This window comes from Streptomyces sp. BRA346 (assembly GCF_052851135.1).
This window is the reverse complement of record NZ_JAIWIH010000010.1, coordinates 55984-112325: the sequence shown is the minus strand read 5'-3', so window position 1 is coordinate 112325 and position 56342 is coordinate 55984. Positions and strand designations below refer to the sequence as shown.

The following is a 56342-nucleotide window of genomic DNA, read 5'->3' as shown; positions in this document are numbered from 1 at the left end:
ACCGTCTGCCCGGCCGGGATCGTGAGGTCGATGCCCGACAGGGCCTCCTCGCCGTCCCCGTAACGGAAGTGCACATCGTCGAAGGCCACGTCGCCGCGCACCGTCCGCACCGCGCGCGGGTTCTCCGGCGCCGGGGTGGTGGTCGGCTCCCGCAGCAGCTCCTGGATGCGGCCCAGCGACACCGTGGCCTGCTGATAGCCGTCGAACACCTGGGACAGCTGCTGGACGGGCGCGAAGAACAGGTCGATGTAGAGCAGATAGGCGACCAGCGCCCCCGCCGTCAGCGTCCCGTCGCTCACCCGCCCGGAGCCGACGATCAGCACCAGCGCGGCGGCCGTGGACGACAGCAGCTGGACGAACGGGAAGTACACCGAGATCAGCCACTGGCCGCGCACCCGCGCCTGCCGGTACGCGTCGCTGCGCCCCGCGAACCGCTCCCGGCCGACGCCCTCGCGCCGGAACGCCTGCACGATGCGCAGCCCCGCCACGCTCTCCTGGAGGTCGGCGTTGACGGTGCCCACGCGCTCACGGGCGAGTTCGTACGCCTTGACGCTCTTGCGGCGGAAGACGAACGTGCCGACGATCAGCGGCGGCAGGGTGGCGAACACCACCAGCGCCAGCTGGACGTCGATCACCAGCAGCGCGACCAGGATGCCGAAGAAGGTCAGCAGGCTGACGACGGCGGTGACCAGACCGGTCTGGAGGAACGTCGACAGCGCGTCCACATCGGTGGTCATCCGCGTCATGATCTTGCCGGTCAGCTCGCGCTCGTAGTAGTCGAGTCCGAGCCGCTGCAACTGCGCGAAGATCTTGACCCGCAGGGCGTACAGCATGCGCTCGCCCGTGCGCCCGGTCAGCCGCGTCTCCCCGAACTGCGCGGCCCACTGCGCGAGGACGACCACCAGCGCCAGCCCGGACGCCGCCCACACCGCGCCCAGCGCGAGGCGCTGGACGCCCTGGTCGATGCCGTGCCGGATGAGCACCGGCAGCAGCAGCCCGGACACCGCGTCGACCGCGACCAGCAGCAGGCAGAACAGCAGCGGCGCCCCGAATCCGCGCAGCAACTGCCGTAGTCCGTAACTCCCTTCGGGCCGCGCGGCCCGCTCCTCGTCCACCTCGGGTGTGTCGGTGGCGGGCGGCAGGGCCTCGACCTTGGCCAGCAGCTCGGGCGTGGCGGGCATCCCGGCCAGCGCCCCGGCCATCCCGGGGGCGGGTGGTGCGGTGGCGGTTCGCGCCTCGGGGGCCGCCGTGTCGCCGTCCCCGTCGCGCCGCGCCCAGAGCTCCGGGGTCACCCCGCCCGTGGTGCGGGGCGCGGCGTGCGCGGGGTCGTCGCCGCCGCGCACCTGCGCCGTCGCCGCCCCCTTGCCGTTCGCGGACGGTTCCCCGTCGAGGCACGGCTCGGCCAGCCCCGTGGCGGCCGCCTCGCCGCCGAACGCCCCGGCGAAACCGGAAGCGTTGGCGTGCTCGGGGTCGTCGCCGCCGCGTGGGCGCCCGGCGAGGCGGCCGGCCGGGTCCCGGGTGATGCCGCTCAGCTCGTCCGGGTCGGTCAGCAGACGGCGGTACAGCTCGCAGCGCCCCCGCAGTTCCTCGTCCGTGCCGAGGTCCACCAGGCGGCCGCCGTCCAGGACGGCGATGCGGTCGGCGAGCGCGAGGGTGGACAGGCGGTGCGCGACGAGGAGGGTCGTACGGCCCGCCATGACGCCCCGCAGCGCCCCGTGGATCTCGTGCTCGACGCGCGCGTCCACCGCCGAGGTGGCGTCGTCGAGGACGAGCAGCCGCGGGTCGGTGAGGATCGCGCGGGCCAGCGCCATGCGCTGGCGCTGGCCGCCGGAGAGGGTGAGGCCCTGCTCGCCGACCTCGGTGTCGTAGCCGTCCGGGAGGGCGGAGATGAAGCCGTCGGCCTGGGCGGCGCGGGCGGCGGCCCGGATCTGCTCGTCGTCGGCGTCCGGCAGCCCGTAGGCGAGGTTGGCGCGCACGGTGTCGGAGAAGAGGAAGCTGTCCTCGGGGACGAGCCCGATGGCGGCGCGCAGCGAGTCGTACGTCAGCTCGCGCACGTCGTGGCCGCCGATCCGCACCGCGCCGTCCGTCACGTCGTAGAAGCGGGGCAGCAGCATGGACAGGGTGGACTTGCCGCTGCCGGAGGCGCCGACCACGGCGACCGTCTCGCCCGGTTCGATGCGCAGCGACACATCGGAGAGCACCGGCCGGTCGGGGTCGTAGCCGAAGGTGACGTGATCGAATTCGACCGTCGCGGGCGCCTCCGCGGGCAGTTCGCGCGCGTCCGGGCGCTCCTGGATGACCGGTTCGGTGTCGATGAGTTCGTAGACCCGCTCGACACCGGCCCGCGCCTGCTGGCCCACGGTCAGCATCATGGTGAGCATCCGCACCGGGCCGACGAGCTGCGCGAGATAGGTCGAGAAGGCGACGAACGTGCCGAGGGTGATCTGCCCGCGGGTGGCCATCCAGCCGCCGAGGGCCAGCATCGCGACCTGGCCGAGGGCGGGGACGGCCTGGAGGGCCGGGGTGTAGCGGGCGTTGAGGCGGACCGTGCGCAGCCGGGCGGCGAAGAGGCGGCGGCCGACCTCGCGGAGCTTGCCCGTCTCCTGCCTCTCCTGGCCGAAGCCCTTGACCACGCGGACGCCGGTGACGGCCCCGTCCACGACCCCGGCGACGGCTGCGGCCTGGCCCTGGGCGTACCAGGTGGCGGGGAAGAGCCGGACGCGGCTGCGCGAGGCGAGGACCCACAGGGCGGGCGCGACGGCGAGCGCGACGACGGTGAGCAGCGGGGAGAGCACCGCCATCACGACGAGGGAGACCAGGAAGAGCAGGACGTTGCCGATCATCATCGGCACCATGAAGAGCAGGCTCTGGATCAGCTGGAGGTCGCTGGTGGCGCGGCCGACGATCTGGCCGGTGGACAGCTCGTCCTGGCGCCTGCCGTCGAGGCGGACCAGGGACGCGTACATCGCGGTCCGCAGATCGTGCTGGACGTCGAGCGCGAGCCGCCCGCCGTAGAAGCGGCGGACGTAGGTGAGGGCGTAGACGACGAGGGCCGCGACGATCAGCAGGACGGCCCAGGGCGCGAGCGCCCGGTCGTGCCGGACGATCACCTCGTCGATGATCAGCTTGGTGACGAGCGGGACCAGCGCCATGACGCCCATCCCGGCGAGCGAGGCCCCGAGCGCGAGCAGCACATTGCGGCGGTACCGCATGGAGTGGCGGATCAGTCGCCGTGCCCAGCCCTGCCGTGCGTCCGCATTGTCACCGTTGTCGGCGTTGCCACCGTTATCGGTGGTGTCGCCTTTGCCGCCCGCCACTCATGACCTCCCGGTGTCCATTGCTGCCGGAAGACCCAACACACACGTGTGCGGATTTCATCCTTCCGCAACAAACGGACGGCGGGCGGGGCTGTTATGCCGCTTCGTCGCGCGGCACCTCCTCCGGGACGGCGACCGCGGCGCAGCGCGCGGCGATGTCGTCCAGCCGCAGGCCCAGGGTGGCGGCCAGGGCGGCGATGGTGAAGAAGGCAGGGGTGGGAGCCCGGCCGGTCTCGATCTTGCGGAGGGTCTCCGCCGAGATCCCGGCCCCGGCGGCGACGTCCGCCATGCTGCGCTCGCCCCGGGCCTGCCGCAGCAGGACACCGAGGAAGCGGCCGCGTTCGCGTTCCGACGGAGTGAGAGGAGTGCGCACCATGACCGTGATACTAATACCGGTATAAGAATTGGGTCACCCTCGGGAGGGCAGCACTGTGGTGGAAATCAAGACGGACGCGTCGCTGGACGCCATGCGGGAGGCGGGCCGGGTCGCCGCGGGCATCCTCACGGCGACGCGCGAGGCCGCCGCCGTCGGCGTGAGCCTGCGCGAACTGGACGAGGTGGCCCGGGAGGTCCTGCGCCGGGCCGGGGCCACGTCCCCCTTCCTCGGCTACCGGCCGGGCTTCGCCCCGACCGCCTTCCCCGCGGCCATCTGCGCCTCGGTCAACGACGCGATCGTGCACGGCATCCCGAACGGGTACCGGCTGCGCGACGGCGATGTGGTGTCCATCGACTGCGGCGCGGTCCTCGACGGCTGGGCCAGCGACTGCGCGACCAGCTTCATCGTCGGCACCGCCCGCCCCGAGGACGCGCGGCTGGTCGAGACCGGCCGGAAGGCCCTGGAAGCCGCCATCGCGGCGGCCGTCGTCGGCGGCCGGATCGGCGACATCGCGCACGCCATCGGAACGGTGGGGCGGGCGGCCGGGTACGGCATCCCCGAGGACTTCGGCGGCCATGGCGTGGGACGGCAGATGCACGAGGATCCGCCGGTGCCCAACGAGGGGCGGCCGGGGCGCGGTTACCGGCTCCGGCACGGGCTGGTGCTGGCCATCGAGCCGATGTTCATGGCGGGCGGCAAGGACGCGTATCTGACGGACGACGACGGCTGGACGCTCCGTACGGTGGACGGCACCCGGGCGACGCACAACGAACACACCGTGGCGATCACGAACGACGGACCACGGGTGCTCACCGCGCCCTGAGGCCGAGTTGCTCGACCACACCGTTCATCAAAAACTTATGGGCACCGATTAGGGTCACACCAGGCGATCACCGCACAACAACCGCACATCAGAAGGGTGATGATCGAGATGGTGGTCCAGATCGACGACATCCCGCCCTCGGAACGGTTCGCGGCCTGGCGTGCCCTGTGCGACCGGACGACGATCCCCATGGAGCTGCGCAGCACCCATGAGGGCGACTTCCGGGCGACGATGTGGGGCATCCACCTGGGGCAGGTCATGGTGTCCGGCACTTCCGTCCCCTCCCTGTGGAACCACCGGACACCGGCCCACATCCGCCGGTCGGATCCGGAGCTGTACCACCTCCAGCTGCATCTGAGCGGGGAGACGGACGTCCGGCACGCGGGCGCGACCACGACGCTGGGCGCCCGGCAGTTCATGCTCTCCTGCACGTCCCGGCCCTACGAGGCCGTCATCGGGCGCGGCAGAACGGACACGATGACGGTCGCCGTCCCGCCGTCCCTGCTGCCGTTCCCGGCGGCCGACCTCGATCGGCTGCTCGGGCGGCGGCTGTCGGGACGGACGGGTATCGGCGCCCTCCTCGCCGACGTCCTCATCCGCATGAGCGCCGAGCACACCGCGTACCGTGCGGCTGACGCCCCGCGCCTGGGCACCGTGGTGGTCGATCTGCTCACCGCGCTGCTCGCGCACGAGCTGGACGGCGACGCGGAGGCGAGGGGCGGGGCCGGGGCTGCGCATACGGCCCCCGAGAGCCAGCGGCGCGCCCTCGTCCTGCGGATCCAGGACTTCGCGCAACGGAACCTGCACACCCCCGGCCTGACCCCGGCCTCGATCGCCGCGGCCCACCACATCTCGGTGCGCTACCTCCACCGGCTCTTCGAGCGGCAGGGGCACACGGTCGCCGCCTGGATCCGCGCCCAGCGCCTGGAGCGCTGCTGCCGCGACCTGGCCGACCCCGCGCAGAGCGGCCTGCCCATCCACGCCATCGCCGCGCGCTGGGGCTTCAGCCACGCGGCCGACTTCAGCCGGGCGTTCCGCGGCGCCTATGGGATACCGCCCCGGGACTTCCGCCGGACGGCGCTGTCGCAGCAGGTGCGGCAATCGCAGTTGTCGGAGGCGTCGCAGCTGCCGGACCGCACGGGTGAATCGGACCGCACGGGTGAAGGTGAGCAGGACTCCCCCCGTCGAAGCCCTGCTCACCTTCGCTGATCAGCATGGACTGGCAGCCGCCGGATGTCATTGGCGTGCGGTGCACGGTTCTTGATGCTCCGTGCACCGCACGTCCTGTACCGGGGGTCACCCGGTCACTTGGTCACCTTCAGCTCCTCGATGCCCGCGCGCTTCTTGTCGTCCGCCGAGCGCAGCGTGACGCGGACGTAGCGGGCCGGGCCCGTGGTCCCGTCGCGCCAGTGCCGCCCGTCGAGCGAGACCTGAGTGCGGTGCGAGGCGGGGCGGGTGCTGGTCCACTGCGGGGTGACCTCGCCGATCCGTACGGTCCGGCCGAGGTCGGCGGTGAGCGTGCCCCGGGCCGCGTTCGGGACCCAGGCGGTGGCCGCGTTGCCGTCGAGGGCGGCGCCCGGCTCCATGCCCGGCTCCTGCGAACTCGCCGTCGCCTTCTGGCAGCGGGCCAGGTTGGTGGTCGGCGTGAGGTCCGGGCGGCGGGTCTTGAGGACGGCGGGGGCGCCCTCGCTCACGACCTGCTTCCCGCCCTGCGGGGTCTCGATGTCGAACGGCGCCCCGGAGGTCAGCCGCACCGTCGTCTCGTGCGGGCCGATCGCCACGTCGTACGTACGGCCCTGCCAGCGCAGCCCCCGCAGGGTGACGCCGTCGCGGAGCTGCGGCGGCAGCATGGGGTCGAACCGCACGGCGTCCTCGCGCATCCGCATCCCGGTCAGGCCGTGGGTGAAGACCTGGAGGAAGCCGCCCTTGCCGGTGAGGAAGTCCTGGGCGGGTGACCCGGCCAGCGGGTCGTTGGCGCCCGCCTTCTCGCCGCGCGCCTCCGAGAACTGGTCGAACGGGCCGCGCACGAACGGCTTGATGGAGCGCATCAGGTACGTGTACGAGGAGCAGCCGGGCTCCCCGATGGACGCGGCGTCGATCGCGTGCACCGAGTCGGTCATGGCCGGGCCGTCGGGGTCGGTGCGCGCCGCGTAGTAGTCGAGCGTCTTGGCGGCGGACTGCCCGGACATCGGCCACTCCAGCGGATACATGAGCAGCACGGTGTCCGCCTGCTTGATCAGCGAGCCCTTGTAGCCGTCGTACTGCTGGAAGACCTGCTTCTTCTTGTCGTACGGGATGCGCAGCTTGTCCGCGATCCGGGTCCAGGCGGCGGGGGGCTTCTCGCCGAGGACGCGGGCGGCGCGGGCGGCGTGGCGCAGGGCGGTGGCGGCTCCGGCGTTGGTGAACACCGCGTCGTCCACACCGTTGCTGTACTCGTCGGGGCCCGCGACGTTCTTGATGGAGTAGCTGCCGTCGTCGTTGTGGGTCACGCGCCCGGCCCAGAACTCGGCGATGCCCTTGAGCACCGGCCAGCCGCGCTCACGCAGCCAGGTGGCGTCGCCGGTGGCCTGGAAGTACTGCCAGGCCGCGAGGGCGATGTCGCTCTGGAGGTGGTTCTGGGTGCGGCAGTGCGGCGGGTCCCAGCTGTGGCATTCGGTCCACAGCCCGCCCTTGCTCGCGCTGGTCCAGGGGTAGAAGAGGCCGGGGTAGCCGAGCTTGCGCGCGTTCGTCCGGGCACCGGCGCGGGTCTTGTAGCGGTACTCGATTACGGACTTGGCCAGTTCGGGGTGGCTCGCCAGCAGCCCCGGGTACATCCAGGTCTCGGCGTCCCAGAAGATCAGGCCACCGTAGTTGTCGCTGGTCAGCCCGGTCGGGGAGATGCTGTTGCGGGAACCGGCCCGGGTGGCGGACAGCAGCCCGTACTGCGCGGAGCGCACCCAGCCCTGGAGGTCGCGCTGCCTGCGGCCGCCGATCTCGATGTCGGAGCGCCAGAGCTTGCGCCACGCGGCGGTGTGCTCGGTGAACAGCGCGGGCCAGCCGCGGTCGGCGGCCCGGCGGGAGGCGGCGACGGCGTCGGCGCGCGGGGCGTGGGAGGTCAGCGCGGTGTCGACGCCGACGTACTTGGTGAACTCATAGGCGTGGCCCTGCCGCACCGGGAAGCGGACGGCCTGCCGGGCGCTCAACTCACCGTCCTGGTCGGCCCGTTCCGCGTTCGCGTTCTGTACGTTACGGCCGGGCCGCAGGGTGGACGCGACGGAGCCGTCGGTCTTGGTGCCGTCCGTACGGAACGCCACATCGACCGTACGGTCGCCATGGGCGCCGCCGCCGGTCTGCGTCATGCGCCGCGCGCCGCGCCCGTCGATGCGGTCGGTGACGGTGGCGTCGCCGCTCCAGTGCGGGGTCATGCGCAGCCGTACGGCACCCACGTGCGCGTCGTTGCGGTCGGCGAGCACGTCATAGGTGAGGTCGGTGGCGCGGCCGTCGGACGCCGTCCAGGTGAGGGACGTACGGACGAAGCCGCAGCGCAGGAAGACGGTCTGCCGGTAGTGCGAGATGTGCCCGGCGGACGTCCCCGAGCCGAAGGTCTCCGCGCCCTTGCCCCCGGTGGCCACGTTCAGCGTGGACCAGTTGGGGATGGCGGCGGCGACCTGCCGGTTCTCGGTGGTCTTCTTGTTGTGCCCGTACAGGCCGGAGACGAACGCTCCGTCGTAGCGGGGCGTGAACAGCGGCCATCCGGTCTTGTCGCCGCCGCCCGAGTAGCCGGTGCCGTTCGGCGGCACGCGCTGCCCGAGATACCCGTTGCCCACGTACGCGTGGTAGCTGTCCTTGGGATCGATGCGGTCGGAGGTCTGCGCCCAGCCGTCGGACGGCCCACGCGCACATCCCCCGGCGCCGGCACGGGCCGCCGCTGAGGAGTCGGATTCGGGAGCGGCGGACGCCGGGGGCACGGCGGCGATCAGCCCGCAGACGAGGAGCGGGGCGATCAGCCGGGCGGCGCGCGGCAGCCGGGAGGTGGAGTACGTCATTGTTCTCCGTCGTGGTTCGCCGGGTGACGGTCGCAGTGACGATAAAGAGGTGAACACAGGAGGTCAATGGATACGGCCATGTCTTCAATACCTGAACATCAATTCATATGCATGAACCACATCAGAGGGCGGTAGGGCGCACCAGCCCCGACTCGAACGCGAAGACCGCGGCCTGAGTGCGGTCGCGCAGGCCCAGCTTGAGCAGGATCCGGCCGACATGGGTCTTCACGGTCTGCTCCGCCACCACCAGCCGGGTGGCGATCTCCGCGTTCGACAAACCCTGCGCGATCAGGGCCAGCACCTCGGTCTCGCGCTCCGTCAGATCGCCGACGCGGTCCTTGAGGGGAGCGCGCGGGGCGGCGGCGGTCGCCCGGGAGAACTCCGCGATCAGACGCTTGGTGATGTTCGGCGCGAGCAACGCGTCCCCGGCCGCCACCACCCTTACCGCATGGGTCAGTTCCTCGGCCGACGCGTCCTTCAGCAGAAACCCGGACGCGCCCGCGCGCAGCGCCTCGTACACATACTCGTCGAGGTCGAAGGTGGTGAGGACGAGCACCTTGACGGTGGCGCCGTCGGGTTCGGTGAGCCGGCGGGTGGCCTCGATGCCGCCGAGGCCGGGCATGCGGATGTCCATCAGGACGACATCGGGGGCGAGTTCGGCGACCTGGGCGACGGCGTCCTCACCGTCCACGGCCTGGCCGACGACCTCGATACCGGGTTCGGCGTTCAGCAGCACCGTGAAGCCCTGGCGGACCATGCTCTGATCGTCGGCGATCAGAACGCGGATGCTCGTCGTCATGCGGTGTCCTCGGCGGTCTCGGTCGGCCTCGTGGCGGGGGAACTCGTAGCGGGGCTCGCGGCGGGGCTCGCTGCGGGGCTCGTGGCGTGAGGAAGGTCGGGCTCGCGCTGGGGCAGTACGGCGGCCACCTCGTAACCGCCGTCCGGTGTCGGGCCGGTGGCCAGCTCGCCCCCGAGCATCGCGGTGCGCTCGCGCATCCCGAGCAGCCCGTGCCCGGCGCCCGGCGAGGGCAGGGCAGGGCGGTCCGGGGCGGTGTTCACGACCCAGACGGTGAGCCCGTCCGGGTGGTAGCCGATCTCCACCCGCACCTCGGCCCCCGGCGCGTGCCGCATCACATTGCTCAACGCCTCCTGCACGATGCGGAACGCCGACAGCTCAAGGCCCGGCGGCAGCGACCGGCGCTCACCGGCTATCTCGACGGCCACCGGAATCCCGGTGCTGCGCACCGTGTCCACCAGCTCGTCCAGCCGGTCGAGGGTGGGCTGCGGGGCATGCCGTACGCCATCGGCGAGAGCGTCCTCGGAGCGCAGCACGCCCAGCACCCGGCGCAGCTCGGTCAGCGCCTCGACCGCGCTGCGGCGGATCCCCGCCAGGTTCTCCTTCAGCTCGTCGGACGGGTTCTCGGCCAGATGCGGGGCGACCTGCGCCTGGATGGAGATCACCGACATGTGGTGCGCGACCACGTCGTGCAGCTCCCGGGCTATGCGATTGCGCTCCTCCAGCAGGGTGCGGCGGGCGCGCTCCTCGGCGGTGATCTCCTCCTGCTCGACCAGCCGCGCCCGGGCCACCCGGCGGCCGCGCAGCGCGGTACCGACCACCACGGCGGTCACCAGGACCGCGATGACCACGCCGGGGTCGGAGTCGGGGACGGGCGCCGGGGCGGTGAAGGCCCGGCAGACCAGGCCCACCAGCAGGCTGATCGCCAGCACCTCGGCCGCGATCCGGGGGCGGGTGCGCAGGGCCAGCAAAAACAGCACCAGCGCCTGCACCATCAGCCCCTCGCCGGACCAGGGGAACGTGGCCTCGGGGACGGCCCCGGACCTGAACCACGCGATCACCACCGTCACGGCCGTGATCGCCCACCACGCCGGGACCGGCCGGAACAGCGCCCCTGCGAGCGCCACGGACTGGACCGCCGCGAGCAGGACGCCGAGGCCCTGGCCGAACCCGTAGAGCTCCCCGTACTTGTCGGCGCACGCGATGAACAGCACCACCGCGCCCAGCACCACCGGCAACGCCAGCGCGGGCAGCCAATCCAGCCAGCTCGGCCCGCTTCGGCGCGGCAGCGGATCGGCCGCCGTCGTCCACAGGTCCTCGCGCAGGATGCCCGGAACCGCCCGCAGCCCCCGCGTCACCTTCACCACCCGCCCCCGCCCCCTCATGGACGTGACCCTATCCACGCCGCATCGCTCCCGCTCCCTTCCGCGCCGCCTCCCCCGTCACCCCGCCCGGGCGGCCCTCGCGCACCACCCGGCCGTCCGTGCGCGGCTTGCCGTGCTCGTACGCCCCGAACGCCGCGCGGCACACCAGCAGCGCCACCGCGAACACCGGCAGCCAGGCCAGCCGGGCGGCCAGCCAGCCCGGCCCGTCGGGCACGGTGTGCAGACCGGGCAGCGGGCCGCTCAGCCGCAGCACCGTCGAGGTGACCGCCATCATCGCGGTCTGGTGCCACAGGAAGACCGTCATCGCGGAGAGGTTCACCAGCGCCACCACCGCCCAGACCGCGGGCCGCGCCAGCACCCGCCGCAGCGGACCGAGCAGCAGCAGCGCCGCCCCGCACTGGGCCAGGCCGAAGGTGACGGCGGCCAGGGTCGGCGGGTTGAGGTTGGATATCGCGGCGCCGGGCACCCCGACCATGGCCGCCGGATAGCCGCCGAACAGGACGAGACCGGCCGTGACCACCCCTCCCCCGATCAGGAGCACCCAGCCGGTCGTGCGCCCCCGCAGCCCGCCGCGCGCCCATGCCGCGCCCAGGCAGTACGGGACCAGCCAGCCCGCCGCCAGATTGATCCAGCCGACCCAGGCGGGCCCGCCGAAGCCGAACCGGAACAGGTCGACGTGGAGGACCACGGCGAGCGGCCACAGCGGATGCAGCCGGGCCACCAGCGGGGTCGCCGCCGTGAGCGCCGCGATGACCAGCAGGAACCACAGCGGTGACAGCACCAGTTTGAGCAGGGTGTGCAGGGTCGTCAGGCCCACCCCGGAGGCCAGCATCGCCCCCGCCGCCAGGGTCCACACCACCAGCACCGCGGCGACCGGCCGGAACAGCCGGGTCATCCGGGCGCCCAGCCACTGCCGGTACGGCACGCCCCGGGCGCGGGCGGAGGCATGACTGCGCGCGCTCATCTGCCCTCCCACCAGGAAGAAGACCGCGAGGGTCTGCAACGCCCAGGTGAGCGGGGCGAGATGGGGCTGGTACAGCAGCGGACTGGCGGCCCGCACCGTGCCGCTGTCGGCGACGAGGGCGGTCACCAGCCAGTGGCCGAGCACCACGCCGAGGATGGCGAACGCGCGCAGCGCGTCCACGGCGCGGTCGCGCTCGGGCGCTGTGGCGGCGTCGATGCGCCGGATCAGCTCACGCATGCCCGTCCCCCACGATCCGGGCCAGGCTCCGCAGGCTTACGGAACCGGGCTTGAGGTAGTCGCTGTGGCCGCCGTCGCCCGCGTCGAAGCTCCGGGCGCCGAACCCCTTCGCCACGGGATCGGCCCCCAGCCCGACGGTGGTGACCAGCAGCGGAATCCGCACATGCGGAACGTCGGCTATCCAGTCGTGCGCGCCCCGGCCCGCCCAGACGGCGGCCCGGGTGTGCAACTGGCCGACGCTGTCGGCACCGGCGCCGGGGCTGCCGAACAGGACGATGTCCGCGACCGCCAGCCCGGACGCGGCCCGGGCGCAGACCAGCGAGCCGTAGGAGTGGCAGAGCAGCGATATCCGGGCGCGGGGCGCAGCGGTGCTCAACTCCCTGGTGAAGGAGGCGAGCCGGGGCGCCGCCCGGTCGGCCCGCCCCGCCGTCAGCACCTCGGGGCTCACGGTGCCCGGCGTCTCGTACCCGAGCCAGGCGACGACGGCGCCCTGCCGCCCCAACTGGTGCCTCAGGGCGACGGCCCCGGCGCGCAGGCGCCCGTACCGCTCCAGGCTGGTGTCCGATCCCGGCACCAGGACGGCGACCCGCGCGGCGCGCGACAGATCCCCGAAGACCTCGGCGGAACGGCCCCCGTCCCGCCCGTCGAAGGAGAGGAAGTGCCGGGACCGGGCCGCCATGCCCCGCAGCGCGGCGGCCCGCCGCCGGTCCCCGTGCCCGGCGGCCATCCGCTCGGCGGCCCGTATGTCCGCGCGGCGGGCCGCGTACCGCGCGTCGAGGTCGGCGGGCGTCGCGGCGGTCAGCGGAGGGAGCGCCGACGGCGCGGGCGCCGGCACCGCCGCGGGCCGCGCGGCTCCCGCCACCGGCACGGCCACCGAGGCGGCGACGAGCATGCCGAGCAGAGTGCGGCGCAGGCGGCCGCGCACACGAGATGCCATCCCTGTCCCCTTCCGTGCCGGATGTCGTACATAGGGGAAGGTAGGGAGCAGGCTGGGTAGTTGGCGTCACTCCACGGGGTGCACTCGCCACGTAGCCCTCAGGTACTACGGGTACGACGTGGGGGGCCTGCGACGATCAGCCCATGGCTGAAATCACCTTGATGTCCGACCCGAGGGTCGCGGCCGTGCCGGTCAGCGAGTGCGGGGAGCCGCTGACGGACGTACGCCACCCCCCGCGGCTGCTGGTCGACGGCCGGGCGGCGGACCCCGCCGGGGCCTACGCCTACCTGCGGCAGGGTCTGCTGGAGCGGCTGCTGGCGGCGCAGTCGGCGCTGCCGCCGGGGCTGCGGCTGCTGTTCATCGAGGGCTACCGGCCGCCGGAGCTCCAGCGGCACTACTTCGAGCGGTACTCCGCCCGGCTGCGCGCCGCGCACCCCGCCTGGTCCGAAGCGGAGATCCGGGCGGCGGCGAGCCGCTACGTGTCACCGCCCGAACTCGCCCCGCACAGCGCCGGTGCCGCCGTCGACCTCACCCTCGCCGACGCGGACGGGCGCGAGCTGGACCTGGGCACGCCCTGGGACGCGACCCCGGAGGAGAGCGCACGCGCCTGCTACACGGAGGCGGCGAACATCCCCGCCGAGGCCCGCGCCCGCCGGGATGCCCTGGGCGCGGCGCTGACCTCGGCCGGACTGGTGAACTACCCGACCGAGTGGTGGCACTGGTCGTACGGGGACCGCTACTGGGCCCTCCACACCGGCGCCCCGGCGGCGCTGTACGGCCCGCGGGACCTCGCCGAGTCGCTCAAGGAGACGCCCTGACCGGTACGGCAGCCCGGACTCCGCGACACCGCCCCGGCCGCCGGCAGGGGAGGAGGCGGCGGCCGGGGCGGCACGGCGAGCGCGATGACCCCGAGGGGTCAGCTGGGGTCGGTGACACCTCCGGAGTCCAGTTCGGCGGCGTCGGCGGTGTACGTACGCCGGTAGAGGTGGTTGTCGCGGCCGCGGATGAACAACTCGATGTTGCCCTTCTTGCGACAGACCGCGGCGGGGTTGTCGTCAGTGCCGGAGATGCCCAGGTCGAGCCAGGCGCTCCAGGTCAGGCCGTTCCAGAAGCGGTGCAGGATCTGGTGGTCCTGCCCCTTGGCGAAGACGTCCAGCCGGTCCGGGCCCCAGGTGCAGACGGCCGGGCCGGAGAGGAAGCCGGTGCCGATGTCCCGCCAGGTGGACCAGGTGCTGCCGTTGAGCACCCGGTGCCACAGGGTGTTGCTGGCTGCGCCACGCGCGACGAGGTCGACCCGGCCGGTGCCCCAGGACGCGGCACCGACCGTGCCCTGGAGGGTGCCGCCGATGTTGTTGAACGGCCCCCACCCGGTGTCCGGCGGGGCGGTCGCGTGCAGGACCTGGTTGGTCTCGTTCAGCCCGAACAGATCGATCCGGCCTTCCCGCGCCGACGCCCCGGCGAGCCCGCTCCAGATCTTGGTGGACTCGTTGGTGGCCGACCAGCCGCCCTCCCAGCCGGAGCCGTCGATGTAGGTCCTGCGGTACGCCGACTGCCCGTTGCCCACGCCGTAGACGGTGTGGCGATCGGGCCGGTAGGCGATGATCGCCGGGTCGTAGGCGAACGGACCGCCCAGGTCGCTCCAGTCGTCCCAGCCGCCGGACTCGGTCCACGACCGGTAGGCGATCTTGTTGGTGGTGTTGCGGGCGACCACGGTGATGCGTTCGGTCGCCCGGGACGCCGCGCTCGGCGCCGAGAGGATCGCCCCGCCGACGTCCTCCCAGTCGGTCCAACTCCCCATGAAGAGCCTCCGTTCACCTGATCCGGCTGATCAGGCCATTGGAGCGGCAGCGGCTCGAAGGCGCCTGGAAGACGACACCAGTACGCCCGCTATGCGCTCAGGCGGAGGCGCTGAGGCGTACGCGCTCAGGCGGTGCGCGAGGCGGCGACCTGGCGGGCCATGATCGTCGTCAGTTCGTACGCCGTGTGGGAGGCCGCCACCGCGGTGATCTCCGCGTGGTCGTACGCCGGGGCGACCTCGACCACATCGGCGGAGACCAGGTGGCAGCCCGCCAGGCCGCGCACGATCTCCAGCAGCTCGCGGGAGGTCAGGCCGCCCGCCTCGGGGGTGCCGGTGCCGGGGGCGTGGGCCGGGTCCAGGACGTCGATGTCGATGGAGATGTAGAGCGGGCGGTCGCCGATGCGCTGCCGCAGCTGGTCGGTGATCTCGTCCACGCCGCGCCGCATGACATCGGCGGAGGTGACGATGCCGAAGCCCATCTTCGCGTCGTCGTCCAGGTCCTGCTTGCCGTACAGCGGGCCGCGGGTGCCGACGTGGGAGAGGGCGGCGGTGTCGAGGATGCCCTCCTCGACGGCGCGCCGGAAGGGCGTGCCGTGGGTGTACTCGGCGCCGAAGTACGTGTCCCAGGTGTCCAGGTGCGCGTCGAAGTGCAGCAGGGCGACCGGGCCGTGTTTGCGGGCGACGGACCGCAGCAGCGGGAGGGCGATGGTGTGGTCGCCGCCGAGGGTCATGAGCCGGGAGCCGCTGTCGAGGAGGTCGTCGGCGGCGGCCTGGACCGTCTCCACCGCCTCGTTGATGTTGAACGGGTTCGCGGCGATGTCCCCGGCGTCGGCGACCTGGGCGAGGGCGAAGGGGGCGGCGTCCTGCGCCGGGTTGTACGGGCGCAGCAGGCGGGACGCCTCGCGGATGGCGTTGCCGCCGAAGCGGGCGCCGGGGCGGTAGGAGACGCCTGTGTCGAAGGGCACACCGACCACGGCGACGTCCGCGGTGCCACCGACCTCGTCGACGCGCGGCAACCGCGCGAAGGTGGCGGGACCGGCGTAGCGCGGGACGCGGGACGAGTCGACGGGGCCGACGGGGGGTGCGGTGGGCTCACGGTCGCTTGCGGTCATGGCTCCGAGCGTAGGCAGAGCGGCCGTTCCACCACATGTACGTTCCCCAGTACCAAGCCCGGGCGATTTGGACACCGCGTCCATTGCCGGGTGACCGGTGTCTCTCCCCGTCCGGGCGCTCACGTGTTAGGGTCGTGATAGTTGCAGTTTTGGTACCCATGAACGTTATGTGCGCCTGACGGGATGTAGCCTCAGGCGCATTTTTGTTTTAACCGGTCATTTCCGGATGGGGTCAATGCGGCGACGCGGATTCCGCGCAGTGTGGAATCCGGTTCGGCCCCCATTGAAGGAGAATGACATGGCCACCGGCACCGTGAAGTGGTTCAACGCGGAAAAGGGCTACGGCTTCATCGAGCAGGACGGCGGCGGCGCCGACGTCTTCGCCCACTACTCGAACATCGCCACCCAGGGCTTCCGTGAGCTCCAGGAAGGCCAGAAGGTGACGTTCGACGTCACGCAGGGCCAGAAGGGCCCGCAGGCCGAGAACATCGTTCCCGCCTGACTCAGCGCATACCGCGAGCCGGGGCCCGCACCTGAAGAGGTGCGGGCCCCGGCTCGTGCCCGCTTTCCGCGGGCCCGTCCCCGCCCGTTCCAGGAAGGCCGCATGAGCCGTTACGCCCGCTCGTCCCGTAAGCCCCGGTCACACTCCCGCTCCCCCGTTCGTACCAGCCGTCCCTCCGACGGCGGCAACGAATTCGCCCTGCTGCGCGGCACCACCCCCGTGCTGCCCGCCGTCGCCGCGTTCGCCGAGCTGGACCTGCCGGACGGCCTCGCCGCGGAGCTGGCGCTCCAGGGCATCACGGTGCCGTTCCCGATCCAGGCGGCCACCCTCCCCAGCGCCCTCACCGGCCGCGACGTCCTCGGGCGCGCGCAGACCGGCTCCGGCAAGACCCTGGCCTTCGGCCTCGCGCTGCTGGCCCGCCTCGCCGGGCAGCGCGCCGAGCCCCGCCGTCCGCTCGCCCTGGTCCTGGTGCCGACGCGGGAGCTGGCCCAGCAGGTCTCCGACGCGCTCGCGCCCTACGCCCGCCGGCTGCGGCTGCGCCCGGCCACCGTGGTGGGCGGCATGTCGATCAACCGGCAGGCCCATGCCCTGCGCGACGGCGCCGAGGTGGTCATCGCGACACCGGGTCGCCTCCACGACCTGATCGAACGCGGCGACTGCCGACTGGACCAGGTGGGCATCACCGTTCTCGACGAGGCCGACCAGATGGCCGACATGGGGTTCCTCCCCCAGGTCACGCGGCTGCTGCGGCAGGTGCCCGCCGACGGTCAGCGGCTGCTGTTCTCCGCGACCCTCGACAACCAGATCAGCCGCCTGGTGCGCGAGTTCCTCACCGACCCGGCGCTGCACTCGGTCGATGCCCCGGCGGGCGCGGTCACCACGATGGAGCACCATGTGCTGCACATCGCGGACACCGACAAGCGCTCCGTCGCCACCCGGGTCGCCGCGCGGGACGGCCGCGTGATCATGTTCCTGGACACCAAGCACGCCGTCGACCGGCTGACCCGTCATCTGCTGGCCAACGGCGTACGGGCGGCGGCGCTGCACGGCGGCAAATCCCAGCCGCAGCGCACCAAGACCCTGGAGCGCTTCAAGACGGGCGACGTCACCGCGCTCGTGGCCACGAACGTCGCGGCCCGCGGCATCCACGTCGACGACCTCGACCTGGTCGTCAACGTGGATCCGCCCTCGGACCACAAGGACTATCTGCACCGTGGCGGGCGCACCGCCCGCGCGGGCGGCTCCGGCAGCGTCGTCACGCTCGTCCTGCCCGACCAGCGCCGGGAGATGACCCGGCTGATGACCGCCGCGGGCATCACCCCGAACACGACCCAGGTGCACTCGACCGACTCCGAGCTGTCCCGTATCACCGGAGCCCAGGAGCCGTCGGGCGTCCCGGTGACGATCAGCGCCCCGGCCCAGCGGCAGGCCCCCGGTCCCCGGCAGGCGCGCCGCGGCGGCGGTGGCGGCGGCAGCGGTGGCGGCGGCGGGCGTTCAGGCCGTGCGTCCGGCGGCGGGACCGGGCGCGGCGGCGGCGGGTCCGGCCGGGGCACCGGCGGCGGGTCCGGGCGCGGCTCCGGCGGCGGGTCCGGCCGGGGCACCGGCGGCGCGACGGGACGCGGCACCGGTGGCGGCTCGGGACGCGGCTCCGGCGGCGGGGGCGGGCGCAGTCGCCGTCCCAGCCGGTAGGGGCGGTCCGGACCGCCCTGGACGGGGGCTCCCCGGGCGCCCCGGCTCGCCATGCCCACGCCACGTCCGCAGGCGAGTAATGCGCCCCATTTCCCGGACGCAGGGGCGACAATGGGCCACATGCCGATACCCAGTACCGTGCCCAGCCGCGCCGAACTGATCGACCATCTCGTCCGTACGCGCATCGCGGGTGACGTCGCCACCCCACGCGAGAACAACCTCTCCCACTACCGCAAGCTCGCGAACGGCGACCGCCACTACTGGCTGGGGCTGGAACTGGGCGACCGCTGGGTGGACGAGCAGGACGTGCTGGCCGTCATGGCGGAGCGGTGCGGGGTGATCGACGACCCGGAGCACCGCACCGGGCAGGACACGATCGACCCGGAGCTGACGGTCGGCGCGCTGGACCGGATGGCGTCGGTGCTGCGGAAGGCGGCCGAGGCGCAGCAGCGGGTGCTGTTCGCCACGGGGCACCCGGGCGGGCTGCTGGAGGTGCACAGCGCCACGGCGTCGGCACTGCACGCGGCGGGGTGCGAGATCGTCGAGATCCCGGGCGGGCTGCACGCGGACGAGGGGTACGTCTTCCAGTTCTGCGACGTGGCCATGCTGGAGCGCGGCGCCACGCTGTGGCACACCCACTCCCCCGCCCCCATGGCGGCCGTCCTGGACGGCCTGGCCCGGGAGGGGCGGCCGCTGCCGGACCTGGTGGTCGCCGACCACGGCTGGGCGGGGTGCGCGGGGCAGCGCGGCATCGACGCGGTGGGGTACGCGGACTGCAACGACCCGGCGCTGTTCCTCGGTGAGGCGGAAGGGACGCTCCAGGCGGTGGTCCCGCTGGACGACCACGTCACCAATCCGCGGTTCTACGCGCCGATGACGGCCTATCTGCTGGACGCGGCGGGGCTGACGGCCCAGTTCTGACGCGCGCCGCCCGGGACGCGCGTCAGACCGGCCGCACACCGCGGGGGACGCGCGTCACCCCTCCCAGGGGTCACTTCTTCGGGCGCGGGCGCGGGACCCGCATGACCCCTTCCTGGATCACCGAGACGGCCAGCCGCCCGTCGGCGGTGAAGATGCGGCCCTTGGCGAGGCCGCGGCCACCGGACGAGGACGGGCTCTCCTGGTCGTACAGCAGCCAGTCGTCCACCCGGAACGGCCGGTGGAACCACATGGCGTGGTCGAGGCTGGCGCCGACGATGTCCCCGACCGCCCAGCCGCCGCGGCCGTGGGCGAGGAGCACCGAGTCCAGCAGCGTCATGTCGGACACATAGGTGGCCAGGCAGACGTGCAGCAGCGGATCGTCGGCGACGCCGTCCAGTTTGCCGTCGGTCCGGAACCAAACCTGCGACTTCGGCTCGCGGGGCTGTCCGACGCTGCCGTACGGCGGAGCGTCCACGTACCGCAGGTCGACGGCGGCCCGCGCCTGGAGCATCCGGTCGACCACCCCCGGCCCGGCGAGCAGGTGCTCGTACCGGGGCAGCAGCTCCTCGGCGGTGGGCAGCGAGAGCGGATCCGGTACGTCCGGCATCGGCTCCTGGTGCTCAAGACCCTCCTCGTGCAGCTGGAAGGAGGCGGACAGGTGGAAGATCGGCTGCCCGTGCTGGACGGCGACGACGCGGCGCGTCGTGAAGGAGAAGCCGTCGCGGATCCGGTCGACCGTGTAGACGATCGGCGCCCCGGGGTCGCCGGGCCGCAGGAAGTACGCGTGCAGCGAGTGCGGGGGACGGTCCTCCGGGACCGTGCGGCCCGCGGCGACCAGGGCCTGGGCGGCCACCTGGCCGCCGAAGACCCGCGGCACGAGGGGTGCGGCATCGCTGGTGCCGCGGAACATGTCCTCTTCGATCCGCTCCAGGTCGAGCAGGTCGAGCAGGCTCTGTAGTGCGTCATTCATGGTTCAAGCAGTCTTGCAGACCCGTGTTGCGGCACCGTTGCCGACGAGCGTGCTCATGACGACCGTCACAGCCCCATCGACTTGGCGACGATGGACCGCATGACCTCGCTGGTCCCGCCGTAGATGCGGGTGACGCGGGTGTCCGCGTACAGCCGGGCGATGGGGTACTCCATCATGTAGCCGTAACCGCCGTGCAGCTGGAGGCACTTGTCGATGACGACGGCCGCGCGCTCGGTGGTGAACAGCTTCGCCGAGGCTGCGTCGGCGGCGGTCAGCTCACCGGCGTCGTGCGCGTCCAGGGCCCGGTCGACGACCGCCTGCATCGCGTCCACCTCGGCCTTGCAGTCGGCCAGCGTGAACTTGGTGTTCTGGAAGGACGCCACGCTCTTGCCGAAGACCTCGCGGTCCTGGACGTACGCCTTGGCGAACTCGACGGCCGCGGCGGACTGCGCGTACGCGCTCACGGCGATGCCCAGGCGCTCCTGCGGCAGGTTGTGCGCGAGGTAGCCGAACGCCTTGCCCTCCTCGCCCAGCAGGTCCTCCACGGGCACCTTGACGTCGGTGAACGACAGCTCGGCGGTGTCGGACGTCTTCAGCCCCAGCTTCTCCAGCTTGCGGCCGACCGCGTAGCCCTCGCTCGTGGTGTCCACGACGAGGATGGATATGCCCCCGCGGCGGTCCTCGGGGGTGGCGGGCGCGGTGCGGGCGCAGACCAGGACGCGGTCGGCGAGCACACCGCCGGTGATGAAGGTCTTGGCGCCGTTGAGCACGTAGTGCGTGCCGTCCTCGGACAGCTTGGCGGTGGTCTTCATGCCCGCCAGGTCCGAGCCGGTGCCCGGCTCGGTCATGGCGATGGCGGTCATCAGGTCGCCCGAGACGAACGAGGGCAGCCAGCGCTGCTTCTGCTCCTCGTTGGCGTACTTGAGGATGTACGGGAGGCAGAGCGCGGTGTGGACGCTGCTGCCGCCGAAGCTCACCCCGGCGCGGGCGCACTCCTCGGTGATGACCGCGTTGAACTTGAAGCTGGTCTCGCCCGCGCCGCCGTACTCCTCGGGGACCTCGATGCCGAAGATGCCCAGCTCGCCGAGCTTCTTGTAGAAGTCGCGCGGAGCCTGACCGGCCTCCCGCCACTCCTCGTAGTACGGGACGACCTCGGCGGCGATGAAGTCGCGGATGGTCTCCCGGAATGCCTCGTGGTCCTCGTTGAACACCGTGCGACGCATCTCTGCGGCCTCCCTCTGGCTAAGCGCTTGCTCAGCCGAAGTTACCGCCCGGTTAGCGAGCGTGTCCAGCCTTTGAAGGCGCGGTTCGCCTCCGGGGTGCCTCGGCCGGCGCCGACGGTCGACCGTGCTCGGCCACTCGTGCCTCGCGGCCTGCGCGCTCTCCCTTTCGACACCGGCGCACCCCTTCGGCTCACTCGCGGACGCCGTCCGCATCACGGGCCGCGCCGAACGCGCCCAGGGCCAGGCGGTGCAGCAGGGCGGCGGTGGCCTCGCGGCCGGGGAGGGCGCCGGGGCGGCCCAGGTGCGGAGTGGAGTTGAGCAGCCCGAACACGGCGTGGACGCAGGCCCGGGCGTCGGCCTCGGCGAGCCCCGGATAGACCTGCCGCACGACCTCGACCCACAGCTCCACGTACTGCCGCTGGAGCGAGCGCACCAGCTTGCGGTCGGTGTCCCGGAGCCGGTCCAGCTCACGGTCGTGAAGGATGATCAGCGGGCGGTCGTCCAGGGCGAAGTCGATGTGGCCCTCGATGAGCGAGTCCAGCAGCGCCGCCGGGGCGTCCCCGGCCTCCGTCGCCTCCGCGGTGCGCCGCTTGCCGCCCGTCAGCAGCCGGCCGCTGATGCCGACCAGCAGCTCGGCCAGCATCGCCTCCTTCCCGGCGAAGTGCCGGTAGAGGCCGGGGCCGCTGATGCCGACCGCCGCGCCTATCTCGTCGACGCCGACGCCGTGGAAACCGCGCTCGGCGAACAGCCGGGCCGCCTCCTTGAGGATCTGTTCGCGGCGGGTCGGTGCAGGGGCTTGCGTGCTCATGGAAGCAATTCTAGACAGCGCGGTTAGTGGTCGTTAACCTGGTGGGTGTCGAGTTAACGACCACTAACCACGACGGCGAGGCGAGGGGGCCCGTAGCGATGGAGCAGGCACCGGTGCTGCGAAGCGGCGCCGACCCGGGGTCCGACGCCTGGCAGGCCAACGAGGCCGCGCACCGCGAGCTGGCCGCGCGGCTTCGCGAGAAGCTCGCCGCGGCCCGGCTGGGCGGCGGCGAGAAGGCGCGGGCGCGGCACACCGCGCGCGGCAAGCTGCTGCCGCGCGACCGGGTGGACACCCTGCTGGACCCGGGCTCGCCGTTCCTGGAGCTGGCGCCGCTCGCCGCCGACGGGCTGTACGAGGGCCAGGCCCCGGCGGCTGGGGTGATCGCCGGGATCGGGCGGGTCGCGGGCCGTGAGGTGGTCGTCATCGCCAATGACGCCACGGTCAAGGGCGGCACGTACTACCCGATGACGGTGAAGAAGCATCTGCGCGCCCAGGAGGTCGCGCTGGAGAACCGGCTGCCGTGCGTCTATCTGGTCGACTCCGGCGGCGCCTTCCTCCCCATGCAGGACGAGGTCTTCCCGGACCGCGACCACTTCGGGCGGATCTTCTACCACCAGGCGCGGATGTCCGGCGCCGGGATCCCGCAGGTCGCGGCGGTGCTCGGCTCCTGCACGGCGGGCGGGGCCTATGTCCCGGCGATGAGCGACGAGGCCGTCATCGTGCGCGGCCAGGGCACGATCTTCCTGGGCGGGCCGCCGCTGGTGAAGGCGGCCACCGGCGAGGTCGTCACCGCGGAGGAGCTGGGCGGCGGCGAGGTCCACTCCCGGGTCTCGGGCGTCACCGACCACCTCGCGGAGGACGACGCCCACGCGCTGCGCATCGTCCGTACGATCGTCTCCACCCTGCCGCCCTCCCCCACCCAGCAGGGCGCCCCGCCCTGGCCGCTCACGCCCTCCGAGGAGCCCGCGGTCGACCCCGCGGGGATGTACGGGGCGGTCCCGGTCGACTCGCGCACGCCGTACGACGTGCGCGAGGTGATCGCCCGGGTGGTGGACGGCTCGCGGTTCGCCGAGTTCAAGGCCGAGTTCGGGACGACGCTGGTCACCGGATTCGCCCGGATCATGGGCCACCCGGTGGGCATCGTCGCCAACAACGGCATCCTGTTCTCCGAATCGGCCCAGAAGGGCGCCCACTTCATCGAGCTGTGCGATCAGCGCGGCATCCCGCTGATCTTCCTCCAGAACATCTCGGGCTTCATGGTCGGCCGCAGCTATGAGGCGGGCGGCATCGCCAAGCACGGAGCCAAGATGGTCACCGCCGTCGCCTGCACCCGCGTCCCCAAGCTGACGGTCGTCATCGGCGGCTCCTACGGCGCGGGCAACTACTCCATGTGCGGCCGGGCGTATTCGCCGCGCTTCCTGTGGATGTGGCCCAACGCCAAGATCTCGGTGATGGGCGGCGAGCAGGCCGCCTCCGTCCTCGCGACCGTCAAGCGCGACCAGCTGGAGGCGCGCGGCGAGAAGTGGAGCACGGAGGACGAGGAGGCGTTCCGGGCGCCGGTCCGCGAGCAGTACGAGACCCAGGGCAGCGCGTACTACGCCACGGCGCGGCTGTGGGACGACGGGGTGATCGACCCGCTCGAGACCCGTATGGTGCTCGGCCTCGCCCTCACCGCGTGCGCGAGCGCCCCGCTGCCCGACCGGGCGCCCAAGGAACCCGCGGCGCCCGGCTACGGCGTCTTCCGGATGTGAGGGGATGCACCCGATGAGTGCGGCGCATGCGATGTTCGACACGGTCCTGGTGGCCAACCGCGGGGAGATCGCGGTCCGCGTCATCCGCACCCTGCGGCGGCTCGGCGTCCGCTCGGTCGCCGTGTACAGCGACGCCGACGCGGACGCCCGCCACGTCCGGGAGGCGGACACGGCCGTGCGGATCGGCCCGGCGGCCGCCGCCGAGAGCTATCTGTCGATCGAGCGGCTACTGGACGCGGCCGCCCGCACCGGCGCCCAGGCCGTCCACCCGGGCTACGGATTCCTCGCGGAGAACGCGGCGTTCGCCCGCGCCTGTTCCGACGCCGGGCTCGCCTTCATCGGCCCGCCCGCCGGTGCCATCGAGCTGATGGGAGACAAGATCCGCGCCAAGGAGACCGTGCGCGCGGCCGGGGTGCCCGTGGTGCCGGGCTCCTCCGGCAGCGGACTCACGGATGCCCAGCTCATCGACGCCGCCCGGAAGATCGGCACCCCCGTGCTGCTCAAGCCGTCCGCGGGCGGCGGCGGCAAGGGCATGCGACTGGTGCGGGACGAGGCGCTGCTCGCCGACGAGATCGCGGCCGCCCGGCGCGAGGCGCGCGGCGCGTTCGGCGATGACACGCTGCTCGTCGAGCGCTGGATCGACCGGCCGCGCCATATCGAGATCCAGGTGCTGGCGGACGTCCACGGCCAGGTGATCCACCTCGGCGAGCGCGAGTGCTCGCTCCAGCGCCGCCATCAGAAGATCATCGAGGAGGCGCCCAGCCCGCTGCTGGACGAGGCCACCCGGGCGCTGATGGGCGAGGCCGCGGTGCAGGCGGCGCGGTCGTGCGGCTACGTGGGCGCGGGCACGGTGGAGTTCATCGTGCCGGGCGCCGACCCGTCCGCGTACTGCTTCATGGAGATGAACACCCGCCTCCAGGTCGAGCACCCCGTCACCGAGCTGGCGGTGTCCATCCAGGGAAGTGGCGGGCTCGATCTGGTGGAGTGGCAGCTGCGGGTCGCCGCGGGCGAACCACTGCCCTGCGGGCAGGACGCCATCACCTTCGGCGGCCATGCGGTGGAGGCCCGTATCTGCGCCGAGACCGCCCGCGTGGCGGGCGACGGCCGGGTGGACTTCCTCCCGTCGGCCGGACCGGTGCTCGCCCTGGACGAGCCCGCGGGCGAGGGGGTGCGCGTCGACTCCGGGCTGAGCGCGGGCGCGGAGGTCGGCACGGTGTACGACCCGATGCTCGCCAAGGTCATCGCCCACGGCCCGGACCGCCCCACGGCGCTGCGCCGGCTGCGGGCGGCCCTGGGCTCCCTGACCGTCCTCGGCGTGGACACCAACACGGGCTTCCTGCGCCGACTGGCCGCCCACCCGGAGGTCGCCTCGGGCGATCTGGACACCGGTCTGGTCGACCGCGTGGCGGCCTCGCTCCTCCCGTCCACGGTCCCCGACGAGGTCTACGCGGCGGCGGCGCTGCTGCGCCAGGCGGCGCTGGAGCCGCCCGCCCCGCGGGGCGATGGCGCGGGAGGCAGCGGCTCCGGTGCGGATGTCTGGGTCGATCCGTTCTCCGTGCCCACCGGGTGGCGGATCGGCGGCGAGCCCGCCTGGACGATCCACCGCCTCCGCGTCGCGGGCCACGCCCCGGTGCCGGTCCGCGTGCGCGGCCGGGCCCGGGACGCGCGGGTGCTCATCGAGCGCGCGGACGGCTCCGGCAGTGACGGCGCGGCCGCGGACACGGCGGCGCGGCTCATCCAGGTGGACAACCACACCGTGCTGCTGGACCTCGACGGGGTCACCCACCGCTTCCGGCATGTCGCCGACGGCGCGAGCCACTGGCTGGGGCGGAGCGGGGATGCCTGGCGGGTGGTGGGGCATGACCCCATTGAGGAGACGCTGCGCGGCGGGGCCGCCGCCGCGCACGCCGGGGAGCTGACGGCCCCCATGCCCGGCACCGTCACCGTCGTGAAGGCGGCCGTCGGGGACGAGGTCACCGCGGGCCAGGGCCTGCTGGTGGTCGAGGCGATGAAGATGGAGCACCTCATCTCCGCCCCGCACGACGGGACCGTCACCGAACTGGAGGTGACCCCCGGCAGCACGGTCGCCATGGACCAGCTGCTGGCGGTCGTCGCCCCGCGCGAGACCGAGGAGCGTGCGTGATGACCCTCCCCATGACCGTCCCGGCCCCGGGGCTGCCCGCCCGGGTGCGCATCCACGAGGTGGGGCCGCGGGACGGGCTGCAAAACGAGAAGGCCCTCGTGCCGGTTGCGCTGAAGGCCGAGTTCATCCGGCGGCTGGCCGACGCGGGGCTGGCCACCATCGAGGCCACCAGCTTCGTCCGCCCGGAGTGGGTGCCGCAGCTGGCCGACGCCGAGCAGCTGATGCCGCTGATCGACGATGTGCGCGCCCGGCTCCCGGTGCTGGTGCCCAACCAGCGCGGTCTGGACCGCGCGCTCGCGCTGGGCGCGCGCGAGATCGCCGTCTTCGGCAGCGCGACCGAGGCGTTCGCCAAGGCCAACCTCAACCGGACGGTGGACGAGGCGCTCGCCATGTTCGAGCCGGTCGTCACCGCGGCGCGCGAGGCGGGCGTGACCGTGCGCGGCTATCTGTCGATGTGCTTCGGCGACCCTTGGGAGGGCCCGGTCCCGATCTCGCAGACCGTCTCGGTCAGCCGCCGCCTGATCGACATGGGATGCGACGAGGTGAGCCTCGGCGACACCATCGGGGTGGCCACCCCCGGCCATGTGCAGGAGCTGCTGGCCACGCTGGGCGAGGCGGGCATTCCCGCCGACCGGCTGGCCGTCCACTTCCACGACACCTACGGCCAGGCCCTCGCCAACACCCTCGCCGCCCTCCAGTACGGCGTGACCACCGTCGACGCCTCCGCGGGCGGCCTGGGCGGGTGTCCGTACGCGAAGAGCGCCACCGGCAACCTCGCCACCGAGGACCTGGTCTGGATGCTCGACGGCCTCGGCGTCGAGACCGGGGTCGACATCCGCCGTCTCACCGCCACCAGCGTGTGGATGGCCCGGCACCTGGGCCGACCCAGCCCGTCCCGCACCGTCCGCGCCCTCTCCCAGAAGGAGATGTGAGTCATGGCGATCGACCATCGTCTCTCCCCCGAGCACGAGGAACTGCGCCGCACCGTCGAGGCGTTCGCGCACGATGTGGTGGCCCCGAAGATCGGGGAGTACTGGGAGCACCATGAGTTCCCTTACGAGATCATCCGCGAGATGGGCCGGATGGGGCTGTTCGGCCTGCCCTTCCCCGAGGAGTACGGCGGGATGGGCGGCGACTACTTCGCGCTGTGCCTGGCCCTGGAGGAGCTGGCCAGGGTCGACTCCTCCGTCGCGATCACCCTGGAGGCCGGGGTCTCGCTCGGTGCGATGCCGATCTTCCTCTACGGGACGGAGGAGCAGAAGCGCCAGTGGCTGCCCGGGCTGTGCTCCGGGGAGACCCTGGGCGCCTTCGGCCTGACCGAGCCGGGCGGCGGCTCCGACGCGGGCGCCACCCGCACCACGGCCCGGCTGGACGAGACCACCGACGAGTGGGTGATCAACGGCACCAAGTGCTTCATCACCAACTCGGGCACGGACATCACCGCCCTGGTCACCGTCACCGCGGTCACCGACCGCACCGAGGACGGCCGACCCAAGATCTCCTCGATCATCGTGCCGTCCGGCACCCCCGGTCTCAGCGTCGCGGCCCCCTACTCCAAGGTCGGCTGGAACGCCTCGGACACCCGCGAGCTGTCCTTCGCCGACTGCCGCGTCCCGGCCGCCAACCTCCTGGGCGACCTGGGCCGTGGCTACGCCCAGTTCCTCCGCATCCTCGACGAGGGCCGCATCGCCATCTCCGCCCTGGCCACCGGGCTCGCCCAGGGCTGTGTGGACGAGTCGGTGTCGTACGCCAGGACCCGCGAGGCCTTCGGCCGCCCGATCGGCGCCAACCAGGCCATCCAATTCAAGATCGCCGATATGGAGACCCGCGCCCACATGGCCCGCGTCGCCTGGCGCGACGCGGCCTCCCGCCTGGTGCTGGGCGAGCCGTTCAAGAAAGAGGCGTCGATCGCGAAGCTGTACTCATCGGAGGTCGCGGTCACCAATGCCCGCGAAGCGACTCAGATCCACGGCGGATACGGCTTCATGAACGAGTATCCGGTGGCCCGGATGTGGCGGGATTCCAAGATCCTGGAAATCGGGGAGGGGACGAGTGAGGTGCAGCGGATGCTGATCGCACGGGAACTGGGCTTCGCGAGCTGAGCCTCCCCGGGCCCCGGGCCGTCCGGCCCGAAAAGGCGAGAAAGCCCATTGTCACCCCGCACCGCGTCCGTCAGCATGGCGCAGCATGGGGAGTCAGGGGGAACGGGGGCCGCGCTCCGCGCGGAATGCCGCTGAATTCGTCGCGCTGCTGCGGGAGCTCCGGGAAAGATCGGGGCTGACCTATCGGCAGCTGGAGGAGCGTGCCGCCGAGAACGGCGATGTCCTGGCACGCAGCACCTTGTCCGATGCGTTACGCCAGGACGCCTTACCGCGTACCGAAACACTGTTGGCTTTTCTCCGCGCCTGCGGAGAGGGAGATCGCACCGGCGAATGGCTGGAGGTTTATCACGACATTGCCGCGGGCCGTACAAATGTTCGCGCGGAGAATGTCGTCGCCCCGGCGGCCGCATCGCCGGAGAGCCGCCGGGGCGTGCCGCGTGGGCGGCTGATCGGCGCGGCATTGGCGGTGCTGCTCGTCGGCGCGGGCTCGCTCGCGGTGGCGATGACGAACGACGACGAGGCGCCGAAGACCCGGGACACCGGCAAGGCCACGTCCGCCACACCGTCCGCTCCATCCCCTCCGACCACGCCCTCGCCGGGCACCTATCGCCTCCGCTCCGTCGTCTCCTCGTTGTGCCTCTCCGAACTGGAGAGCAAGGACGGGGGCTACATCTTCCAGGCCGACTGCCGTCACAGCATCCCGGCGTACGCCCTGGAGAAGTCGGGCGACGACACCGTCCGGCTCCGGTCCCTCCACCCCGTCATGGGCTACGGATGTCTCGGCGTGGGCCAGGGCAGCACCAAGGGGGGCACGCAGATGATGGACGACTACTGCGATCACCGGGGCATGGCCGAGCGGTTCCGGATCCAGCGGGTCACCCAGCCGGTGCGCGGCTACCGGATCAAGCCGGTGCACTCGGGCCAGTGCGTCTCGGTGCCCGGCGGTTCGACCCGGGAAAGGATTCCGGTGCTCCAACTGCCCTGCGCCGACGGCGACACGGGCCAGATCTTCCGGTTCGATCCGGTCCGCGCGCCGACGGCGATTCCCTCCATCACCAGCAACTGATCACTCGGTGGGCCAGGGGATCTGCGGGGAGCGGTGGTAGTCGATGCCCAGGGCGTCCCAGCGGGGCGCCTGGGCGGCGAGGCGCACCCGGTAGTCGTCCCAGTCGTGCGTGGACCGGGGCGACCAGCCCAGTTCGGCGATGCCGGGGAGGCGGGGGAAGGCCATGTAGGCGATGTGGGCACTGGTGGAGAGGGTCTCCGACCACAGCGGGGCCTCCACGCCGAGGACCGAGGACGGCGGGGCGCCGGCGATGTAGCTGCCCGGGTCCCAGTCGTAGGACTGCTTCGCCTCGACGTATCCGGCCCAGCTGAGCCCCAGCGGGGTGCTCGGGTCGTACTTCATGTCCAGGTAGGCGCGGTTGGCGGGCGAGAGGACGAGGCGGGTGCCGTTCTTGGCGGCGTCGGCGACCTCCTTCTCGCTGCCGTCGGTCCCCCAGTACTGGGCGATCGCGCCCTTCGCGGGGCGCGCGCCGGTCAGCTGGTGCCAGCCGACCACGGTCTTGCCGTACTTGGCGACGACCGGCTGGACCCGGTCCATGAAGGCCACGTAGTCGTCGTGGCTGGTGGAGTGCGCCTCGTCGCCGCCGATGTGGAGGTAGCGGCCGGGGGTGAGGGCGGCGATCTCGCGGATGACGTCGTCCACGAAGTCGTACGTCACCTCCTTGGGCACGCACAGCGAGCTGAAGCCGACCTCGGTGCCGGTGTAGAGGGGCGGGGCGACGCCGTCGCAGTTGAGGTCGGCGTAGGAGGCGAGGGCCGCGTTGGTGTGGCCGGGCATGTCGATCTCGGGGACGACGGTGAGGTGGCGTTGCGCCGCGTACCGCACGATCTCCCGGTAGTCGGCCTTGGTGTAGAAGCCGCCGCGCCCGCCGCCGACCTGGGTGGAGCCGCCGTACGTCGCCAGCCGGGGCCAGGAGTCGATGGCGATCCGCCAGCCCTGGTCGTCGGAGAGGTGGAGATGCAGTTTGTTGATCTTGTAGAGGGCGAGCTGGTCGACGTACGCCTTGACCTGGTCGACGGTGAAGAAGTGCCGGGAGACGTCGAGCATCGCGCCCCGCCAGGCGTAGCGCGGCACATCGGTGATGGTGCCGCCGGAGATCCGCCAGGGGCCGGGCTGCCGGGTGGCGCGTTCGACGGACGCGGGCAGCAGCTGCCGCAGCGTCTGGATGCCGTGGAAGAGCCCGGCGGAGGTGCGGGCGCTGATGGTGACGGCGCGCCGGGTCACCACCAGCCGGTAGCCCTCCGCGCCGAGCCCCTTCGCGCCGGTCCCCTTCACGCCCGGCCGTTTGGCGTCCCGCACGATCCGCAGCCGGATACCGTCCCCGCCGCCGCGCGCGGTGACGGGCAGCCGGTAGCCGGTGGCGGGGCGTAGCACGCCCGCCAGATAGTCGCCCGCGCTGCGCGCGGCGCGGGAGCCGGGCTCCACCCGGATCGGGGTCGTCGGGCGGATCGTGTACGGGCTCTTGCCGGGCCGTACGGAGGCGGGCGCGGGCACGACCCGGTCCAGCGGCACCGGCGCGGCCGCGGCGGCGCCGGCCCCGGAGGCGGCGGCGGAGGGCGGCGAGGCCGTGGCGGCGGTTCCCGCCCCCGCCGCCACGGTCAGCAGGAGGGAGCACAGCAGTCGAGCACGGCGTCGTCTCACAGGGGTTCCCTTCAACGAAGCGTCGCATCGCGGTTACCGCGACATCTTGCGTACCGCGGCGCCCAGTTGGGGTCAAGGTGTAGACCAATGTGTCGCGGTGTGGCTGTCAGAATCCACCCCATGGCGGAAATCACCCAGCGCGATGGCGCCTGGACCTTTGACGGTGAGTCGGTACGGATCGTCCCCGGGCGGGACAAGAGCGTGCACCTGGTGCGGCAGGCGCTCGGCGAACTGACCGTGCCCCTGGAGGCGCTGGCGGGCGCCGCGTACGAACCGGGGCGCAAGTCCGGCCGGTTGCGGCTGCGGTTACGTCCGGGTGCCGATCCGTTGGCGCAGGCCACGGGCGGCAAGCTGCCGGACGCGGCCGATCCGTATCAGCTGTCGGTCGAGGCGGACCGCACCGGCGTCGCCGAGTACCTGGTCGACGAGGTCCGGCAGGCCCTGCTGCTCGACCAGGTGCCGTCCGGCCCGTCCGACCGCTATCTGCTGCCCGGTCCGCCGGTGCCGCTGTCGGCGACGGCGGGTGACGCCACCGCGTCCTTCGACGGTGAGCGGATCCGGCTGGAATGGAACTGGAAGACGGAGGAGTCGAAGAAGTCGGGCGGCCCCCGCACCATCCCGCTGGAGGACCTGACGGCGGTGGAGTGGTTCCCCGCCGCCGGACTGGAGAACGGCTACCTCCGCTTCACCGTGGCCAAGGCGACGGCGACGGCCGCGCCCAAGTACGACCCGCACGCCGTCGTCCTGTACGGCTTCCGGAAGGACCCGCTGATGGCGCTGGTCGCGGCCGCCGTCACGGCCCGGCTGCCGCATCCGTTCGCCCCGCCGGAGCCCGCCGACGCGACCCCGGCCCCGGACACGGCTCCCGCGATACGCACCGGGACGGAGGGCGACGGCGGTGACGCGGATCACGACGCCCTGCTGCGACGTCTGCGCGAACTCGGCGATCTTCACCGGAGCGGGGTCCTCACCGAGGAGGAGTTCACCACCGCCAAACAGGCCGTCCTCCGCCGCTTTTCTCGCCATTGAGACCGGAGCCTGCCCGATATCGGGCAGGATTCTTGCGAATCACCCCGATGAACCGCAGTATCAACGGATGCTCGATCGCCGTTTGTCCCACGATGACCTCATCGACCACCTGGTCCGCAGCACGCCGCTCGGTCGCGGCGAGGCGGCCCGGGTGGTGCTGGACGTACTGGCGTACTTCGACGAGACGACCGAGGAGTTCGTCCGGCGACGCCACCGCGAACTACAGTCCGGCGGACTGACCAACGCGGACATCTTCGAGCGGATCACGGCCGAGCTGCCGTACCGCGCGGTGGCACCGCCCGAACTCTCGCTGCGCCAGCTGCGCCGCATCGTCTACGGCTGACACGGCCGACGTCCACGGCCGATACGGCCGACGCCCCGCGGCGCAGGACCGCCGCACGCGAGCATTCATGATCGATTCAATCGGGAGGGCCTGAACACCATGTGCGGAATCGTCGGATACATCGGGAAACGCGACGTGGCACCGCTGCTGCTGGAGGGGCTCCAGCGGCTGGAGTACCGCGGCTATGACTCCGCGGGCATCGCCGTCCAGGCCAAGCCGGGCAAGGGCACACAGAACGGGCAGTCCGCCGCCGGGCTGAAGACCGCCAAGGCCAAGGGCCGGGTCCGCGACCTCGAGGCCAAGCTGCCCAAGCGCTTCGCGGGCACCGCGGGCATCGCGCACACCCGCTGGGCCACCCACGGCGCGCCCAATGACATCAACGCCCATCCGCACCTGGACGCGGACGGCAAGGTCGCGATCGTCCACAACGGCATCATCGACAACGCCTCCGACCTGCGCGCCAAGCTCACCGCCGACGGCGTGGAGCTGATCTCCGACACCGACTCCGAGGTCCTCGCCCACCTCATCGGCCGCTCGCAGGCCGCCACCCTGGAGGAGAAGGTCCGCCACGCGCTCGCCCTGGTCGAGGGCACGTACGGCATCGCCGTGCTGCACGCGGACTTCCCGGACCGCATCGTCGTCGCCCGCAACGGCTCCCCCGTGGTGCTCGGCATCGGCGAGAAGGAGATGTTCGTCGCCTCGGACGTCGCCGCGCTGGTCAGCCACACCCGCCAGGTGATCACCCTGGACGACGGCGAGATGGCCACCATCAAGGCCGACGACTACCGCACCTACACCACCGAGGGCAGCCGCACCGCCCCCGCGCCGACGACGGTGGAGTGGGAGGCCGAGTCGTACGACATGGGCGGCCACGACACGTACATGCACAAGGAGATCCACGAGCAGGTCGACGCCGTGGACCGGGTGCTGCGCGGCCGGATCGACGACCGTTTCTCCACCGTCCGGCTGGGCGGGCTGAACCTGGACGCGCGCGAGGCGCGCGGCGTCCGCCGGGTCAAGATCCTCGGCTGCGGTTCGGCGTACCACACGGGCCTGATCGGCGCGCAGCTCATCGAGGAGCTGGCCCGGATCCCCGCGGACGCCGAGCCCGCGAGCGAGTTCCGCTACCGCAACCCGGTCGTGGACCCGGACACCCTCTACATCGCGGTCAGCCAGTCCGGCGAGACCTACGACACGCTGGCCGCCGTCCAGGAGCTGAAGCGCAAGGGCGCGCGGGTGCTGGGCGTCGTCAACGTCGTGGGCAGCGCGATCGCCCGCGAGACGGACGGCGGCGTGTACGTCCACGCGGGCCCTGAGGTGTGCGTCGTCTCCACCAAGTGCTTCACCAACACCGCCGTCGCCTTCGCGCTGCTCGCCCTCCACCTCGGCCGGATCCGCGACCTGTCGGTCGCCGACGGCAAGCGGATCATCGCGGGGTTGCGGAAGCTGCCCGAGCAGATCTCCGAGGTGCTGCGCGGCGAGGAGGAGATCAAGAAGCTCGCCGCCGAATACGCGAATGCAAAGAGCATGATGTTCGTCGGGCGGGTGCGCGGCTACCCGGTGGCGCGCGAGGCGTCCCTGAAGCTGAAGGAGGTCTCCTACGTCCACGCCGAGGCGTACCCGGCCTCCGAGCTGAAGCACGGCCCGCTCGCGCTCATCGAGCCCGAGGTGCCGACCGTCGCGGTCCTCCCGGACGACGACCTGCTGGAGAAGAACCGCGCGACCCTGGAGGAGATCAAGGCCCGCAGCGGCCGGATCCTCGCCGTCGCGCACCAGGAGCAGGAGAAGGCGGACCACACGATCGTGGTACCCCGCAACGAGGTCGAGCTGGACCCGATCCTGATGGGCATCCCGCTGCAACTGCTGGCCTACCACACCGCGCTGGCGCTCGGCCGGGACATCGACAAGCCGCGCAACCTGGCGAAGTCGGTGACCGTGGAGTGACCTCCGGCACCTCCGGCTGATTCGGCACTTCCGGCCGATCCGGCACTTCCGGCCGATCCGGCGCCTCCGGCCGATCCGGCGCCTCCGGCCGATCCGCGGCCGGAACGCCTCGGGTGGAACGCCCCAGGATCGGCGGTCCCCCGCGTGTGCCACCACGCACGCGGGGGCCGCCCCTGGGCCGGCGTCGCCCTATACGCCGGCGCTGGCCACCGCGCGGGAACCGTCACTTCCCGCCCGGCGCCACGCCGACCGGTTTATGCCCCGCACACGTGCCCAATCCACCTCTACGCGCGGGTAGTTTCTGCGGGTGTCAAGACGGTCTTGGGGCCATCTCGGCTACGAGGAAAGGGACTTGAGGCTGTCCAGTTCTGAACGGCCGCCCGGCGCGGGGCGCGCCCGGAGGTTTCGGCGCGGGACGGCTGGAGAAAAGATCACGGCCAGCGGCCGGGCATGGGCCGGGACGGGCCCAAGACCCGTGCCGGGCTCAGGCGATGACGCTCAGAGGGACGCCGCTCAGAGGCTCAGGGGATGACGACGACCGGCCGCTGCGCGCGGCGCGCGAGCCGCCCCGCGACCGAGCCGAAGATCCGCCCCACCAGGCCGTGCGTGGAGCCCACCACGATCGCGTCGGCCGCGTACTCCCGGCCGACCTCCTCCAGCTCGTGGCAGATGTCGCCGCCCCGTTCGACGAGGATCCACGGCACCTCGGTGAGGTGATCGGCACAGGCCAGCTCAAGGCCCAGCACCTCGGTGCGGTGATCGGGAACGTCGACGAAGACGGGCGGCTCGCAGCCCGCCCATACGGTCGTCGGCAGCCGGTTGGCCACATGGACGATGATCAGACCTGAGCCGGAGCGCCGGGCCATGCCGATGGCGTACGCGAGGGCGCGCTCGCTCGATGTGGAACCGTCGAATCCGACCACGACGCCGTGCTGGAAGGCTGGATCGCAGGAATGACGTGTTTCTTCCGCCGCTTGGGGGTGCGCCAGGTGATCGGCGACCCGCTTGCGGTCCGCGGGTTCGGGGATTTCGTGACCGGCCATCGGTGTCTCGGCGAAGGGTGTCCTCGTGCGGAGGGATACGGCGGGGACTCAGGTTGAGGTTGGCGGGGGACTAGAGCTCCGCTAGAGCTCGAGACGAGTATCGAACGAAGAAAATCCGTCCGGGATTCATCTTTCCAAGCCCTTACCCCCCAGGGTACGGCGCCATTCCTCACCTGCCCAGGGGATGCCCCGGCAGCGGAGCGGCCGAAGCGTTCCCCGGAGCATGCCGGAGGGCGGCCCGTAACGCAATGCCCCAAGTGGTCCCGACTCGGACCTCACCGACCCCTCGCGTACGCCGTGCGGTCGCCCCGCAGTGACCTGTGGGCAGGCCGGACGTTGTAGTACCCGCGGAGCGATCGCCTCCGTACGGAACGGGCCCGGACGGCCCGCACCGGCCACCGCTACGACCTCCCCACGGACCGCCCCGGACGCCCGGGCCGACCCGCACCGGAGCCCCGTTCCACCGCCCTTCCACCATGCGCCGACCCACCTTCCCCTCATCTGTCCACCGTCCGTCCACCCCTGTAGTCCACCATGCGAGAGGAGCCGCCACCGTGCCAGGCATCCGTGAGTACGACGCCCCCGGCGGCACCCCCGGCACCCCGCCCGGCGGCATCCCCGGCGGCCCTCTCGGGAGCACCCGAGGCGACACCCGAGGCGGCACCCGTGCCAGTGGCCCCGGCAGCGTCCCCGGCGGCGACCCGGTGAACGAGGTCATCCGCTGGTCGGCCTTCGGCTGCGCCGTGGTCCCCGCCGTCCTCCTCCTCTGTGGATCACCCCTGAGCGGCGCGGTGGGCGCCGCCGTGGGCCTCGCCGCCGTGACCGCCGCCAGCCGCTGCCTCCTGCGCTACTACGAACGCGCGGCCGCCCGGCTGGGCTCCGGCGCGGTGAGCCCGCACCGCGGGCGGCACAGTCGCACCGGGATCGGGACGCACCGGGGCGGCCGCCGGACCTGACGCCGGACCCCGGGCCGACGTCAGCCCCCGGGCCGTTCGCGGGGCCGGGGCCGGGATGGCTCCGGGACGGCTCCGGAAGCGCGCCACGTCGTACTCCGTACATCCGACCGCGACGCAGCATGAGCCGGTCGTACGCCGGTCGAAGGACCCGTCCGCACGTCTGCGCCCGCTGGTTTTCGGCCAACTTCGCATCCCAGTTCTTCCCTTGGCAAACGCCATGCTCAACCCCCTTCCGGCCAGCGTGGAAAGGGGTACGAGCCACCCGTACCCCCTACGGGAAGTGGGCGTCAGCAGGAGGCCCACTTCACAGCGAGGGCTACGAGTGCAACGCTTCGTGATCGAATGCTTCGCGCCAAGTTGTCATGTCGACATAGTGGCGGGTGGTGAACTGGTCACGGCGACCACACGCGACACAGTAGATTCGATCTTGGCCATGACCGGCGGGGGAACCGTTCAGGACCGAGGGGAAACGTGCAGGACCGAGAGGACGCGACCACCGAGGGGGGCTTAGAGCCATGAGCCAGGACTCCACGACCGTACCGGAGACCTCGCGCAAGCTCTCCGGACGCCGACGACGAGAAATCGTCGCGGTGCTGCTGTTCAGCGGCGGACCGATCTTCGAAAGCTCCATCCCGCTCTCCGTCTTCGGTATCGACCGGCAGGACGCCGGTGTCCCTCGGTACCGATTGCTGGTGTGCGCGGGCGAAGATGTGCCACTGCGAACGACTGGCGGACTGGAACTGACCGCACCATACGGCCTGGAGGCGCTGTCCCGGGCCGGCACCGTCGTCGTACCGGCCTGGCGGTCGATCACCCAGCCGCCACCGGCCGCCGCGCTCGACGCGCTGCGGCGCGCGCACGAGGAGGGCGCGCGCATCGTGGGCCTGTGCACCGGGGCCTTCGTACTGGCCGCCGCGGGGCTGCTCGACGGCCGCCCGGCGACCACGCACTGGATGTACGCACCGACGCTCGCCAAGCGCTACCCATCCGTCCACGTGGATCCGCGCGAGCTGTTCGTGGACGACGGCGACGTACTGACCTCGGCGGGCACCGCCGCCGGGATCGACCTGTGCCTGCACATCGTGCGCACCGACCACGGCGCGGACGCCGCGGGGGCCCTGGCCCGCCGGCTCGTCGTGCCGCCGCGCCGCAGTGGAGGGCAGGAGCGCTACCTGGACAGGTCGTTACCAGAGGAGATCGGCGCGGATCCGCTCGCCGAGGTCGTGGCGTGGGCGCTCGAGCATCTGCACGAGCAGTTCGACGTCGAGGCCCTGGCCGCCCGCGCCTATATGAGCCGCCGCACCTTCGACCGCCGGTTCCGGTCGCTCACTGGGAGCGCTCCACTCCAGTGGCTGATCACCCAGCGGGTGCTCCAGGCCCAGCGGCTCCTGGAGACCTCCGACTACTCGGTCGACGAGGTCGCCGGGCGCTGCGGCTTCCGGTCCCCGGTCGCGCTGCGCGGGCACTTCCGGCGGCAGCTGGGGTCCTCCCCGGCCGCCTACCGGGCCGCGTACCGTGCCCGCAGGCCCCAGGGCGGCGCCCCGGACCGCGGCCCGGACCGGCTGGAGCGGGCCGAACGGCTCGGCGGCGACCGTGCCGAGGTGCTCGAACAGCGCCCCGGTGAGCACGCCATGCCGCTGCGCCGACCCGGCGGACCGGTCACTCATACGAGCCACCACCATCACCCTCCGCACTCGCCGCATCCACCGGGCGGTACGGAACCGGGCAAGCCGGAATCCGATGCGTACGCCCCCGCCTGCCCGAGCAGGCCACGGGTCGCGCCCCGGGCCGTCCGACCCTGCCCGGCCAGCGGGAACGCCCCGTAGGGTGAGACGTATGAACGATCGCATGGTGTGGATCGACTGCGAGATGACCGGGCTCTCGCTGTCGGACGACGCGCTCATCGAGGTGGCCGCGCTGGTCACGGACTCCGAGCTGAACATTCTGGGCGACGGAGTGGACATCGTTGTCCGGCCACCCGCCGAGGCGCTGACCACCATGCCCGAGGTGGTGCGGGAGATGCACACGGCCTCCGGACTGCTCGCGGTGCTGGACGGCGGGACCACCCTCGCGGATGCCGAGGCCCAGGTCCTGGCGTACATCCGCGAGCACGTCCCGGACGCCGGCAAGGCCCCGCTGTGCGGAAACTCGGTCTCCACCGACCGGGGCTTCCTCCTGCGGGACATGCCGACGCTCGAGGCGTACCTCCACTACCGGATCGTCGACGTCTCCTCGATCAAGGAGCTGGCCCGCCGCTGGTATCCGCGGGCCTACTTCAACAGTCCGAAGAAGAACGGCAACCACCGCGCACTCGCCGACATCCACGAGTCGATCGCCGAACTGCGCTACTACCGGGAGGCCGTCTTCGTCCCCCAGCCCGGTCCGGACTCGGACACGGCGAAGACCATCGCGGCCCGCCACGTCCTGCCCGCCCGGCAGGCGTGACGATCTCGCTCCCGGCACGCGCAATAGCCGGGAGCGAGCACCCCCGCCGACCCTGTATAGTTTTTCTCGGCCGATGCGGAGAGCACCGGTCATGGTGGGTATAGCTCAGCTGGTAGAGCACCTGGTTGTGGTCCAGGATGTCGCGGGTTCAAGTCCCGTTACTCACCCTCTTGGAAGAAGGCCGCTGATCTGCGAAAGCAGATCAGCGGCCTTCTTCGGTTCGTGGCACGGTGCCGACCCCTGCCGCGGATGTCAGCCGAGGGTCTCGGCCGCCAGGCCCTGCTTCACGTGCCGGGTGACCTCGTCGGCGAGGATCTCGGGCAGGCCCGCCTCGATGCCGTACAGGGCCTGTGCGGCGACCTCGGCGGGGTCGGCCTTCTGCTCGGCGGGAACGCCCGCGGCCATGTCGGTGTCCATGTAGCCGACGTGCAGCGCCGAGACGGCGATGCCTCGGGGCGCCAGTTCCTCCCGGGCCGCGTCGGTCAGCGCCCATGCCGCGGCCTTGGCCGCGGCGTAGGACCCGACGTGGGCGGGGTGCAGCCAGGACAGGACGGACAGGATGTTGAGTACGGCGCCGCCGCCGTTGCCCTCGATGACGGGGGTGAAGGCCCGCGTCACGGCGAGCGGACCATAGAAGTTCGTCTCCATCTCCCGGCGCACGGCGTCCGGGCCGCCCGCGATGAGCGGTGTGGCGGTGGAGATGCCCGCGTTGTTCACCAGCAGCGTCGTGTCGGACGCGGTGCGGGCCGCGGCCCGGATCGACTCCCCGTCTGTCACGTCCAGCCGGAGCGGGGTGACGCCCGGCAGGTCCACCGTCTCGGGGCGGCGGGCCGCCGCGTACACCTTCGCCCCGCGCTCCACGAGCTGAGCGGCCAGATGCCGCCCGAGCCCCCGGTTGGCGCCGGTGACCACCGCGACCGCGTTCTTCAGTTCCATGACTGCTCCCAGCGTTGATTCATTTTAGATTATGTTCACAATCTAAAGCACGCCGTAGAATGGATGTCAATCGACATCCAATCGGGAGGTGGCCGATGGGCCGCGTATCGCAGGCGCAGGCGGAGGAGAACCGCAGGCGGGTCGTGGACACCGCCTCCCGGCTGTTCCGGGAGCAGGGCACCCACGTCAGCGTCGCGGACCTCATGAAGGCGGCCGGTCTGACCCACGGCGGCTTCTACAAGCAGTTCGCCTCCAAAGAGGCGCTCGTCGACGAAGCCACCGCCCACGCCTTCGACGGGCTCACCCGGCTGCGCAACGATGGCCTCGAGCAGTACGCCGGGCAGCGCGACGCCGCCCAGCAGGCCCTGATCGACACCTACCTCTCCATCGACCACCGCGACAGCGCGGCGGACGGTTGCCCCGCCGCCGCGCTCGCCACCGACATGGCGCGCGAACCCGAAGACCGCGAGGCCCGCCGCGTCTACACCGAGGGCGTGGGCGACTTCGCCGAGTGGCTCACCACCGAGGACGAGGACGGCCTCACCCGGCTGTGCACGATGCTCGGCGCACTCGTCCTGGCCCGCGCCACCAAGGGCTCCCCGCTTTCCGAGCAGATCCTCACCGCCGCGCGCGCGGCCTTGACGGTTGATCAGCCGGATGGCCGCCAGCAGCGCGCATAGGCCCGTACGTCATCGCAGGGGTCCGCCGGGCGCGCGGCCCCCGACGCGGCCCGGGGTGGACGTGGACGTGCGGGTTGCCGATGGCGCCGCGGGGTCCGCCCCTTCGAGCAGGTACGCGAGGCCGCTCCGTACGCGGACGCGCGCCCCGACGCCTGTATCTCACGTGGTCGACCTGCCGCAAAACCTCGCCGAACCACCCTTAAGGCGTTCTAGAGGGCATCAAGTCCGCTTATCCATTGATACGTTCCCCTCCCGACGTCGCCCGCATCAAGCGACACATATGGGGGACACCATGCACACCGCACCACAGCAGTCCATGCCGCAGGCCGTCCCACCGCAGCCGCGGCGGAGCTGGTTCGCGCGGCACAAGGTGCTCACCGCCATCGGGGCGCTCATCGCGGTGTGCGTCGTCGGAGGCATCGCGTCCGGCGGCGGGAACGACGGCGAGCGCTCGGGCGGGTCCGGCGGGGCCGGTCAGACGAGCGGTTCGGTGCCCCAGTGGGTGACGGTCCAGCCGCGGCGCGGGGCGCCGTCCAGGGTCACGACCTGGGTGTTCTCCAGGGGGTGCCGGGCGGCGAACGCGGCGTCGACGTTGAGGGCGCGGGCACCGGTCCAGGTGCGGATGGCGGCGCCGTGGCTGATGACGGTGACGTGCTCCGCCCCCGAGGCGGCGATCTCCTCGATCACCTGGTCGTAGTGGCCCAGGGCCTCGTCGCCGGTCTGCCCTCCCGGCATCGGCAGGTCGGTCTGGCCGACGGCCCAGGCCATCACCGTCTTGAGGTAGAGCTGCACGGACTCGCTGTCGTCACGCATCTCCAGATCACCGGCGCGCAGCTCGCGTATGCCCTCGCGGGTGACGACCTCCAGGCCGCGCTCGCGGGCGAGGGGGGCCGCCGTCTGCTGGGCGCGGCTGAGCGGGGACGCGTACAGGGCGTCGATGCGCTCGTCCGCGAGGCGCTCCACCAGTCCCTCCGCCTGCTGTTGCCCGAGCGGGGTGAGTTCCGCGCCCGGCATCTCGGTGTCCAGCGCGTGGACGAGGTTGGAGGGGGTCTGGCCATGGCGGACGAGCAGGAGACGCATCAGCGGACGGCGTCCTTCCGGGGAGCGGGCGCGGGATGCGGCGCCCGGCCGCGGGGCCGGGCCGCCACCCTCATCGTCGCTCAGCCGGTCCGGGGGAGGGAACACACGGCGGGGTCGCGCACCTCACACTCCCCGGGGCAGGTGCATGGGCTCAGCCGTCGGCCGGAGCCGGATGTCGTACGGCCTTCTTCACGGCGGACTCCAGCTCGGACCGGCTGAGTCCGGCTTCCCGGGCGTGGTCGGTGACGGCGGTCTGCACGGTGACCGCGGCCTCGTACCAGTGCTTCCACTGGGCTTCGCGTTCGGCGTCGGCGAGTCCGGCCAGTTTGGCGTGCTCGGCGTCGGCGGCCTGCTGGAGGGCGATGATTCTGTCGGGGATGTCCACGCGTTGGATCATAAGTCCGACGCTTCGGGCGTTTGTGCGTACCAGCCACCCCACGCCGCCCGCGTGACTCGTTCGGCGGGCGGCGCACGAGGGCGCGTCCGCGGGTTACGCGTCCTCCTCGGGGAAGGCCACCTGGATCTGCTCCAGCATCTGGGCGACGGACGCCTCGACACCGGCCTTGGCGATGCCGAGGTCGGCGAACAGGCCCGAGCCGTCCTCGTGCTCGAGGAGGGCGAGCAGGATGTGCTCGGTGCCCACGTAGTTGTGGCCCAGGCGCAGGGCCTCGCGGAAGGTGAGTTCGAGGACCTTCTTGGCGCCCGCGTCGAAGGGAACCAGCGCGGGCATGGAGGCGGCGGCGGGCGGGAGGGCGGCGGTGGCGGCCTGGCGGACGGTGTCCAGGAGGACGTCCTGGGCGACGATCGCCTTGGCGGCCAGCCCCTCGGGTTCGGCCAGGAGGCCGAGGACGAGGTGTTCGGTGCGGATCTCGGCGTTGGAGGCGGCGCGGGCCTCGTTCTGGGAGGAGACCACGACGTTCCGGGCGCGCGGGGTGTAGCGGCCGAAGCCCTGGCTGGGGTCGAGGTCCTGGGCGGCGGAGCCCTTGGGGACGAAGCGCTTCTGGGCCGCCTGCCGTGTCACGCCCATGCTCTTGCCGATGTCGGTCCAGGACGCGCCGGAGCGGCGGGCCTGGTCGACGAAGTGGCCGATGAGGTGGTCGGCCACGTCCCCGAGGTGGTCGGCGGCCAGGACGGCGTCGGTGAGCTGTTCGAGGGCGTCGGTGTGGGTCTTCTTGATGGCCTCGATCAGGTCGTCGAGGCGTACGGAGTTCGTCATGCCGGTGGGCTGCGGGGTCGAGTCCGGGTTCGTCATGCGTCAACTATGGGTTGACACTCGAAGCGTGTCAACCCTTGGTTGACAGTAGACAGTGTCTACACAGACTGGTAGACACTGTCTATGAGCGAAGAGGACACGGGGTTGCGGGCCCGACTGGTCGACGTGGGCGTCGCATTGGTGGACCGGGAAGGCGTGGCGGCCCTGTCGCTGCGCGAGATCGCACGGCAGGCCGGGGTCTCCCACGGGGCGCCCCGGCGCTACTTCCCGACGCATCTGTCGCTGTTGTCGGCCATCGCGCGGCGCGGCTTCGAAGCGCTGGCCCGGGAGGCCGGGGCGGCGGTCCGGGACGGGCGCGAGGGGCCCCGGGAGCAGCTGATGGCGCTGGGGCGGGTCTACCTGGAGTTCGCGCGGACCAACCGCGGCATGTTCGAGCTGATGTTCCGTCACGACCTGCTGGAGAGCAACCGGCTGGGGCTGCGGGAGACCAGTCTGCCGCTGTTCGAGACGCTGGTGGAGCTGGTCCGCCGCGTACGTCCCGCCGCGGACGCGGGCCTCGTCGCGGGGGCGCTGTGGGCCAATCTGCACGGCATCGCGCAACTGCGGCAATGGGGCAGCCTCCAGCTCGCGACCGGTTCCGAGGACGTCGAGCCGCTGCTGCGGGTGGCGATGGACGCGCACCTGGGGACGGCATGAAGACGCGCCACCGGCAGCGGATCACCCTCGTCGGCAGCATCACCGGCGCCGTGATCGTCGCCCTCGACGGCACCGTGCTGACCGTCGTGCAGCCCGCCCTCCAGCGCGATCTGCACGCCTCGTTCGTGCAGGTCCAGTGGACCAGTACGGGCTATCTCATCGCCGTCGCCAGTCTGCTGGTGTTCGCCGGGCGGCTCGGCGACCGGTACGGACACGGGCGGGTGTTCGCGGTCGGCACGCTCGGCTTCGCCGCCACGTCGGCGGGGATCGGGGTGGCACCCGGCATCGGCTGGGTGATCGGACTGCGGGTCGCGCAGGGCGTGTTCGGCGCGCTGCTCCAGCCCGCCACCCTCGGCATGCTGCGCGCCGCGTATCCGCGCGACCGGCTCGGGATGCCGATCGCGCTGCGCACCAGCGCCATCGGGGTGGCGGCGGCCGCCGGGCCGATCGTGGGCGGGGCGCTCGCCGCGCAGTTCGGCTGGCGGTCGGTCTTCTTCCTGGGCGTGGCCCCCGCGGTCGCGGTCGGCGTGCCGGCGCTCGTCGTACGCATCCCCGCGGACGGGCCGCGCACCGGCGTGGCGCTCGACCTGCCGGGCGCCTGTCTGCTCGCGCTGGCCCTGGTGTGCCTGGTCCACACGCTCGCCGGGATACCGGAGACCGGCTGGACGGCGGCCACCGCGCTGGGATTCCTCGCCGTGGCGGCCGCCGGGGGCGCGTTCGTGCGGCACGGGCGCCGGACGCCGAACCCGCTGGTGCCGCCCGGCGTGCTGCGCTCGGCGACGGTCGCCTCGGCGCTCGGGGTGCTGGTGACGGCGTCGGCGGCGCTGTTCGGGGCACTGTTCGTCGGCACGTACTTCCTCCAGGACGTCCTGGCGCTGGACCCGCTGGAGAGCGGGCTGCGGGTGCTGCCGCTGGCCGCGACGATGGTGCTGGGCGCGCCCGTATCGGCCGTCCTGGCGCGCCGGTACGGGCCGCGGCGTACGGCGGGCGCGGGCATGGTCCTCGTCGCGCTCGGCATCCTGCTCTTCTCCCGGCTGGACCGGGCGGCCACCGCCCCGGAGATCGGCGGCTGCTTCTTCGCGCTCGGGGCCGGTTTCGCCACCGTGATGGTCACCGCGACGGCCGTCATCGTGCACCACGCCTCCCTGGAGCACGCGGGCGTGGCGGGCGGCCTCCAGCAGACCGCCATGAACATCGGGCCGACACTGGGGGTGGCCGCCGCGACGATGCTGCTGCGCCTGCCGGGCGCCGGGGCCTTCGCCGCGGCGATGGGCCCCGCCCTGGCCGCCCTCGCGGCGGTCGCGGCGCTGGGCGCGCTGCTCACGGTCGCCCTGCCCGGCCGTGGGGCGTTGAGCCGTTCATGACCGGTCCTACCAGGCTGCCGGTGCGGTAGTTGCAGGGCGTACGAATCCAACGGGGCGGGATCGTTGCGTCGCCGACCTCACCTTCGTCCTGGGCGCCGAGCCCTCCACGGTGAAGACCGCGGCCAAGAACGCGGCGGCGCGGCTGAAGGCCGTATCGGCCCCCCTCGACGCAGCAGGACTCGTCAGGCGCGCGGCTCGCGCTGCGGTGGGTGGCGGGGCCACCACGGGGTCCAGGTGAACTTGTCGCCGCCGACCCAGCGGACCACGTCCGGGTCGTCCAGGTCGATGTCGTCGAAGCCGAGCTGGCGGGCGATCTCGATGATGTCCAGGACCGAGTGCGCCTTGCCGACCAGCTCCCCCGCGACCTCCACCAGGCGGTAGGGGGGAGTGCCATGCTGGACGCCGAGCACCACCATCGTCGGCCGGGTGACGCGCGGGCTCTCGCTCTCGGTCATGGCTCCACGCTGCCGCCCGCCGGACGCCCGCGCACCCTGGAAGCCCCGGACGGGCGACTCGGGCTTGTGGTGGCGGACGAAGACGGTGTGGTCGGCCACCGAATGGGCCGCCGCCGCGAACGGGGCGCGGCAGGACCCGGCGTCCAGCGGCTGGGGGACCGGGTGGTGCCCGAACGGGTGCTGTTCCCGGTGCCGCTGTCCTCCTCGGGCTGACCGCCCCCAGCAGGGCCTTCCCGCCCGGTCCGGTGTGTGTGCGCTGGGCCGGGCGGGTGGTGCTCCGCCGACGGGCGCCGCCTGGTGGACACGCCATCCGGACATACTGTGCGGATGCCCGAGAAGCAGGGGATTCCCCCTCTCATTCACCAAACCTGGAAGAACACGGACGTACCGCCCGACTGGCGGACATGGTCCGAGACCTGGCGCCGGCACCATCCCGACTGGGAATACCGGCTGTGGACGGACGCCGACAACCGGGCGTTCCTCGAACAGCACTACGCCTGGTTCCTGCCCATCTATGACGGCTACCTGGAGCCGATCAAACGGGCGGACGCGATCCGCTACTTCCTCCTCGACCATTTCGGCGGGCTGTACGTCGACATGGACTTCGAGTGTCTGCGCCCGCTGACCGGGCTCCTCGCCGGGAAGGAACTCGTCCTCGGTCTCGAGCCGGAGGAGCACGCCGGGCTGCCGTGGAACCGCCGCAGCGGTCTGCCGCGCATCGTCGGCAACGCGTTCATGGCGTCACGGCCGGGCCATCCGTTCTGGCCGCATGTGCACCGGCAGCTCGTGGGCGCCCACACCATGCCCGGCCCGTTGGACGCGACGGGCCCGTGCCTGCTCACGCGCGCGGTCGACAGCGCGCCGGAGGACTGCTCGATCACGGTCCTGGGCGCGGAGACCGTGTATCCCGCGCTGAGCCCCTTCGCGGAGGAGTTGTTCGGGCGGCGGGACGTGGATCGGGACCGCGCCCACGCCGTGCACCACTGGTCGAGCAGCTGGACGCGTGAGGACTCCGGTCCACCGGCGGCCTCGGCCGGCCGCAAGGTCAGGTTCTGGACGAGCCAGGACCTGCACCCCTGCGCCTACGGCGTGGTCGACCTCGACGCCCAGCGACGGCGGTGGGCCTCGGGGGCGGCAGCGCCGACGGTGTCCTGTCTGATGGTGACCAAGGACCGGTCGCCGCTGGCCGAGCGGGCGATCCGGTGCTTCCTCGCCCAGACCTACACCCGCGCGGAACTGGTCGTGGTGGACGACGGCGCGGACGACGCCCTCGAGGAGCACGTACGCGCCCTCGCCGACCCGCGGATCCGCCTGCACCGGCTGCCGCCGGAGGGGCGGACGCTGGGCGAGCTGCGCAACATCGCGGTGGACCTGGCCACCGGGGCGTACGTGTGCCAGTGGGACGACGACGACCTGTACGACCCGGAGCGGCTGGAAATCCAGCTGGCGGCTGTCCTCGGACTGGACGCCACGGCGTGCTTCCTGGCCCGCGAGCGGCTGTGGTGGCCCGCGCGCCGCAAGCTGGCGCTCTCCGGGGTCCGGGTGTGGGAAAGCTCCATGCTCTGCGCGAAGGACGCGCTCCCCCGCTATCCGGAGCGGCGGAGCGGCGAGGACTCCCCGGTCGCGGAGGCCGTGGTGCGCGGCGGACGGACCGTGTCCCTGGACGCACCGGAGCTGTACACCTACGTGATCCACGGGGCCAACACGTTCGACGAGCCGCACTTCACGGGGCTCTTCGAGGCCGCCACCCAGGTGTGGCCCACGGGCGCCTCCTACACGGACCAGGTGCACGCGATGGCGGCACGGCTGCCCCTCGCCCCGGCGGATGTCCTCGACGCCGAGAATGACGCCGAGAATGACGGCGAGAATGACGGCGAGAATTCGGCCGCCGCAACGCAGGACACGGCCGGTGACGCGGCCGGCGCCACCGGCGGGCCTTCGGCGCGCGTCCCTCGTGCCAGACGCCCCGCGCCCGTGGACGTGCGCGCCGACACCGACGGGCACCCTCCGCTGCTCGTCCTCACCCCCGTCAAGGACGCCGCCGCCTTCCTGCCGCGCTACCTCGACAACCTGCACACCCTCGACTACCCCCGCGACGCGGTCTCCGTCGGCCTGCTGGAAGGCGACAGCCGTGACGGGACCTGGGAGGCCCTCCAGGACGCACTGCCCGCGCTGGAGGCGGAGTTCCGGCGCGTCACGCTCGTACGGCGCCACTTCGGCCTGGAGCTGACCGGGCCGCGCTGGGAGCCGGCCGTCCAGCGGCAGCGGCGATCGGTGCTGGCGAGGGCCCGTAACCACCTGCTGTCCCGCGCCCTGGCCGACGAGCGGTGGGTGCTGTGGCTCGACGTCGATGTGACCGACTACCCGATTGACCTCGTCCAGCGCCTGCTGGGCGCCCGCCGGGAGATCGTCGTCCCGCACTGCGTCACCGAGCCCGCGGGGCCCAGCTTCGACCTCAACACCTTCGTGCTGCGCCCCGACGCCCACGCCCTGAACTGGGACCAGTGGCTCCGGGACGGCATCCTCCAGCCGCCGAAGGGGTTCGGCCGGATCTATCTCGACGAGCTGCGCGCACACGAGACGGTCCGCGTCGACGCGGTCGGCGGTACGGCCCTGCTGGTCCACGCCGACCTGCACCGCGACGGCCTGGTGTTCCCGGCCGTCCCCCACCGCAGGCTGATCGAGACCGAGGGACTGGCCGCGCTGGCCCAGGACATGGGCGTCGAGTGCTGGGCGCTGCCCGCGGTGGAAGTGGTGCACCCCCGCCACCTGGGCGATGGCCCCATGAACCAGGCAGGTGAAGGTGCCGCCGGGGCCGAAGCCCGCGTCGGGAGTTCTCGTTAGCCGATTATCCGTGGAGTGTTCCGCGGCACGAGAAAACAGCACGAGAGAACAGCATGAGAAAGAGGAGAAGCGTATGAACTTCGGACAGACGGCCGCCTTGGTGACGGCGGCGGCCGGGGCGGTGGTCTTCGGCGGAGCCGACGCCGGCGCCCTCGATCTGGATCCTCCCGTCAGACAGAGCAACGCGTGCGACGCCCTCGGAGCGGTACAGGGGGCGAGCTGCCTCAACTTCGCCCAGATCTTCGGCGACCCGCACGGCGTGGTGCAGCAGAACAGGTGTGACTCCGCGGGCCCCGCCAACACGGGAAACATCATCTTCACCACGCCCCTCGCGGCGGCCTCGCACTGTGCCAACATCGCGGTTTCCGCCCAGCCCTCGAAGGCCGGGGCGGCCCACCGGAACACCTACGGCCACGCCATCCACGGCGACGGACCCCGATGACCCCGGCACCGACCGGGCCGGAACACGGCCCCCGGGAGAGAAGTCTCCCGGGGGCCCCGGGGTCATCGCGCGGAGGACGCGGCGCCCTCCCGGCGGTCTCGGTGGTCATCCCCTGCCGCGACTACGGCCACTATCTGCCGCACGCGGTGGAGAGTGTGCTGGCCCAGACCTGTCCGGACTGGGAGCTCGTCGTCGTCGATGACGGCAGCACCGATGACACCGCCGCGGTGGCCAGGTCGCTGATCGCCGACCACCCCGGGCGGCGCATCCGGCTGCTGGAGCAGGCGGGCGCCGGTGTCTCGGCCGCCCGTAACGCGGGCATCGCGGCCACCACCGGCCGCTACGTCCTGCCGCTGGACGCCGACGACGTGATCGCCCCCACCATGCTGGAGCGAACGGTCGCGGTCCTGGACGACAACCCGGACATCGCCATCGTCTCCACCGATGTCTCCGTCTTCACCGACGACGACCCGCGCGGGCAGGCGCTGGAGCTCCCCGCCTACGACCAGGACCTGCTGCTGCGGCGGCTGATCATGTTCTACTGCTCGCTCTACCGCCGCGAGGTGTGGCAGGAGGTGGGCGGTTACGCCGAGGGCATGCGCACCGGGGAGGACTGGGACTTCTGGATCGCCTGTGCCGAGCGCGGCTTCACGGCCCATCACCTCCACGAGCCGCTGTTCGGCGCGCGCAACAAGGACGACGGCCTGCATGTGGAGGCGGCCGAGAACGACCTGGCCGTCCGGGCCAGGATCGTGGCCAACCACCCCGGGATGTTCAAGCCGGTCACCCGGGCCTGGGCGCAGGCCCTGCTCGCCCAGGACGAGCGGGAATGCCAGGCCGACGACCGGGTGCCCGACGACATCCTCACCCGGGCCGCCGACATGGACCAGTTCCTGCGGGTGGTCATGTCGCTCCAGCGCACCGCGCGTTTGCAGCATCGCCACATCCGGCGGCTGGAGGCGGCGCTGGCCGGACGGAGTGGTGGGGCTCCCGTCCCCGGGAACCCCACCACGGTGCCCTGAAGCGGCCTCGGGTAAGGCCGCTCAGCCGCTATTCGAAGAGTTCCGCATACGAGCCCATGGCGAGCGCGATGTCGGCCTGGGCCCAGAAGCGGTGGTACGTGAAGCTCGGCACCGCGCCGCCCTTCAGGTACGCCTCGACCTTGGACCAGGCCGGGTCGGATCTGTAGAAGGAGCGGATCGACAGGAAGGTCGAGTCGGCGTCGATCTTGTCGCCGTTGGGCATGGTGCCGGTCCAGCCGCTGGGGACGTAGACCGGGTCGTCGAAGCGGTTGTAGTCGGCGCGGGACTCGGGGACCGCGATGCCCAGCGCGTCCTGGTGGTGGTTCCACATGCCGTCGAGGAGCGCCTTGGCGGTGTTCTTGGCGGCGGTGTGGCCCGACTTGGCGGCGTAGTAGGACAGCGTCTTGGCGTACGCGGCGGCCACGCCCACGTCGTTGGTGTAGTCGGTGACGGTGACGTGCAGGCCGGTGTTGGCGCCGGGGCTGGACGCGTTCCAGGTGTCGGGCTGGCCGGACCACTGGAGGTTGGACGGGAACTGGTAGGTGCCGTCGGGGTTGATGGTGGTCTTGGACAGCGCCCAGGTGACCCACTTGTCGAGGACGGCCTTGGCCGAGGCGTCACCGGTGCGGTTGTAGTACTCGGCGACGCGCTCCATGGACCACGCCTGGAAGCCGAACCACTGGTTGGACGGCGGGTCGTGGTAGACGGGCTTCTCGTCGTAGTACATGCCGTAGAAGGTGGATTTCCCGGCGGGCGGGGTGGCGTAGCGGCCCTGCCAGCTGTTGGTGGCGCCACCCGCGATGGCGCCCTCGCTGGACTGGAGCCACCGGTAGAACTCCAGCTGCCGCTTGAGGCTGGTGGACCAGTCGCTCGCGCCGGTGGCGGACTTGGGCTTGAGGTCGGCGTATGCGCTCAGTGCCCAGGCAGCCATGGGGTTCTGGTAGCCGCCGTGGGCGTGGGAGGAGCCGATGCGCCAGGCCCAGCCGGAGGAGGTGTCGGTGGCGCCGCCCCAGGCGTAGTACCAGGAGAGCAGATAGCTGGAGCTGTTCTTGCCGCTGCCCGCCGGGCAGGTGGTCTCGCCGACGCAGTTGCCGACCTTCTTGAAGTACTTGTCGTACATCGCGTAGCGCAGGTAGTCGCCCATCTTGGCGGCCTTGGCGATGTTCGCGGAGATCTGGCCGCCCTTGCCCTGCGCCTTGGCCCACTCCGAGGCCCAGTAGGCGGCCTGGACGACCCGGGCGTCGGCGTCGGGGGCGTTGGTGAACTTCCACTGCTTGGAGTAGGAGGCGTCGCCGGTGAACAGGTCCAGATAGCCGTTCTTGCCGCCGTACTTGAAGCCGTCACAGGTCGGCTGGGTCACGGTCTCCCAGACGGACTCCTGCGGGCCGCGCTGGAAGGTGTTGACGTAGGACGGACCGGTGTCGGACGGGCCCGCCTCGCACTTGCCGGGCGCGTTGCCGTAGCCGTACGCGTTGTCGACGTCCTGGATCCAGTGCATGCCGTAGATGTCGTCGGTGCCGTACGCGCTCTTCAGCTCGGCCGCGATGGGGTCCTGGCCCACCGGCACGTTGCCGTCGAGCTTCGACGGGTACTGCGAGGGCTGGTCCCACTCGGGTGCGTAGGTGGCGGGCTTGGAGGCGTTGTAGAAGCTGTTCGAGGGCTGGTCGGCGCGGGTGGGGATCATGTACTTCTCCATGATGTCCCACGCCGAGTTGAACTTGGTCCAGTCGCCGGTGACCTTGCCGTACATCGCCTGGAGCCAGATCAGATAGCTGTACGCCTCGGACGTCGTCTCATGGCCGTGGTCGGGGGCCTCGACGATCAGGGTCTCCACGGAGTGGTACGGGATGCCCTCGGGCGAGAAGTAGCCCGCCGAGGGGGCGGTGATCTTGTTGTACAGCTCCAGGAAGCGGGCGTCGTACGTCGTGGCGGCGGCCAGCTGGGTGACGGTGACCTCGGCCTTGGTGTGACCGGTGGCGGTCGCGGTGAAGGTCGCGGTGCCGGTGCCGGAGTTGGCGGCGGCAACCGTCACCTGCTGGGCGGTGTTCCAGTTGGCGGGGGTGAAGGTGAGGCTGCCGCCCGAGGAGACGGTCAGGCCCGTATTGCCGGAGGTGCGGGCCACCGTGACCGTGACGTTGGCGGACGGCTGGGTGGACAGGCGGAGGCCGAAGGTGCCGGTCTTGCCCTGCTCGACGCCGAGCTGGGTGGGGCTCGCGACCAGCGCCGGACCGGCCGCGACATGGATGCCGACGGGGGTGGACTCCGCGGCGGCGCCCTGGCTGTCGTAGGCCTTGGCGTACAGCGAGAAGTCGCCCGCCGGGACGTCGGTGTAGTCGAAGCCGTACGGGGAGGTGGTGTCGGTGCCCAGGAGCTTGGTGTCGCTGTAGAACTCCACCTTGGTGACGGTCGCGCCGTCCGCGGCCGCGGCGGTGGCCGCCATCGGGACGGTGCCGCCCGCGCTGTAGACGGCCCCCGGGGAGGGGCTGGTCAGGACGGTGATCGGCGGCTGGTGGGCGCCGCGGCAGGTGACGCCGTTGACGGCGAAGGCGGTGGGCGCGGCGTTGGTGCCGCTGTAGCTGAACTGGGCGCCGGTGGTGACGTTGCCACCGGCCGCGATGTTCGCGTTGTGGGCGGCGTTCTTGACCGTGACGGTCTTGCCGGACTGCGACCAGGTGCCGTTCCAGCCGTTGCCGAGCTTCTGGTTGCCCGCGTAGTCGTAGGTCAGGGTCCAGCCGTTGATGGCCTCGGTGCCGGGGTTGGAGATCGTGAGATCGGCGGTGAAGCCGGAGCCCCAGTCGTTGGTCTTGTAGTCGACGTTGCACTGCACGGCGCGGGTGTCGGCATGGGCGGGGGCGGCGCCACCGGCGGCGGTCATGGCCACGGGCAGCGAGAGGGCTGCGGCCAGCGCGGTCACCAGCCGTCTCATCCGCCGACGCGCTCCTGACAAGGGTGAGCCTCGCTGTACGCGCATGGGGGTCCTCCACGCGGGTTCGGAAATGAGGGGGGAGTGCGAACCAGTGGGAGCGCTCCCAAGCGTCCGTTCCATCTGAAGAAGTGTCAAGTCTTTGAACAGGATGGGCCGGTCGAACGTCTTCGACCGATAAATCTGTGAACGCCTCTGTTGACATGTACGCCACTGGCGCTACGGTCAGCTCAACCAGTGGGAGCGGTTCCAGCAGTCAGCGCCGCACGGGACGGCGCGTGGACCCCAGGAGTCGCTCCATGCGAGCACCACCGCGCCTTTACGCCTTGGCGGCCACCGCGTCGCTCACCCTGGCGGGCACCGCGGGTACTGCCGCCGCGGTCGGCACCTCCGCCGCGCCCCGGGCGGCCGCGGCCTGCACCGTGGCGTACACCGCCGCCGGCCAGTGGGACAATGGCTTCCAGGGCAACGTCACCATCACCAACAACGGAGCCGCGCTCGACCGCTGGACCCTCACCTTCGACTTCTCCGCCGGACAGAAGGTGACCCAGGGGTGGAACGCCACCTGGTCGCAGTCCGGGACGACGGTGACCGCGCTCAACGCCTCCTGGAACGGCAAGATCGCGACGGGCGGCAGCGTCAGCGCCGGGTTCACCGCCTCCTGGTCCGGGTCCAACCCCGTCCCCTCCGCATTCAAGCTCAACGGCGTGGCGTGCGACGGCGGCTCCGGCCCGACGGACCCGACCGACCCCACCGATCCCCCGCCGGGCCAGGGCGGCACCCCGCCGAAGCTGCGCGTCTCGGGCAACAGCCTCGTGGACGAGAACGGGGCCACCCGGCGGCTGCTGGGCGTCAACCGCTCGGGCGGCGAGTTCATGTGCGTCCAGGGGCGCGGCATCTTCGACGGACCGGTGGACGACGCGTCCGTCAAGGCCATCGCCGGATGGAAGGCGAACGCGGTCCGCGTCCCCCTCAACGAGGAGTGCTGGCTCGGTCTGTCGCACATCGACTCCGCTTACCGCGGCGCCACCTACATCAACGCGGTCAAGGAGTTCGTGGCCCGGCTGGAGGCCAACGGCCTCACCCCGATCCTCGAACTCCACTGGAGTCACGGTCAATACACCGGCGGCGATGCCCACTGCCCGGGCACCGAGTACGCCACCTGTCAGAAGCCGGTGCCGAACGCCCAGTACACCCCGGCGTTCTGGTCCTCGGTCGCGCAGACCTTCAAGGGCGACCAGGCCGTGGTCTTCGACCTGTTCAACGAGCCGTTCCCGGACCGCGCCACCTCGGACCCGACGGCGGCGTGGACGTGCTGGCGGGACGGCGGCAGCTGCCCCGGCATCGACTACCCGGTGGCCGGGATGCAGAGCCTGGTCACCGCGATACGGGCCACCGGCGCCCGGAACGTGATCCTGCTGGGCGGCCTCGCCTACTCCAACGACATGCGCCAGTGGCTGGCGTACAAGCCGAGCGATCCGGCGGGCAACCTCGCCGCCGCCTGGCACACGTACAACTTCAACACCTGCTCCAGCGAGAGTTGCTTCAACGAACAGCTGGCCCCGGTGATCGCCCACGTGCCGTTCGTGGCGGGCGAGATCGGCGAGAACACCTGCTCGCACGGCTACATCGACCGCGTCATGGCCTGGCTGGACGCCAAGCGCGCCTCGTACCTCGGCTGGACCTGGAACACCTGGGACTGCTCCTCAGGCCCCTCCCTCATCAGCGATTTCAACGGCACACCGACCGCCTTCGGCATCGGACTCCGCGATCACCTGAAAGGACTGTCATGAGCCGCATCACCTCACCTCCCCCACCCTCCCGCACGCCAGGCACCCGTACCCGCGCGGCCGCGCTGGCGGGCGGCGCGCTGCTGGCCGCCACCGCCCTGACCGTCGGCTCGCTCGCGGGCACCGCGTCGGCGCAGGCCGACGGGGCCGCCAAGGCCGCCGCGAAGGTCGACAACCCGTACGCGGGCGCCAAGGTGTACGTCAACCCGGAGTGGTCCGCCAACGCCGCTGCCGAGCCCGGCGGCTCCAAGGTCTCCAACCAGCCCACCGGTATCTGGCTGGACCGGATCGCCGCAATCAACGGAGCGGGCGGCAAGATGGGGCTGCGCGCCCACCTCGACCGTGCCCTGTCGCAGTCGGGCGGCTCGCCGACGGTGGTCCAGCTCGTCATCTACGACCTGCCCGGCCGTGACTGCTCGGCGCTCGCGTCCAACGGCGAACTCGGCCCGACCGAGATCGACAAGTACAAGACGCAGTTCATCGACCCGATCGCGTCGATCCTGGGCGAGTCGAAATACGCCAACTCCAACCTGCGGATCGTGACCACCGTCGAGATCGACTCGCTGCCCAACCTGGTCACCAACACCGGCGGCAGCGCGACCGCCACGCCGCAGTGCGACACCATGAAGGCCAACGGCAACTATGTGAAGGGCGTCGGCTACGCCCTCAACAAGCTGGGCGCCGTCGGCAACGTCTACAACTACGTGGACGCCGGCCACCACGGCTGGATCGGCTGGGACAGCAATTTCAACCCCACCGCCCAGATCATCAAGCAGGCCGCGACCGCCGAGGGCAGCACGGTCGACAAGGTGAGCGGAATCATTGTCAACACCGCCAACTACAGCGCCCTGAAGGAAAACAACTTCACCATCAACGACACCGTCAACGGGACCACGGTCCGCCAGTCCAAGTGGGTGGACTGGAACCGCTACGTCGACGAGCTGTCCTTCGCCCAGGGATTCCGTCAGGAGCTGGTGAACGTCGGCTTCCCGTCGAACGTCGGCGCGCTCATCGACACCTCCCGCAACGGCTGGGGCGGCTCCGCCCGCCCGTCCGGCCCCGGCGCCACGACCAGCGTGGACACGTACGTCAACGGCGGCCGCTACGACCGCCGGATCCACATCGGCAACTGGTGCAACCAGTCCGGGGCCGGGCTCGGTGAGCGGCCCAAGGCAGCGCCCGCGGCCGGGATCGACGCGTACGTGTGGATGAAGCCGCCGGGCGAGTCCGACGGCGCCAGCTCCCAGATCCCCAACGACGAGGGCAAGGGCTTCGACCTGATGTGCGACCCGACGTACACGGGCAACGCGCGCAACGGCTACAACATGTCGGGCGCGCTCCCGAACGCGCCGCTGTCGGGCCACTGGTTCTCGGCCCAGTTCCAGCAGCTGCTGAGGAACGCCTACCCGGCGCTGTAAGAGGCCGTCCCCCGGCGGGGCCGGTGGACCGCAGCCAGCGGTCCACCGGCCCTTTCGTGCTCAGGACGACTCGCGGCGTGCTCAGGACGACTCGCGCCGCACCAGCTGGGTCGGCAGCACCAGCTGGGGGCGCTTGGAGGGGCGTTCCGAGGGGCCTTCGATCTCCTCCAGCAGCACCCGCACCATCGCCCGGCCCATCTCCTCGGTCGCCTGCCGGACGCTGGTGAGCGGCGGGTCCATGTGGCGCGCGACGGCGGAGTCCTCGAAGCCGACCATCGCGACATCCTCCGGGACCCGCCGCCCGGACTCGCGCAGCACCTGGCGGGCGCCCGCGGCCATCACGTCCGAGGCCGCGAAGACCGCGTCGAGGTGGGGCCGTTGCTCCAGCAGCTGCCGCATCGCGCGGCGGCCGCCCTCCTCGGTGAAGTCGGCGGACGCCATCAGCTCCGGTTCCGGCTCCCGGCCCGCCGCCCGGACCGCGGCGCGGTAGCCGTCCAGGCGGCACTGGGCGACGTACATGTCCAGCGGGCCGGTGATGGTGGCGACGGTGGTGCGGCCGCGCCCGATGAGGTGCTCCACGGCGGACTGCGCGCCGCCGGTGTTGTCCGAGTCGACGTACGGCACCGACTCGTGCGCCGAGCGGCGCCCGCTGAGCACCGCGGGCATCTCCAGTCGCTCCAGCAGGTCCGGAAGCGGGTCGTCCGCGTGGACGGACACCAGCAGCACGCCGTCGACCCGGTGCGCGGAGAGGTACTCGGCGAAGCGCTGCCGCTCCTTGGGGGTGCGGATGAGCGTCAGCAGCAGCTGGAGATCGGTGTCGGCCAGCTCGGCGCCCACGCCGCGGATGATGTCCGAGAAGTACGGCTCGGCGAAGAGCCGGGTCTCGGGCTCGGGTATGACGAGCGCGACCGCGTCGGCCCGGTTGGCGGCCAGCGCGCGGGCCACCCGGTTGGGCACGTAGCCGAGTTCGGCGACGGCCTGCTCGACGGCCGTACGGGTGCGGTCGCTGACCCTCGGCGAGCCATTGATCACCCGGGAGACGGTGCCGCGGCCGACGCCGGCGCGGGCCGCGACCTCCTCGAGGGTGGGCCTGCCGCGCCCCGCACCATGCCGCCGGGTTCCTGCCATCTCGC

47 protein-coding genes, 1 tRNA gene and 1 pseudogene (1 of these 49 running past the window's edge) are annotated in these 56342 nt (G+C 72.0%); 28 read left to right on the top strand and 21 right to left on the bottom strand.

The annotated features are described in order from the left end of the window. Positions 1-3212, bottom strand: partial view of an ABC transporter ATP-binding protein gene (locus LCH29_RS15530; RefSeq protein WP_446462354.1) — the 5' portion only. It extends 652 nt beyond the left edge of the window; 3212 of the gene's 3864 nt are visible here — the first part of the coding sequence; the start codon lies at positions 3210-3212; the stop codon falls past the left edge of the window. Positions 3213-3411: 199 nt separating this feature from the next. Further along, the gene (locus tag LCH29_RS15525; protein ID WP_446462320.1) at positions 3412-3693 is read right to left on the bottom strand and encodes a helix-turn-helix domain-containing protein; all 282 of its coding nucleotides are present in this window, start codon (positions 3691-3693) and stop codon (positions 3412-3414) included. A 55-nt stretch (positions 3694-3748) separates the two neighbouring features. Here LCH29_RS15525 and map point away from each other — a divergent pair, with 55 nt between their 5' ends. Then, positions 3749-4516: a type I methionyl aminopeptidase gene (gene map, locus LCH29_RS15520; protein WP_446462319.1), complete on the top strand. Its 768-nt coding sequence runs from the start codon at positions 3749-3751 to the stop codon at positions 4514-4516. A 99-nt stretch (positions 4517-4615) separates the two neighbouring features. Then, the gene (locus LCH29_RS15515; RefSeq protein WP_446462318.1) at positions 4616-5725 is read left to right on the top strand and encodes a helix-turn-helix domain-containing protein; all 1110 of its coding nucleotides are present in this window, start codon (positions 4616-4618) and stop codon (positions 5723-5725) included. A 95-nt stretch (positions 5726-5820) separates the two neighbouring features. Here LCH29_RS15515 and LCH29_RS15510 read toward each other — a convergent pair whose 3' ends face one another. The 5 genes from LCH29_RS15510 to LCH29_RS15490 form a co-directional block, all read right to left on the bottom strand. Then, positions 5821-8541, bottom strand: a complete 2721-nt coding sequence (locus LCH29_RS15510) for a glycosyl hydrolase family 65 protein (RefSeq protein ID WP_446462317.1) — start codon at positions 8539-8541, stop codon at positions 5821-5823. Between the two features lie 121 nt (positions 8542-8662). Further along, on the bottom strand, positions 8663-9340 hold the full coding sequence (locus LCH29_RS15505) for a response regulator (RefSeq protein ID WP_446462316.1): 678 nt from the start codon (positions 9338-9340) through the stop codon (positions 8663-8665). Then, positions 9337-10722: a histidine kinase gene (locus LCH29_RS15500; RefSeq protein WP_446462315.1), complete on the bottom strand. Its 1386-nt coding sequence runs from the start codon at positions 10720-10722 to the stop codon at positions 9337-9339. Before LCH29_RS15500 ends, LCH29_RS15505 begins: the two co-directional genes overlap by 4 nt. Positions 10723-10732: 10 nt before the next feature. Next, positions 10733-11923, bottom strand: coding sequence for an acyltransferase family protein (locus LCH29_RS15495; protein WP_446462314.1), 1191 nt, complete (start codon positions 11921-11923; stop codon positions 10733-10735). After that, entirely contained in the window at positions 11916-12860 is a 945-nt protein-coding gene (locus tag LCH29_RS15490) for an alpha/beta hydrolase (RefSeq protein WP_446462313.1), read from the bottom strand. Before LCH29_RS15490 ends, LCH29_RS15495 begins: the two co-directional genes overlap by 8 nt. A gap of 143 nt (positions 12861-13003) precedes the next feature. On the opposite strand from LCH29_RS15490, the gene LCH29_RS15485 reads away from it, so the two are divergent. Further along, entirely contained in the window at positions 13004-13678 is a 675-nt protein-coding gene (locus LCH29_RS15485) for a M15 family metallopeptidase (protein WP_446462312.1), read from the top strand. Between the two features lie 98 nt (positions 13679-13776). Here the strand turns inward: LCH29_RS15485 and LCH29_RS15480 are convergent, their stop codons facing one another. Then, positions 13777-14658: a hypothetical protein gene (locus tag LCH29_RS15480; protein ID WP_446462311.1), complete on the bottom strand. Its 882-nt coding sequence runs from the start codon at positions 14656-14658 to the stop codon at positions 13777-13779. A 125-nt stretch (positions 14659-14783) separates the two neighbouring features. Beyond that, positions 14784-15770, bottom strand: a complete 987-nt coding sequence (gene speB, locus LCH29_RS15475; RefSeq protein ID WP_446462310.1) for an agmatinase — start codon at positions 15768-15770, stop codon at positions 14784-14786. Positions 15771-16068: 298 nt separating this feature from the next. On the opposite strand from speB, the gene LCH29_RS15470 reads away from it, so the two are divergent. The 3 genes from LCH29_RS15470 (at position 16069) to LCH29_RS15460 (ending at position 18882) form a co-directional block, all read left to right on the top strand. After that, complete coding sequence (locus LCH29_RS15470) at positions 16069-16272, top strand: cold-shock protein (RefSeq protein WP_009717734.1); 204 nt, start codon at positions 16069-16071, stop codon at positions 16270-16272. Positions 16273-16374: 102 nt separating this feature from the next. Further along, positions 16375-17961 carry a DEAD/DEAH box helicase gene (locus LCH29_RS15465; RefSeq protein WP_446462309.1) on the top strand — a complete coding sequence of 529 codons (1587 nt, stop codon included), beginning with the start codon at positions 16375-16377 and terminating at the stop codon, positions 17959-17961. Positions 17962-18072: 111 nt separating this feature from the next. Then, positions 18073-18882 (top strand): phosphatase, encoded by an 810-nt coding sequence (locus tag LCH29_RS15460; RefSeq protein ID WP_446462308.1) that lies wholly within the window; start codon positions 18073-18075, stop codon positions 18880-18882. 70 nt (positions 18883-18952) lie between these two features. Here the strand turns inward: LCH29_RS15460 and LCH29_RS15455 are convergent, their stop codons facing one another. The 3 genes from LCH29_RS15455 to LCH29_RS15445 all read right to left on the bottom strand — a co-directional run bounded on the left by LCH29_RS15455 (position 18953) and on the right by LCH29_RS15445 (position 21883). Then, positions 18953-19852, bottom strand: coding sequence for an acyl-CoA thioesterase (locus tag LCH29_RS15455; protein WP_446462307.1), 900 nt, complete (start codon positions 19850-19852; stop codon positions 18953-18955). 65 nt (positions 19853-19917) lie between these two features. Then, the gene (locus LCH29_RS15450) at positions 19918-21075 is read right to left on the bottom strand and encodes an acyl-CoA dehydrogenase family protein (protein WP_123106953.1); all 1158 of its coding nucleotides are present in this window, start codon (positions 21073-21075) and stop codon (positions 19918-19920) included. 190 nt (positions 21076-21265) lie between these two features. Then, positions 21266-21883 (bottom strand): SACE_7040 family transcriptional regulator, encoded by a 618-nt coding sequence (locus tag LCH29_RS15445; protein WP_446462306.1) that lies wholly within the window; start codon positions 21881-21883, stop codon positions 21266-21268. Positions 21884-21981: 98 nt separating this feature from the next. Between LCH29_RS15445 and LCH29_RS15440 the strand changes: the two genes are divergently transcribed. The 6 genes and pseudogenes from LCH29_RS15440 (at position 21982) to LCH29_RS15415 (ending at position 28945) form a co-directional block, all read left to right on the top strand. Further along, complete coding sequence (locus LCH29_RS15440) at positions 21982-23634, top strand: carboxyl transferase domain-containing protein (RefSeq protein WP_446462305.1); 1653 nt, start codon at positions 21982-21984, stop codon at positions 23632-23634. 31 nt (positions 23635-23665) lie between these two features. Beyond that, complete coding sequence (locus LCH29_RS15435; RefSeq protein WP_446462353.1) at positions 23666-25777, top strand: acetyl/propionyl/methylcrotonyl-CoA carboxylase subunit alpha; 2112 nt, start codon at positions 23666-23668, stop codon at positions 25775-25777. Then, positions 25777-26709, top strand: a complete 933-nt coding sequence (locus LCH29_RS15430; protein ID WP_446462304.1) for a hydroxymethylglutaryl-CoA lyase — start codon at positions 25777-25779, stop codon at positions 26707-26709. Before LCH29_RS15435 ends, LCH29_RS15430 begins: the two co-directional genes overlap by 1 nt. Positions 26710-26712: 3 nt before the next feature. Beyond that, entirely contained in the window at positions 26713-27879 is a 1167-nt protein-coding gene (locus LCH29_RS15425; protein WP_446462303.1) for an acyl-CoA dehydrogenase family protein, read from the top strand. An 85-nt stretch (positions 27880-27964) separates the two neighbouring features. Beyond that, a pseudogene (locus LCH29_RS15420) lies at positions 27965-28183 on the top strand (helix-turn-helix domain-containing protein); the annotation flags it as partial. Between the two features lie 126 nt (positions 28184-28309). Continuing rightward, positions 28310-28945, top strand: coding sequence for an RICIN domain-containing protein (locus LCH29_RS15415; RefSeq protein ID WP_446462352.1), 636 nt, complete (start codon positions 28310-28312; stop codon positions 28943-28945). Here the strand turns inward: LCH29_RS15415 and LCH29_RS15410 are convergent, their stop codons facing one another. Continuing rightward, positions 28946-30586 (bottom strand): beta-N-acetylhexosaminidase, encoded by a 1641-nt coding sequence (locus LCH29_RS15410; protein ID WP_446462302.1) that lies wholly within the window; start codon positions 30584-30586, stop codon positions 28946-28948. A gap of 120 nt (positions 30587-30706) precedes the next feature. On the opposite strand from LCH29_RS15410, the gene LCH29_RS15405 reads away from it, so the two are divergent. From LCH29_RS15405 to glmS, 3 genes are all read left to right on the top strand, one after another. Beyond that, a complete protein-coding gene (locus tag LCH29_RS15405; protein ID WP_446462301.1) occupies positions 30707-31615 on the top strand; it encodes a DUF4429 domain-containing protein in 909 nt (302 codons plus the stop codon). Between the two features lie 67 nt (positions 31616-31682). Then, positions 31683-31958 (top strand): hypothetical protein, encoded by a 276-nt coding sequence (locus LCH29_RS15400; protein WP_446462300.1) that lies wholly within the window; start codon positions 31683-31685, stop codon positions 31956-31958. A 99-nt stretch (positions 31959-32057) separates the two neighbouring features. Continuing rightward, positions 32058-33902 carry a glutamine--fructose-6-phosphate transaminase (isomerizing) gene (glmS, locus tag LCH29_RS15395; RefSeq protein WP_446462299.1) on the top strand — a complete coding sequence of 615 codons (1845 nt, stop codon included), beginning with the start codon at positions 32058-32060 and terminating at the stop codon, positions 33900-33902. A 521-nt stretch (positions 33903-34423) separates the two neighbouring features. On the opposite strand, the gene LCH29_RS15390 is transcribed toward glmS, so the two are convergent. Then, positions 34424-34945, bottom strand: coding sequence for a universal stress protein (locus LCH29_RS15390; RefSeq protein WP_009717718.1), 522 nt, complete (start codon positions 34943-34945; stop codon positions 34424-34426). 554 nt (positions 34946-35499) lie between these two features. Between LCH29_RS15390 and LCH29_RS15385 the strand changes: the two genes are divergently transcribed. The 4 genes from LCH29_RS15385 (at position 35500) to LCH29_RS15370 (ending at position 38513) form a co-directional block, all read left to right on the top strand. Next, positions 35500-35901, top strand: coding sequence for a hypothetical protein (locus LCH29_RS15385; protein ID WP_446462298.1), 402 nt, complete (start codon positions 35500-35502; stop codon positions 35899-35901). A 515-nt stretch (positions 35902-36416) separates the two neighbouring features. Then, on the top strand, positions 36417-37727 hold the full coding sequence (locus tag LCH29_RS15380) for a helix-turn-helix domain-containing protein (protein WP_446462297.1): 1311 nt from the start codon (positions 36417-36419) through the stop codon (positions 37725-37727). A gap of 10 nt (positions 37728-37737) precedes the next feature. Next, positions 37738-38346, top strand: a complete 609-nt coding sequence (gene orn, locus LCH29_RS15375) for an oligoribonuclease (protein WP_446462296.1) — start codon at positions 37738-37740, stop codon at positions 38344-38346. A gap of 94 nt (positions 38347-38440) precedes the next feature. Beyond that, a tRNA-His gene (locus LCH29_RS15370) sits at positions 38441-38513 on the top strand. An 85-nt stretch (positions 38514-38598) separates the two neighbouring features. On the opposite strand, the gene LCH29_RS15365 is transcribed toward LCH29_RS15370, so the two are convergent. Further along, entirely contained in the window at positions 38599-39282 is a 684-nt protein-coding gene (locus LCH29_RS15365; RefSeq protein WP_446462295.1) for an SDR family oxidoreductase, read from the bottom strand. A 95-nt stretch (positions 39283-39377) separates the two neighbouring features. On the opposite strand from LCH29_RS15365, the gene LCH29_RS15360 reads away from it, so the two are divergent. Next, complete coding sequence (locus tag LCH29_RS15360) at positions 39378-39962, top strand: TetR/AcrR family transcriptional regulator (RefSeq protein ID WP_446462294.1); 585 nt, start codon at positions 39378-39380, stop codon at positions 39960-39962. A gap of 474 nt (positions 39963-40436) precedes the next feature. Here LCH29_RS15360 and LCH29_RS15355 read toward each other — a convergent pair whose 3' ends face one another. The 3 genes from LCH29_RS15355 to LCH29_RS15345 form a co-directional block, all read right to left on the bottom strand. Continuing rightward, on the bottom strand, positions 40437-41042 hold the full coding sequence (locus LCH29_RS15355; RefSeq protein ID WP_446462293.1) for a histidine phosphatase family protein: 606 nt from the start codon (positions 41040-41042) through the stop codon (positions 40437-40439). Between the two features lie 151 nt (positions 41043-41193). After that, positions 41194-41427: a hypothetical protein gene (locus LCH29_RS15350; protein WP_446462292.1), complete on the bottom strand. Its 234-nt coding sequence runs from the start codon at positions 41425-41427 to the stop codon at positions 41194-41196. Between the two features lie 105 nt (positions 41428-41532). Next, entirely contained in the window at positions 41533-42294 is a 762-nt protein-coding gene (locus LCH29_RS15345; protein WP_446462291.1) for a Clp protease N-terminal domain-containing protein, read from the bottom strand. An 84-nt stretch (positions 42295-42378) separates the two neighbouring features. Here LCH29_RS15345 and LCH29_RS15340 point away from each other — a divergent pair, with 84 nt between their 5' ends. Together LCH29_RS15340 and LCH29_RS15335 are read left to right on the top strand one after the other, a co-directional pair. Continuing rightward, positions 42379-42951, top strand: coding sequence for a TetR/AcrR family transcriptional regulator (locus LCH29_RS15340; protein WP_446462290.1), 573 nt, complete (start codon positions 42379-42381; stop codon positions 42949-42951). Beyond that, positions 42948-44315, top strand: coding sequence for an MFS transporter (locus tag LCH29_RS15335; RefSeq protein WP_446462289.1), 1368 nt, complete (start codon positions 42948-42950; stop codon positions 44313-44315). Before LCH29_RS15340 ends, LCH29_RS15335 begins: the two co-directional genes overlap by 4 nt. Positions 44316-44497: 182 nt before the next feature. Here the strand turns inward: LCH29_RS15335 and LCH29_RS15330 are convergent, their stop codons facing one another. Next, positions 44498-44770 (bottom strand): hypothetical protein, encoded by a 273-nt coding sequence (locus tag LCH29_RS15330; protein WP_446462288.1) that lies wholly within the window; start codon positions 44768-44770, stop codon positions 44498-44500. 69 nt (positions 44771-44839) lie between these two features. Between LCH29_RS15330 and LCH29_RS15325 the strand changes: the two genes are divergently transcribed. The 4 genes from LCH29_RS15325 (at position 44840) to LCH29_RS15310 (ending at position 49078) form a co-directional block, all read left to right on the top strand. Beyond that, a complete protein-coding gene (locus LCH29_RS15325) occupies positions 44840-44983 on the top strand; it encodes a hypothetical protein (RefSeq protein WP_446462287.1) in 144 nt (47 codons plus the stop codon). A gap of 114 nt (positions 44984-45097) precedes the next feature. After that, complete coding sequence (locus tag LCH29_RS15320; protein ID WP_446462286.1) at positions 45098-47614, top strand: glycosyltransferase; 2517 nt, start codon at positions 45098-45100, stop codon at positions 47612-47614. A 73-nt stretch (positions 47615-47687) separates the two neighbouring features. Beyond that, positions 47688-48056 (top strand): hypothetical protein, encoded by a 369-nt coding sequence (locus LCH29_RS15315; protein ID WP_446462285.1) that lies wholly within the window; start codon positions 47688-47690, stop codon positions 48054-48056. A 101-nt stretch (positions 48057-48157) separates the two neighbouring features. Further along, a complete protein-coding gene (locus tag LCH29_RS15310; RefSeq protein WP_446462284.1) occupies positions 48158-49078 on the top strand; it encodes a glycosyltransferase family A protein in 921 nt (306 codons plus the stop codon). 28 nt (positions 49079-49106) lie between these two features. Here the strand turns inward: LCH29_RS15310 and LCH29_RS15305 are convergent, their stop codons facing one another. Further along, positions 49107-52004: a glycoside hydrolase family 48 protein gene (locus tag LCH29_RS15305; protein ID WP_446462283.1), complete on the bottom strand. Its 2898-nt coding sequence runs from the start codon at positions 52002-52004 to the stop codon at positions 49107-49109. A 296-nt stretch (positions 52005-52300) separates the two neighbouring features. On the opposite strand from LCH29_RS15305, the gene LCH29_RS15300 reads away from it, so the two are divergent. Next, positions 52301-53794, top strand: a complete 1494-nt coding sequence (locus LCH29_RS15300) for a cellulose binding domain-containing protein (RefSeq protein WP_446462282.1) — start codon at positions 52301-52303, stop codon at positions 53792-53794. Next, the gene (locus LCH29_RS15295; protein ID WP_446462281.1) at positions 53791-55209 is read left to right on the top strand and encodes a glycoside hydrolase family 6 protein; all 1419 of its coding nucleotides are present in this window, start codon (positions 53791-53793) and stop codon (positions 55207-55209) included. Before LCH29_RS15300 ends, LCH29_RS15295 begins: the two co-directional genes overlap by 4 nt. A gap of 81 nt (positions 55210-55290) precedes the next feature. Here LCH29_RS15295 and LCH29_RS15290 read toward each other — a convergent pair whose 3' ends face one another. Continuing rightward, a complete protein-coding gene (locus LCH29_RS15290; protein WP_446462280.1) occupies positions 55291-56337 on the bottom strand; it encodes a LacI family DNA-binding transcriptional regulator in 1047 nt (348 codons plus the stop codon). Positions 56338-56342 lie beyond the last annotated feature (5 nt).

What these genes read in the sequence shown, in the direction of transcription:
- glmS (WP_446462299.1), top strand. Translation starts at nt 32,058, where the DNA reads ATGTGCGGAATCGTCGGATACATCGGGAAACGCGACGTGGCACCGCTG.
- LCH29_RS15305 (WP_446462283.1), bottom strand. Translation starts at nt 52,004, where the DNA reads ATGAGACGGCTGGTGACCGCGCTGGCCGCAGCCCTCTCGCTGCCCGTG.
- LCH29_RS15295 (WP_446462281.1), top strand. Translation starts at nt 53,791, where the DNA reads ATGAGCCGCATCACCTCACCTCCCCCACCCTCCCGCACGCCAGGCACC.
- LCH29_RS15445 (WP_446462306.1), bottom strand. Translation starts at nt 21,883, where the DNA reads ATGAGCACGCAAGCCCCTGCACCGACCCGCCGCGAACAGATCCTCAAG.
- speB (WP_446462310.1), bottom strand. Translation starts at nt 15,770, where the DNA reads ATGACCGCAAGCGACCGTGAGCCCACCGCACCCCCCGTCGGCCCCGTC.
- LCH29_RS15430 (WP_446462304.1), top strand. Translation starts at nt 25,777, where the DNA reads ATGACCCTCCCCATGACCGTCCCGGCCCCGGGGCTGCCCGCCCGGGTG.
- LCH29_RS15440 (WP_446462305.1), top strand. Translation starts at nt 21,982, where the DNA reads ATGGAGCAGGCACCGGTGCTGCGAAGCGGCGCCGACCCGGGGTCCGAC.
- LCH29_RS15335 (WP_446462289.1), top strand. Translation starts at nt 42,948, where the DNA reads ATGAAGACGCGCCACCGGCAGCGGATCACCCTCGTCGGCAGCATCACC.
- LCH29_RS15300 (WP_446462282.1), top strand. Translation starts at nt 52,301, where the DNA reads ATGCGAGCACCACCGCGCCTTTACGCCTTGGCGGCCACCGCGTCGCTC.
- LCH29_RS15510 (WP_446462317.1), bottom strand. Translation starts at nt 8,541, where the DNA reads ATGACGTACTCCACCTCCCGGCTGCCGCGCGCCGCCCGGCTGATCGCC.
- LCH29_RS15380 (WP_446462297.1), top strand. Translation starts at nt 36,417, where the DNA reads ATGAGCCAGGACTCCACGACCGTACCGGAGACCTCGCGCAAGCTCTCC.
- LCH29_RS15330 (WP_446462288.1), bottom strand. Translation starts at nt 44,770, where the DNA reads ATGACCGAGAGCGAGAGCCCGCGCGTCACCCGGCCGACGATGGTGGTG.
- LCH29_RS15495 (WP_446462314.1), bottom strand. Translation starts at nt 11,923, where the DNA reads ATGCGTGAGCTGATCCGGCGCATCGACGCCGCCACAGCGCCCGAGCGC.
- LCH29_RS15465 (WP_446462309.1), top strand. Translation starts at nt 16,375, where the DNA reads ATGAGCCGTTACGCCCGCTCGTCCCGTAAGCCCCGGTCACACTCCCGC.
- LCH29_RS15525 (WP_446462320.1), bottom strand. Translation starts at nt 3,693, where the DNA reads ATGGTGCGCACTCCTCTCACTCCGTCGGAACGCGAACGCGGCCGCTTC.
- LCH29_RS15480 (WP_446462311.1), bottom strand. Translation starts at nt 14,658, where the DNA reads ATGGGGAGTTGGACCGACTGGGAGGACGTCGGCGGGGCGATCCTCTCG.
- LCH29_RS15505 (WP_446462316.1), bottom strand. Translation starts at nt 9,340, where the DNA reads ATGACGACGAGCATCCGCGTTCTGATCGCCGACGATCAGAGCATGGTC.
- LCH29_RS15355 (WP_446462293.1), bottom strand. Translation starts at nt 41,042, where the DNA reads ATGCGTCTCCTGCTCGTCCGCCATGGCCAGACCCCCTCCAACCTCGTC.
- LCH29_RS15340 (WP_446462290.1), top strand. Translation starts at nt 42,379, where the DNA reads ATGAGCGAAGAGGACACGGGGTTGCGGGCCCGACTGGTCGACGTGGGC.
- LCH29_RS15405 (WP_446462301.1), top strand. Translation starts at nt 30,707, where the DNA reads ATGGCGGAAATCACCCAGCGCGATGGCGCCTGGACCTTTGACGGTGAG.
- LCH29_RS15450 (WP_123106953.1), bottom strand. Translation starts at nt 21,075, where the DNA reads ATGCGTCGCACGGTGTTCAACGAGGACCACGAGGCATTCCGGGAGACC.
- LCH29_RS15490 (WP_446462313.1), bottom strand. Translation starts at nt 12,860, where the DNA reads ATGGCATCTCGTGTGCGCGGCCGCCTGCGCCGCACTCTGCTCGGCATG.
- LCH29_RS15500 (WP_446462315.1), bottom strand. Translation starts at nt 10,722, where the DNA reads ATGAGGGGGCGGGGGCGGGTGGTGAAGGTGACGCGGGGGCTGCGGGCG.
- LCH29_RS15390 (WP_009717718.1), bottom strand. Translation starts at nt 34,945, where the DNA reads ATGGCCGGTCACGAAATCCCCGAACCCGCGGACCGCAAGCGGGTCGCC.
- LCH29_RS15455 (WP_446462307.1), bottom strand. Translation starts at nt 19,852, where the DNA reads ATGAATGACGCACTACAGAGCCTGCTCGACCTGCTCGACCTGGAGCGG.
- LCH29_RS15435 (WP_446462353.1), top strand. Translation starts at nt 23,666, where the DNA reads ATGTTCGACACGGTCCTGGTGGCCAACCGCGGGGAGATCGCGGTCCGC.
- LCH29_RS15320 (WP_446462286.1), top strand. Translation starts at nt 45,098, where the DNA reads ATGCCCGAGAAGCAGGGGATTCCCCCTCTCATTCACCAAACCTGGAAG.
- LCH29_RS15400 (WP_446462300.1), top strand. Translation starts at nt 31,683, where the DNA reads ATGCTCGATCGCCGTTTGTCCCACGATGACCTCATCGACCACCTGGTC.
- LCH29_RS15345 (WP_446462291.1), bottom strand. Translation starts at nt 42,294, where the DNA reads ATGACGAACCCGGACTCGACCCCGCAGCCCACCGGCATGACGAACTCC.
- LCH29_RS15315 (WP_446462285.1), top strand. Translation starts at nt 47,688, where the DNA reads ATGAACTTCGGACAGACGGCCGCCTTGGTGACGGCGGCGGCCGGGGCG.
- LCH29_RS15470 (WP_009717734.1), top strand. Translation starts at nt 16,069, where the DNA reads ATGGCCACCGGCACCGTGAAGTGGTTCAACGCGGAAAAGGGCTACGGC.
- LCH29_RS15425 (WP_446462303.1), top strand. Translation starts at nt 26,713, where the DNA reads ATGGCGATCGACCATCGTCTCTCCCCCGAGCACGAGGAACTGCGCCGC.
- LCH29_RS15365 (WP_446462295.1), bottom strand. Translation starts at nt 39,282, where the DNA reads ATGGAACTGAAGAACGCGGTCGCGGTGGTCACCGGCGCCAACCGGGGG.
- LCH29_RS15460 (WP_446462308.1), top strand. Translation starts at nt 18,073, where the DNA reads ATGGGCCACATGCCGATACCCAGTACCGTGCCCAGCCGCGCCGAACTG.
- LCH29_RS15290 (WP_446462280.1), bottom strand. Translation starts at nt 56,337, where the DNA reads ATGGCAGGAACCCGGCGGCATGGTGCGGGGCGCGGCAGGCCCACCCTC.
- orn (WP_446462296.1), top strand. Translation starts at nt 37,738, where the DNA reads ATGAACGATCGCATGGTGTGGATCGACTGCGAGATGACCGGGCTCTCG.
- LCH29_RS15360 (WP_446462294.1), top strand. Translation starts at nt 39,378, where the DNA reads ATGGGCCGCGTATCGCAGGCGCAGGCGGAGGAGAACCGCAGGCGGGTC.
- LCH29_RS15515 (WP_446462318.1), top strand. Translation starts at nt 4,616, where the DNA reads ATGATCGAGATGGTGGTCCAGATCGACGACATCCCGCCCTCGGAACGG.
- LCH29_RS15485 (WP_446462312.1), top strand. Translation starts at nt 13,004, where the DNA reads ATGGCTGAAATCACCTTGATGTCCGACCCGAGGGTCGCGGCCGTGCCG.